The 57,432-nt window shown below is 69.1% G+C and carries 54 protein-coding genes and 1 tRNA gene (1 of these 55 only partly in view); 32 read left to right on the top strand and 23 right to left on the bottom strand.

Annotated features, from left to right (window positions below):
• Positions 1-1,120: the 5' portion of an AMP-binding protein gene (locus PKD89_RS11065; RefSeq protein ID WP_289011905.1), read on the bottom strand. Its footprint begins 428 nt before the window's first position; only the first 1,120 of its 1,548 coding nucleotides appear in the window; the start codon lies at positions 1,118-1,120; its stop codon lies beyond the left edge, outside the window.
• A gap of 124 nt (positions 1,121-1,244) precedes the next feature.
• Between PKD89_RS11065 and PKD89_RS11060 the strand changes: the two genes are divergently transcribed.
• The 4 genes from PKD89_RS11060 to PKD89_RS11045 all read left to right on the top strand — a co-directional run bounded on the left by PKD89_RS11060 (position 1,245) and on the right by PKD89_RS11045 (position 5,239).
• Positions 1,245-2,042: an enoyl-CoA hydratase/isomerase family protein gene (locus tag PKD89_RS11060; protein ID WP_289011906.1), complete on the top strand. Its 798-nt coding sequence runs from the start codon at positions 1,245-1,247 to the stop codon at positions 2,040-2,042.
• A gap of 20 nt (positions 2,043-2,062) precedes the next feature.
• Positions 2,063-3,637, top strand: coding sequence for a class I adenylate-forming enzyme family protein (locus PKD89_RS11055; RefSeq protein WP_289011907.1), 1,575 nt, complete (start codon positions 2,063-2,065; stop codon positions 3,635-3,637).
• A complete protein-coding gene (locus PKD89_RS11050) occupies positions 3,634-4,383 on the top strand; it encodes a PIG-L deacetylase family protein (protein ID WP_289011908.1) in 750 nt (249 codons plus the stop codon). Before PKD89_RS11055 ends, PKD89_RS11050 begins: the two co-directional genes overlap by 4 nt.
• Before the next feature lie 70 nt (positions 4,384-4,453).
• Positions 4,454-5,239, top strand: coding sequence for a prepilin peptidase (locus PKD89_RS11045; protein ID WP_289011909.1), 786 nt, complete (start codon positions 4,454-4,456; stop codon positions 5,237-5,239).
• 77 nt (positions 5,240-5,316) lie between these two features.
• Here the strand turns inward: PKD89_RS11045 and PKD89_RS11040 are convergent, their stop codons facing one another.
• The gene (locus PKD89_RS11040; RefSeq protein ID WP_289011910.1) at positions 5,317-6,432 is read right to left on the bottom strand and encodes a DUF459 domain-containing protein; all 1,116 of its coding nucleotides are present in this window, start codon (positions 6,430-6,432) and stop codon (positions 5,317-5,319) included.
• A gap of 465 nt (positions 6,433-6,897) precedes the next feature.
• A complete protein-coding gene (locus PKD89_RS11035) occupies positions 6,898-7,323 on the bottom strand; it encodes a CBS domain-containing protein (protein WP_287389763.1) in 426 nt (141 codons plus the stop codon).
• A 27-nt stretch (positions 7,324-7,350) separates the two neighbouring features.
• Between PKD89_RS11035 and PKD89_RS11030 the strand changes: the two genes are divergently transcribed.
• Both PKD89_RS11030 and PKD89_RS11025 read left to right on the top strand, forming a co-directional pair.
• The gene (locus PKD89_RS11030) at positions 7,351-7,929 is read left to right on the top strand and encodes a thioredoxin family protein (protein ID WP_287377188.1); all 579 of its coding nucleotides are present in this window, start codon (positions 7,351-7,353) and stop codon (positions 7,927-7,929) included.
• Positions 7,930-7,996: 67 nt separating this feature from the next.
• Complete coding sequence (locus PKD89_RS11025) at positions 7,997-8,302, top strand: GNAT family N-acetyltransferase (protein WP_287389766.1); 306 nt, start codon at positions 7,997-7,999, stop codon at positions 8,300-8,302.
• On the opposite strand, the gene PKD89_RS11020 is transcribed toward PKD89_RS11025, so the two are convergent.
• The 5 genes from PKD89_RS11020 to PKD89_RS11000 all read right to left on the bottom strand — a co-directional run bounded on the left by PKD89_RS11020 (position 8,292) and on the right by PKD89_RS11000 (position 13,613).
• Positions 8,292-9,188 carry a hypothetical protein gene (locus PKD89_RS11020; RefSeq protein ID WP_289011912.1) on the bottom strand — a complete coding sequence of 299 codons (897 nt, stop codon included), beginning with the start codon at positions 9,186-9,188 and terminating at the stop codon, positions 8,292-8,294. The two genes, PKD89_RS11025 and PKD89_RS11020, sit on opposite strands and share 11 nt — an antisense overlap.
• 175 nt (positions 9,189-9,363) lie before the next feature.
• Positions 9,364-10,263, bottom strand: coding sequence for a radical SAM protein (locus PKD89_RS11015; RefSeq protein WP_289011913.1), 900 nt, complete (start codon positions 10,261-10,263; stop codon positions 9,364-9,366).
• A complete protein-coding gene (locus PKD89_RS11010; RefSeq protein WP_289011914.1) occupies positions 10,260-10,823 on the bottom strand; it encodes a carboxymuconolactone decarboxylase family protein in 564 nt (187 codons plus the stop codon). Before PKD89_RS11010 ends, PKD89_RS11015 begins: the two co-directional genes overlap by 4 nt.
• Before the next feature lie 66 nt (positions 10,824-10,889).
• Positions 10,890-11,669 (bottom strand): zinc-dependent peptidase, encoded by a 780-nt coding sequence (locus PKD89_RS11005; protein WP_287377196.1) that lies wholly within the window; start codon positions 11,667-11,669, stop codon positions 10,890-10,892.
• Positions 11,670-11,822: 153 nt separating this feature from the next.
• Positions 11,823-13,613, bottom strand: coding sequence for an MBOAT family O-acyltransferase (locus PKD89_RS11000; protein WP_289011915.1), 1,791 nt, complete (start codon positions 13,611-13,613; stop codon positions 11,823-11,825).
• A 204-nt stretch (positions 13,614-13,817) separates the two neighbouring features.
• On the opposite strand from PKD89_RS11000, the gene PKD89_RS10995 reads away from it, so the two are divergent.
• Positions 13,818-14,396: a hypothetical protein gene (locus PKD89_RS10995; protein ID WP_289011916.1), complete on the top strand. Its 579-nt coding sequence runs from the start codon at positions 13,818-13,820 to the stop codon at positions 14,394-14,396.
• Between the two features lie 104 nt (positions 14,397-14,500).
• On the opposite strand, the gene PKD89_RS10990 is transcribed toward PKD89_RS10995, so the two are convergent.
• The 6 genes from PKD89_RS10990 to galU all read right to left on the bottom strand — a co-directional run bounded on the left by PKD89_RS10990 (position 14,501) and on the right by galU (position 19,649).
• Positions 14,501-14,577 (bottom strand) — tRNA-Ala (locus PKD89_RS10990).
• Positions 14,578-14,714: 137 nt separating this feature from the next.
• Positions 14,715-15,455 carry a hypothetical protein gene (locus PKD89_RS10985; protein ID WP_289011917.1) on the bottom strand — a complete coding sequence of 247 codons (741 nt, stop codon included), beginning with the start codon at positions 15,453-15,455 and terminating at the stop codon, positions 14,715-14,717.
• Between the two features lie 413 nt (positions 15,456-15,868).
• Entirely contained in the window at positions 15,869-16,408 is a 540-nt protein-coding gene (moaC, locus tag PKD89_RS10980) for a cyclic pyranopterin monophosphate synthase MoaC (protein WP_287377206.1), read from the bottom strand.
• Positions 16,409-16,451: 43 nt separating this feature from the next.
• Positions 16,452-17,447 (bottom strand): GTP 3',8-cyclase MoaA, encoded by a 996-nt coding sequence (gene moaA / locus PKD89_RS10975; protein WP_287377208.1) that lies wholly within the window; start codon positions 17,445-17,447, stop codon positions 16,452-16,454.
• Positions 17,448-17,484: 37 nt separating this feature from the next.
• Positions 17,485-18,720, bottom strand: a complete 1,236-nt coding sequence (locus tag PKD89_RS10970) for a molybdopterin molybdotransferase MoeA (protein ID WP_287377210.1) — start codon at positions 18,718-18,720, stop codon at positions 17,485-17,487.
• The gene (gene galU / locus PKD89_RS10965; RefSeq protein ID WP_287377212.1) at positions 18,717-19,649 is read right to left on the bottom strand and encodes a UTP--glucose-1-phosphate uridylyltransferase GalU; all 933 of its coding nucleotides are present in this window, start codon (positions 19,647-19,649) and stop codon (positions 18,717-18,719) included. The genes PKD89_RS10970 and galU overlap by 4 nt, the downstream gene beginning before the upstream one ends.
• A 96-nt stretch (positions 19,650-19,745) precedes the next feature.
• On the opposite strand from galU, the gene PKD89_RS10960 reads away from it, so the two are divergent.
• Both PKD89_RS10960 and map read left to right on the top strand, forming a co-directional pair.
• Complete coding sequence (locus tag PKD89_RS10960) at positions 19,746-20,123, top strand: FmdB family zinc ribbon protein (protein ID WP_289011918.1); 378 nt, start codon at positions 19,746-19,748, stop codon at positions 20,121-20,123.
• 98 nt (positions 20,124-20,221) lie between these two features.
• Entirely contained in the window at positions 20,222-21,187 is a 966-nt protein-coding gene (gene map, locus PKD89_RS10955) for a type I methionyl aminopeptidase (protein WP_289011919.1), read from the top strand.
• A gap of 191 nt (positions 21,188-21,378) precedes the next feature.
• Here the strand turns inward: map and PKD89_RS10950 are convergent, their stop codons facing one another.
• Positions 21,379-22,794: a D-alanyl-D-alanine carboxypeptidase family protein gene (locus tag PKD89_RS10950; RefSeq protein ID WP_289011920.1), complete on the bottom strand. Its 1,416-nt coding sequence runs from the start codon at positions 22,792-22,794 to the stop codon at positions 21,379-21,381.
• 279 nt (positions 22,795-23,073) lie between these two features.
• Here PKD89_RS10950 and PKD89_RS10945 point away from each other — a divergent pair, with 279 nt between their 5' ends.
• Positions 23,074-23,874 carry an SAF domain-containing protein gene (locus PKD89_RS10945; RefSeq protein ID WP_289011922.1) on the top strand — a complete coding sequence of 267 codons (801 nt, stop codon included), beginning with the start codon at positions 23,074-23,076 and terminating at the stop codon, positions 23,872-23,874.
• On the opposite strand, the gene PKD89_RS10940 is transcribed toward PKD89_RS10945, so the two are convergent.
• Genes PKD89_RS10940 through PKD89_RS10930 form a run of 3 tightly spaced genes read right to left on the bottom strand, consistent with a single transcriptional unit; the run spans position 23,871 to position 28,071 of the window.
• The gene (locus tag PKD89_RS10940; RefSeq protein WP_289011924.1) at positions 23,871-25,286 is read right to left on the bottom strand and encodes a TldD/PmbA family protein; all 1,416 of its coding nucleotides are present in this window, start codon (positions 25,284-25,286) and stop codon (positions 23,871-23,873) included. The two genes, PKD89_RS10945 and PKD89_RS10940, sit on opposite strands and share 4 nt — an antisense overlap.
• Positions 25,283-26,683 (bottom strand): TldD/PmbA family protein, encoded by a 1,401-nt coding sequence (locus PKD89_RS10935; RefSeq protein ID WP_289011926.1) that lies wholly within the window; start codon positions 26,681-26,683, stop codon positions 25,283-25,285. The genes PKD89_RS10940 and PKD89_RS10935 overlap by 4 nt, the downstream gene beginning before the upstream one ends.
• Positions 26,680-28,071: a TldD/PmbA family protein gene (locus tag PKD89_RS10930; RefSeq protein WP_289011928.1), complete on the bottom strand. Its 1,392-nt coding sequence runs from the start codon at positions 28,069-28,071 to the stop codon at positions 26,680-26,682. Before PKD89_RS10930 ends, PKD89_RS10935 begins: the two co-directional genes overlap by 4 nt.
• Before the next feature lie 152 nt (positions 28,072-28,223).
• Here PKD89_RS10930 and PKD89_RS10925 point away from each other — a divergent pair, with 152 nt between their 5' ends.
• From PKD89_RS10925 to dxs, 4 genes are all read left to right on the top strand, one after another.
• The gene (locus tag PKD89_RS10925; protein WP_287377242.1) at positions 28,224-28,601 is read left to right on the top strand and encodes a thioesterase family protein; all 378 of its coding nucleotides are present in this window, start codon (positions 28,224-28,226) and stop codon (positions 28,599-28,601) included.
• Between the two features lie 5 nt (positions 28,602-28,606).
• Positions 28,607-29,626 (top strand): alanine racemase, encoded by a 1,020-nt coding sequence (locus PKD89_RS10920; RefSeq protein WP_289011930.1) that lies wholly within the window; start codon positions 28,607-28,609, stop codon positions 29,624-29,626.
• A complete protein-coding gene (locus PKD89_RS10915; RefSeq protein WP_289011932.1) occupies positions 29,595-30,773 on the top strand; it encodes a lysylphosphatidylglycerol synthase transmembrane domain-containing protein in 1,179 nt (392 codons plus the stop codon). The genes PKD89_RS10920 and PKD89_RS10915 overlap by 32 nt, the downstream gene beginning before the upstream one ends.
• Positions 30,774-30,839: 66 nt before the next feature.
• Positions 30,840-32,699, top strand: coding sequence for a 1-deoxy-D-xylulose-5-phosphate synthase (gene dxs / locus PKD89_RS10910; RefSeq protein ID WP_425591246.1), 1,860 nt, complete (start codon positions 30,840-30,842; stop codon positions 32,697-32,699).
• Positions 32,700-32,707: 8 nt separating this feature from the next.
• On the opposite strand, the gene PKD89_RS10905 is transcribed toward dxs, so the two are convergent.
• Positions 32,708-33,232, bottom strand: coding sequence for a hypothetical protein (locus tag PKD89_RS10905; RefSeq protein ID WP_289011936.1), 525 nt, complete (start codon positions 33,230-33,232; stop codon positions 32,708-32,710).
• Between the two features lie 237 nt (positions 33,233-33,469).
• Between PKD89_RS10905 and PKD89_RS10900 the strand changes: the two genes are divergently transcribed.
• Positions 33,470-35,551, top strand: coding sequence for a diguanylate cyclase (locus PKD89_RS10900; RefSeq protein ID WP_289011938.1), 2,082 nt, complete (start codon positions 33,470-33,472; stop codon positions 35,549-35,551).
• Positions 35,552-35,563: 12 nt separating this feature from the next.
• Here the strand turns inward: PKD89_RS10900 and mutM are convergent, their stop codons facing one another.
• Complete coding sequence (mutM, locus tag PKD89_RS10895) at positions 35,564-36,448, bottom strand: bifunctional DNA-formamidopyrimidine glycosylase/DNA-(apurinic or apyrimidinic site) lyase (RefSeq protein WP_289011939.1); 885 nt, start codon at positions 36,446-36,448, stop codon at positions 35,564-35,566.
• Between the two features lie 143 nt (positions 36,449-36,591).
• Here mutM and PKD89_RS10890 point away from each other — a divergent pair, with 143 nt between their 5' ends.
• Positions 36,592-37,395 (top strand): ParA family protein, encoded by an 804-nt coding sequence (locus PKD89_RS10890; RefSeq protein WP_289011940.1) that lies wholly within the window; start codon positions 36,592-36,594, stop codon positions 37,393-37,395.
• Entirely contained in the window at positions 37,395-37,907 is a 513-nt protein-coding gene (locus PKD89_RS10885) for a hypothetical protein (RefSeq protein WP_289011941.1), read from the top strand. The genes PKD89_RS10890 and PKD89_RS10885 overlap by 1 nt, the downstream gene beginning before the upstream one ends.
• A gap of 66 nt (positions 37,908-37,973) precedes the next feature.
• Here the strand turns inward: PKD89_RS10885 and PKD89_RS10880 are convergent, their stop codons facing one another.
• A complete protein-coding gene (locus PKD89_RS10880) occupies positions 37,974-38,687 on the bottom strand; it encodes a crotonase/enoyl-CoA hydratase family protein (RefSeq protein ID WP_287378958.1) in 714 nt (237 codons plus the stop codon).
• A gap of 197 nt (positions 38,688-38,884) precedes the next feature.
• Between PKD89_RS10880 and PKD89_RS10875 the strand changes: the two genes are divergently transcribed.
• The 4 genes from PKD89_RS10875 to PKD89_RS10860 all read left to right on the top strand — a co-directional run bounded on the left by PKD89_RS10875 (position 38,885) and on the right by PKD89_RS10860 (position 42,690).
• Positions 38,885-39,388, top strand: a complete 504-nt coding sequence (locus PKD89_RS10875) for a hypothetical protein (protein ID WP_289011942.1) — start codon at positions 38,885-38,887, stop codon at positions 39,386-39,388.
• 43 nt (positions 39,389-39,431) lie between these two features.
• Positions 39,432-41,324 carry an ABC-F family ATP-binding cassette domain-containing protein gene (locus tag PKD89_RS10870; protein ID WP_289011943.1) on the top strand — a complete coding sequence of 631 codons (1,893 nt, stop codon included), beginning with the start codon at positions 39,432-39,434 and terminating at the stop codon, positions 41,322-41,324.
• Positions 41,325-41,424: 100 nt separating this feature from the next.
• On the top strand, positions 41,425-42,117 hold the full coding sequence (locus PKD89_RS10865) for a NifU family protein (protein ID WP_287389815.1): 693 nt from the start codon (positions 41,425-41,427) through the stop codon (positions 42,115-42,117).
• A gap of 42 nt (positions 42,118-42,159) precedes the next feature.
• Positions 42,160-42,690, top strand: coding sequence for a hypothetical protein (locus PKD89_RS10860; protein WP_289011944.1), 531 nt, complete (start codon positions 42,160-42,162; stop codon positions 42,688-42,690).
• 8 nt (positions 42,691-42,698) lie between these two features.
• Here the strand turns inward: PKD89_RS10860 and PKD89_RS10855 are convergent, their stop codons facing one another.
• Complete coding sequence (locus PKD89_RS10855; protein WP_289011945.1) at positions 42,699-43,544, bottom strand: alpha/beta hydrolase family esterase; 846 nt, start codon at positions 43,542-43,544, stop codon at positions 42,699-42,701.
• A gap of 121 nt (positions 43,545-43,665) precedes the next feature.
• On the opposite strand from PKD89_RS10855, the gene PKD89_RS10850 reads away from it, so the two are divergent.
• The 11 genes from PKD89_RS10850 to PKD89_RS10800 all read left to right on the top strand — a co-directional run bounded on the left by PKD89_RS10850 (position 43,666) and on the right by PKD89_RS10800 (position 56,831).
• The gene (locus PKD89_RS10850; RefSeq protein WP_287378952.1) at positions 43,666-44,877 is read left to right on the top strand and encodes an acyl-CoA dehydrogenase family protein; all 1,212 of its coding nucleotides are present in this window, start codon (positions 43,666-43,668) and stop codon (positions 44,875-44,877) included.
• A gap of 71 nt (positions 44,878-44,948) precedes the next feature.
• Complete coding sequence (locus PKD89_RS10845) at positions 44,949-45,743, top strand: SDR family oxidoreductase (RefSeq protein WP_287378951.1); 795 nt, start codon at positions 44,949-44,951, stop codon at positions 45,741-45,743.
• A gap of 60 nt (positions 45,744-45,803) precedes the next feature.
• A complete protein-coding gene (locus tag PKD89_RS10840; protein WP_289011946.1) occupies positions 45,804-46,307 on the top strand; it encodes a MaoC family dehydratase in 504 nt (167 codons plus the stop codon).
• Positions 46,308-46,323: 16 nt separating this feature from the next.
• Positions 46,324-46,899: a DUF1990 family protein gene (locus tag PKD89_RS10835; RefSeq protein ID WP_289011947.1), complete on the top strand. Its 576-nt coding sequence runs from the start codon at positions 46,324-46,326 to the stop codon at positions 46,897-46,899.
• 141 nt (positions 46,900-47,040) lie between these two features.
• Positions 47,041-48,243 (top strand): acetyl-CoA C-acetyltransferase, encoded by a 1,203-nt coding sequence (locus PKD89_RS10830; RefSeq protein ID WP_289011948.1) that lies wholly within the window; start codon positions 47,041-47,043, stop codon positions 48,241-48,243.
• Positions 48,244-48,492: 249 nt separating this feature from the next.
• Positions 48,493-49,536, top strand: coding sequence for an SDR family NAD(P)-dependent oxidoreductase (locus PKD89_RS10825; RefSeq protein ID WP_287389827.1), 1,044 nt, complete (start codon positions 48,493-48,495; stop codon positions 49,534-49,536).
• A 35-nt stretch (positions 49,537-49,571) separates the two neighbouring features.
• Positions 49,572-50,732 (top strand): aminotransferase class I/II-fold pyridoxal phosphate-dependent enzyme, encoded by a 1,161-nt coding sequence (locus PKD89_RS10820; RefSeq protein ID WP_425591245.1) that lies wholly within the window; start codon positions 49,572-49,574, stop codon positions 50,730-50,732.
• Between the two features lie 276 nt (positions 50,733-51,008).
• Positions 51,009-52,775 (top strand): HNH endonuclease signature motif containing protein, encoded by a 1,767-nt coding sequence (locus PKD89_RS10815; protein WP_324332435.1) that lies wholly within the window; start codon positions 51,009-51,011, stop codon positions 52,773-52,775.
• Positions 52,776-52,992: 217 nt separating this feature from the next.
• A complete protein-coding gene (locus PKD89_RS10810; protein ID WP_287389833.1) occupies positions 52,993-53,754 on the top strand; it encodes a nitrilase-related carbon-nitrogen hydrolase in 762 nt (253 codons plus the stop codon).
• A gap of 234 nt (positions 53,755-53,988) precedes the next feature.
• Positions 53,989-54,654 carry a response regulator transcription factor gene (locus tag PKD89_RS10805; protein WP_287378942.1) on the top strand — a complete coding sequence of 222 codons (666 nt, stop codon included), beginning with the start codon at positions 53,989-53,991 and terminating at the stop codon, positions 54,652-54,654.
• A 23-nt stretch (positions 54,655-54,677) separates the two neighbouring features.
• Positions 54,678-56,831, top strand: a complete 2,154-nt coding sequence (locus PKD89_RS10800) for a hypothetical protein (protein WP_289011401.1) — start codon at positions 54,678-54,680, stop codon at positions 56,829-56,831.
• 16 nt (positions 56,832-56,847) lie between these two features.
• On the opposite strand, the gene PKD89_RS10795 is transcribed toward PKD89_RS10800, so the two are convergent.
• Positions 56,848-57,432, bottom strand: a 585-nt coding sequence (locus PKD89_RS10795; RefSeq protein ID WP_324332434.1) for a xanthine dehydrogenase family protein molybdopterin-binding subunit, incomplete at its 5' end; no start/stop codon positions are given.

The raw sequence follows: 57,432 nt of genomic DNA, 5'->3' as shown, positions 1-57,432 counted from the left end.
GACCCCAGTAGCCCTCGAGCACGTGGTTCCCACGGGCCAGCACCTCGCCCATGTCGTCCACCGCCACCCGCATACCGATCGTTGGCGAGCCGGCCGCCGCCAGCCTGGCCGCCCGCTCCGACGGCTCGAGGTCGTCCCACTCGGCACGCCCGCGGTTCATCGTCATGAGCGGCGCGGTCTCGGTCAGGCCGTAGATCTGGATGAACTCCCAGCCGAGTTCGGCCTCGACCCGCTCGATCGTCTGGGTAGGGGGCGGTGCTCCGGCGACGATCACCCTCATCCGGCCCCCGCCCCTCATCGCGTCGCTTCCCGGCACCGGATCGAAGTCGGATGAGGCGTCCAGCGCGGCTGAGACCACCGCTGGGGCGGCGCAGGCATAGGTCACGCCGTGGGACTCCACGCGACGGAGGATCTCGGCGCCGTCCACCTTGCGCAGCACCACCTGGGTGACGCCCATGCCCAGCGCTGCGTACACCATGCCCCAGCCGTTGCAGTGGAACATCGGCAGCGTATGCAGGTACACGTCGCGATCGTTCACCCCGGCATGCCAACCGAACGTGGAGGCGTTCAACCACAGCGACCTGTGCGTCTGTTCCACCCCCTTGGGCCGGGCGGTCGTGCCCGAGGTGTAGTTGATCGTGGCGGTGGCGTCCTCGTCGGGCTGCCACGGTTGCGGTTCGCCGTCGGTCAAGAACCATTCGGCATCGCTCTCGGCGCCCAGCATCACCTTGTGGGCGACCTTCACCCCGGCGACCGTGTCGGCCACCTCCGGGTCGTACAAGAGGACCGAGGCGCCGCAATGCTCGACGATGTAGGCCACCTCGACGGCACTCAAGCGGAAGTTGATCGGCACGTAGATGCGCCCCCACCCGGACACCCCGAAGAAGCCGCAGGCCAGGCGGGCGGAGTTGTGCGAGATGATCGCCACCCGTTCGCCGACCCCGATGCCGAGGGCGTCGAGGTGGGCGGCCTGGTTGCGGGCCCGGCGGGCGAACTCCCGTGCGGTGAGCGCGCCCCACGACTCGGCCGGTTGGTCCGGTTCGTCGACGATGGCGATGCGGTCGGGAAAAACCAGCTCGGCCCGGTCGAGAAAATCGATGACGCTCAGGTCAACCTTCATGTGCATGCCCCCCTGCGGCCCCGGGGTCCACCCCCTGGTGGGTGTCACGGTAACGCCACAGGTGCGCCAACCGCGGCTCGCCGACACCTGACGCCCCGTCAGATACGGCGGGTAGGGTGAGGCGGTGAGCGACTACGAGACCCTGTTGTTGGAGACCTCGGACGGGGTGGCCACCCTCACCCTCAACCGACCCGACCGCTACAACGCCTTCGACGCCACCATGGTGGCGGAATTGCCCCGAGCCTGGGCGCAGCTGCGAGACGACGCCGACGTGCGTGCAGTGGTCCTGACCGGCGCCGGCGATGCCGCCTTCTGCACCGGAATCGACCGCGACGCGGTGCCCGCCGGTGATGGCGAGTACACCTTCGACCCCTACACCTACACCGACCCGGGCGAGGCGCTGGGGCCCAAGACCCACGGCATGTGGAAGCCGGTGATCGCCGCTGTCAACGGCATGGCCTGCGGGGGTGCCTTCTACCTGCTCGGTGAGGTCGAGTTTCTGATCGCCGCGGAATCGGCCACGTTTTTCGATCCGCACGTCACCTACGGCATGGCCGCCGTGCTCGAGCCGACGCTGCTCGCCCCCCGCATGCCCTTCGGCGACCTGATGCGCATGATGCTGCTCGGCGCCCACGAACGCCTGTCGGCCCGGCGGGCCCTCGAGGTGGGTCTTGTCAGCGAGGTGACGACGGCCGATGAGCTACCCGAGCGGGCCCGATGGGCGGCGGAGGCAATCGCCTCCCAACCCGTCGACGCCGTCATCGCCACCGTGCGCAACCTGTGGATGGCTCAGGAGCTGTCGCGCCGTCAGGCCCTCGACCTGGGCAACTTCCTGTTGGCGGCCGGCAACTCGTCGGAGGCGCTGGCCGAGGGTCAGCGGTTCTTCGCCTCCGGCCAGCGCGTGCGCCCCAACATCCGCTGATCGATGCGCGCCCCGTGCCGATGAGCGACGCTCCTGCCGCAAGCCTGGCCGACACGCTCGCCGGAGCGGCGCTGCGCTTCGGCGACACGCCCGCAGTCGTCCGCTGGGACGGCGAGACGCTGAGCTACGCGACGTGGTGGAGCCAGGCCTGCGCACTGGCCGGGTGGATGGCGCGCCGAAGCGTCGGGGAGGGCGACCGGGTGGCCCTGGTGTTGCCATCGGGCCTGGAGTACCTGGTCGCCGCCGCCGCTGCGTCGGCCCTCGGGGCGATCGTCGCCGGGGTCAACCCGTCGCTGGCCCCGACCGAGCGGGCCGGCCTGGTCGAGCTGGTCGACCCAAAGCTCGTGCTCGCCGACCCGGCGCTCACCGAGGGCCTCGACCCGGCCCGTCGGGTCGAGGCCACCACCGCCTGCGAACCCGGTCGCGCGCCGTGGGCGGGGCTCCTGTCCACCGACCCGACCGACGCTCCGATCGGCGTTGCCGCGCCGCAAGCCGACCGCACCGCCTCGTTGGTGTTCACCTCGGGCACGACCGGCCTTCCCAAGGCGGCCAGGTTCACCGAAGGTGCCCTCGCCGCCATCGCCCGGCTCGACCTGGGCGCCGCTGCCACACGCTGGGGTGGGGGCGCACCGATGTTCGTGTCCACCCAGTTCGCCCACGTCGGGCTGATGACCAAACTGTGCTGGTACGTGCGGCGGGGCTCCCGGCTGCACCTGGTCGACCGCTGGCGAGCCGACGACGTCCTGGCGCTGGTGGCCGCCGAGGCAATGACCGTGATCGGCGCGGTCGCGCCCCAGGTGGCGCTGATGCTGCGGTCGCCCGGCTTCGACGACCTCGACCTGTCGGCGGTCGAGTTGTTGATCGTCGGCGGCGCCGCCAGCGCACCATCGCTGGTCGCCGAAGCACGGGAACGCTTCGGCGCCGGCTACAGCATCCGCTATTCCTCGACCGAGTCGGGCGGCTGCGGCCTGGCCACCCCACCCTGGCCGGTCGACCAGGGAGACGACGAAACGATCGGTCGACCCCGCAAGGGTATCGAGGCGTCGGTACGCGACGACGACGGCGGCGAGCTCCCCGTCGACACCCTTGGCGAGCTGTGGATCCGAACACCGAGCGCCATGGCCGGGTACTGGGAGGCCCCCCACGCCACGGCGGCCGCCATGACCGACGGGTGGATCCGCACCGGCGACCTGGCCACCTGCGACCGCCTGGGGCGCTACGCGCTGGCCGGGCGGCGGGGCGACATGTACATCCGCGGCGGCTACAACGTGTTCCCGTCCGAGGTGGAGGCCGCCCTGGCCGACCACCCCGACGTCGCCCAGGTGACGGTGGTGCCCCGGTCCGACGCCGTGATGGGCGAGATCGGTGTGGCGGTGGTCGTTCCGCGCCAACCGTCATCACCACCCGACCTGGAATCGCTTCGCCGTCACGGCGCCCGCACGATCGCCCGCCACAAGCTGCCCGAAGCGCTGCTCGTCCGATCCAACCTGCCCGAGGGGGCCACCGGCAAGATCGACCGCCGCCGCCTGGCCGACGAAGCCGCGGCGGTCGACTCTGGCGGCCGCTCTTCGGACGGGGCAGGATCGACCCGATGAGCCCGGCCCCAGAGTCCCAGTCGCACTCCGACCCGCAGCTGGTGGGCATCGAGCGCGTGCTCGTCACCTGCGCCCACCCCGACGACGTCGATTTCGGAGCGGCGGGCACGGTGGCCCGTTGGACCGCAGCCGGGGTCGAGGTCACCTACTGCTTCGTCACCGACGGGGAGGCCGGCGGCCTTGAAGATGAGCCGGACCGGGCCAGGGTGGCCCGCATGCGGCGCTCCGAACAGACCAGGGCCGCTGGCGAAGTGGGCGTCGAGACGCTGGAGTTTCTCGCCTATCGGGACGGGCGGGTCGAGCCCAGCCTGGCCCTGCGCAGAGACCTGACCCGCGTGATCCGCACCTACCGTCCGGACCGCATCCTCACCCAGAGCCCCGAACGCCGCTGGGACCGCATCGACCCGAGCCACCCCGACCACCTCGCCACCGGGGAGGCCACCGTGTGCGCCGTCTTTCCCGACGCCCGCAACCCGCTCGCCCACCCCGAGTTGGCCGAACGTGGGCTTCTCCCTTGGGTGGTCCCCGAAGTGTGGCTGATGTCAGGCCGCAACCCGGACACCTACGTCGACATCACCAACACCCTCGATGCCAAGCTGGCCGCCTTGTCTCACCACGTCAGCCAGCACCCCGATCAGGGCGAACTGCACGAGATGGTGCGAGGCTTTCTCACGCAGAACGCCCGGGACGGTGGCCTCGAAACCGGCCGCTACGCGGAGGCCTTTCAGCGGGTGTTCACGGCCTGAGGGATCGCCCGGCGCAGCCATGGGTCGCGCTCCCCTGGATTTGAGCGCTTCGCACCCTCAGGCTGGGGGGATGGCGCTGATTGCTGTGATGGTGCTCGTCGCTTCGACGTTGGTCGGGTGGGCGGTCACGGTTCCGCTGCACCGCTTTTGCGAGGACGACGCCGGAGAGGGGTTTGCCGTCACCTGCGTCGCTGCCTGCGAGCGCTGTGGCGCCGAGGTGCGGCCAGTCGACGTCGCGCCGCTGCGGTCGTGGTTCGGGCCCGGTCGGCGCTGCTCCCACTGCGGCGCCTCGCGAGGCTGGAGCTGGGTCGCTCCTCAGGCGGCCATCCCGATGCTGGCAGTGATCACGACGCTCGCGATCGGCCCGACAGCGTCGGTGCCGGTCTACGGGTTGTTCGTCGTCGTCTTGGTCGTTGCGTCGGTCATCGACCTGCGCACGATGCTGATCCCCCGGCAGGTGGTCTGGGTGGGCATGGCCGGCGGCCTGGCCCTGATGGGCGGAGTTTCGTTGTGGACCGGCGACACCGGCCGACTGAGCGGCGCCGTCGTCGGGGCGGTCGGCTACTTCGCCTTCCTCTGGGTGACCAGCCTGATCTCGCCCGGCGGCATGGGCATGGGCGACGTCCGTCTCGGCGCGCTGATCGGCCTGTACCTGGGCTGGCTCGCCTGGCCGCTGATTGCGGCGGCCCTCGTGCTCGGCTCGGTGGTCGGCATCGCGCAGGGCCTCTTCGCCACTGGGCTCAGCGGGCGGCGTCAACCGTTCCCGTTCGGCCCGGCGCTCGCAGCCGGCGCCCTGATGACCGTCTGGGCCCATCAGCCGATCCTCGACCTGCTCGTCGGCAGCGCAGGGCTGTAGCCGACGAACAGGTTGTCGGCTCCGTCACGCTACGAGCACATCGGGCCGCCCACCCCACCGCTCGACCCCGTCGGCCCTCAGTCCTCACCCGTGCCGCGCTTGGGGTTCGTCTCGGCGGCCGGGCTGCCCGATGTCGTCGGGGTACCCGGGCCGGAGGCGTCCCGGCCATCGCTGAGGTCCAGCGGCGTCCCGGCGGGCGCCGCCGGTTCGCCGATCTCCCAGGTGGCGGCGATATCGGCGAGGGCGGCGGCGCTCACCAGCTGCGCGCAGTCGGCGGTCAGGTGCACGCCGTCGCTCTGGCGACAGCTCACCCGCCGGCCGTCGTCGAGCGTCAGATACTCGGCATAGCCACCATCAGCACCGGCGGTCAGCGCGCCGGCATCGACCAGGGTCACCCAGGGTCGGCTCTTGGCCGAGGCCCTCACCTGGGCGTTCATCGCGTCCACCGAGCGCTGGTGCTTCGATGACGCGACGTCGGGCTGAAGTACCCAGAACAACCGGCGGTTATCCGCCCGGAGGCCATCGAAGAGTTCGTCGACTCGGCGCCGGTACTCCCGGTCCCACTCGGCGGTCGCCGGGCGGGCGACCACGTTGCCGGCGGCATCGGTCAGCTCCTGCGCGTCGTTGCCGCCGATCATCATCACCAGGGCCTCCGGCTTGACGTCCTTGGCGATCTCGGCAAAGCGGGCGGGCCAGTTGTAGTAGTCGGGCCGGGCCAGTCCCGAGGAGATCTTGTACTCGTAGGTGACGTCCAGCGTCGGGTCGTCGACCCCGGCGGCCTCCGTCAGCTGGCCGAGCGACTGGCCCATCGAGTCACCGGCAACGTGCACCTCCAGGGGTACCTGGGCCGTCACCTCCCGCAACGGTGGCGTTGCGTCCTTCCGATCGGCGGAGGAGGCGTCGAAGTCCACCGGCTGGTCAGCCGGGTCGTCCACCTCACGGCCAAGCGCCGAACCCAACGCGTCAGCGGGCCGGTTGAGCGACAGTAGGTTGGAGACGCGGTCAATCCCTTGGACGACCGGCAAGGTGATCGTGCGCACCGGCCCGATGTCCATAGCCCGCACCGAGCGCACCATGTTGCCGGACGTCAGAAAGACGAACAGCACCAACGCCACCACGTAGCTCAGCCACGCCGACTGATACGGAACCCCCAGCCGCACACGTCCCCCAGGGCGTCCGTCGACCAAGCGCACCCGCCGCAGGCCGCGACCGGTTCGGTCGCCGGGGCGGGAGCCTCCATGGGCACGGCGAGAGCCGCCGGAGTCGGAGCCGACCCGGCGGCGCAAGGTGGGTGTCGAGTGTGTCTCGCCGCGTCGCGCGTCTGGACGCACACGCGTCGCAACCCGGTCACCGTCATCGTCCCACTCTTCGGGACCGTGCGCCGACCCCGGCCGGCCGTAGCCGTCGGACGAGTCCGACGTGCCCCGCCGAGCTGGTCGTCGTGGTCGGGTGGGGATGGCCATGGAGTCCTCACAGTTGGCGTCGCTGTCGGCGTGACCGCCGTCAGGCGGTTGCCGTTCGCGTGATCGTTGGACCGCCCGCAGCTGCGGGGGTCATCCGAACTCCAACGGTGAGGTTAGGAGGGTGGCGCCGCCAGACCGGGGATACCCCCTCGCCTCGGGCGAGCGGCGCGCCGATCCGGGCCGGATCAGGCCGGATCAGGTGATGTCGCGCAGGTACCGGATCAGGTCGGTCGACGTGACGATCCCCGCCAGGTGTCCGACGGCGTCGACGACGACCACCGAGTGGTAGTCACCTCCGGACAGACGATCGGCGGCATCGTGGACGGTGGCGTCGACGCCCAACGTGTCCAGTTCCACGGTCATCGCATCATCGATGTTGAACTGATGATCCAACATCGATCGCATCATCCGGTCGGAGGGATCCTCGATGTCGTACACCAGGCGCAGCACGTCGGTGGCCGACACCATGCCGACCGGCCGCTGACCGTCCAAGACGGGCAGGTGATGGATGCTCCGAGACTCGAACAGGTCATAGACCTCCGACAACGCCTGAGAACGGTCGACGGTGATCACCTCGGTGGTCATCACCTCGGCAATAGACGGAGAAGCAGAATCGGCCATAACCCTCAGCGTAGGCTGAATTCGGCCATGAGCAGAACCCTGTCGACCATGATCCCGTTGGGCACCGCGCTTCCCGAGTTCGAGGCGGCCGCACCGGACGGTTCCCGGTGGGACACAGCGTCGGCCGCAGGGGCACCCGGCCTGCTCGTCGTGTTCCTGTGCAACCACTGCCCGTTCGTCGTGCACCTCGGCCGGGAACTCGGGCTGCTCACCCAGCGGTGGGCGTCCCGGGATCTGGCCGTCGTCGGCCTCAACCCGAACGATGCCGAGGCGTACCCGGCTGACGCCCGGGAAAAGATGGCGCCCTTCGCCCGGTCGTTCGGATGGGACTTCCCGTACCTCGTCGACGAGGGCGCCGAGGTGGCCACCGCTTTTCGCGCCGCCTGCACGCCGGACTTCTTCCTCTTCGATGGCGAACGAACGCTCGTGTACCGGGGCCGCTTCGACGCCAGCCGCCCCGGCAACGACAGCCCGGTGACCGGCGGCGAGCTCCGGGCGGCGGTCAACGCCCTGTTCGACGGCGTCCCGACGCCGACCGAACAATCGCCGTCGATGGGCTGCAACATCAAGTGGCCACCGGGACGTGAGCCGGAGTGGTTTGGCTAGGGTCGAACCGACACATCGACGATCATTTCGGGGGGACACTGTGAGCGACAGCGATCAGCAAGGCACCGTGAGCGACAGCGAGGCGGACATCGGCGTCCTCGAGGTACGAAACCGAGCGGATCTCGGCCGCTACGAGCTGCTCCAGGACGGGGTGGTCGTGGGACACGCCGACTACTCGCTCCGGGACGATGAGATCACGATCCCCCATGTCGAAACCGAACGGTCGCTTCGCAACCGGGGTCTGGGTTCGAAGCTGATGGAGGGTGTGATCGCCGACGTGGTCGACCGGCAACTCACCGTCGTTCCGGTCTGTCCCTTCGCCGCGAACTACCTGCACGACCACCCGGATCTGGCCTACCTGATCAAGCGGTAACGCCGTGGCGGCGGGACGAACCGCCGCCGACGAGGGTCAGGCCGGCCGCCGCCAACACGGCAGCGGTGCTGGCCTTCGATCCCATGGCGATGATCAGCCCATCGGCTCGGAAGGTCACCAACAGCAGCGCTGAGATCACGACGACCGTCCACCCGACCGGCACCAGCACCGCCTCGTCCAGCTTGGGGATGATCAGCGCCATCGCGACGCCCAACACCACCAGGATCAGGCCAAGCAGAATCGAACCGGCGAAGACGTTGCGGGCGAAGTCGCCAGGCACATCGTTGCTCTCCGCAAAGGGCCCCCACCAGGTGCCGTTACTGTCGCCGGCGAACGGGGCACCGATGTGACCGCTCGCCACCAGGGCTCCGTACCCGGCGAGCACCCAGCCGAACGTCGCGGCGCGCACAGGCCGGGTTTGAGGTGCCAGCGCCAGGATCGCCACGTGCAACGCCATCATCAACAGATAGCTCCAGTACCACTCACCGTCGGCGTTGGCGACGGCAAGTCCGATGGCGCCGGCCTGCACGAAACCCAGCACCGCGGCGACACGCAGGTAGCGGCCAGAAAGCAACAACGCCACCAAGGTGGCCTCGATGAAGAGCGTCAACCAGCCGAAGACGCTCAGGTTGGGTCCGATCAGGTGCTCGAAGATCCACGGGCTGCCGGGGACGACCCGGAACTCCGCTCCCTTGTCGACGTAGCCGCACAGGCCGCTGCACTTCCCCGCGGTCTTGCCAAACGCCGTAGGCACCTTCCAAGACAGGTTGGAAAGCCACAACAGCGCTGCGGTCCACCGCAGCACAGCGGGCGCCCAGCGAGCGGACAGCTCGTCGGTGCGCCCGACCACGGCGCTCGTGCGCTCTTGCGTTGACGGTGAGTTCATGACCGGCCGATACCCGACCGGGTTGGTGGCCAAACCCGCCGAGCGATGAAGCGGTTATCCGGGTCGGATCGACGGTGGCGTCGACGCCGCCGAGAGGACGGCGCCATCGACGGGAGAGAAGAGAGAGTGCAAAGAGGTACGGGGCCGACCGACCGGTCGGCGTGTTGGGTCACGCTCAACGGATGCCGATGCTGGCATCGGCTCCGGGTGGGCGGCCTTCCACCAGCCCTAACAGCGCCTGCGCCGGCACCTCCAGCGGGAGCGTGGTTCGGGTGATGAGCAGGTGGGTGTCGGTGCGACCGTTGTGAATGGTCGGACCAAACGGCGACCAGAACGCTCCGTGATCGGCGATCGTCAGCTCGGCCGGCAGCTGATCACGCTCGAATCGCACCCCCATCCCGGTGTCCTCGGCCCGGCCGCTGGTGATGATCGGCCGGACGAGGTGATCGTCGTCGGTGATGCCCCAGCCGCGGTGCATGGCACACAGTCGGCTGCGATCGTCGGGCGTCATCTGACCCTCTTCGATGGTGGTGGCGATGCGCACTGTGTGCCCCCGCTGCACCATGCGCGGCACCGCCTCGACCACCTTGGCGTAGTTGAGCGGTCCGCGCATTTCGTCGTTGGATACGGCGTCGGGCGAGTCGAGGGAGATCTGAAACCTGACCCGCTTGCCCAGCAGCGGGTCGAGCATGTCGAGTCGGTCGCCACCGAACAGCGTGCCGTTGGTCAGCACGGTCACGGGAAGGTGCTCCGCCATGGCCGTGACGACCGCGACCATGTCGCGACGCAGGAACGGCTCTCCCCCGGTGACGCCCACCGCCCGAAAGCCCAGCGCAGCGGCCTGCTCGGCGATCGCCACCATGTGTTCGGGACCGATCATGCGCCGCTTCGAGCGCGGCGCCGACTCGGTGAGGCAGTACGCGCACTCCAGGTTGCAGTGGTAGTTGGAGTACACCCAAACGCGGTCGGGCAGCACACCCGACTCGATGGCGGCGCCGACCGACCCCGGCAGGTGTTCGGCGGCCGGTTCGGTGCCGTCGTGGGTGCGACTGTCGATGCTGACCGCCGTGCTCACAGGTCCACCTTGAAGCTTTCGGCGCTCAGGCGCGCCAGCGTCTCGTCGCTCACCGGTAGGTCGAGCGCTGTGCAGAATCGGTTGAGCATCATCGTCACCCCAATCGTGTTGGCCAGCTCGACCAGCTCGTAGTCCTCGAAGTGTTCCTTCACGTCCGCCGTGATGTCGGCCGCCACCGCACCCCGCCCGCCGGCCACCTCGTCGATCCAGGCCAGGAGTGCCAGCTCAGCCGGGTCGTCGTAGGCGTCCACCCACGGGGTCTCGCCACGCAGCGCCCGCACCTCGGCGTCGCTCAGACCGATGTCGAGCGCCACGGTGGTATGAGCGGCCACGCAGTAACGGCACGACAGCAAAGCGGAGGTCCTGAGAACGGCCAGCTCCTTCAGGCGGGCGCCGGTGCTGCCCGCCCCCAAAGAGGCCCCGATATTGGGAAGCGCCACTCGGGCGACCTCCGGAACTTGGGCCAGCGCAGCGGCGATGGGCCCTGGGTCGCCACCGGCGAACACCCCTTCCATCAGCAGCGGTGCTGCTACCTGATCGAGCAGTTCTATCTGGGCCACCTGAGCGTCCTCCCGCACCACGACGCCGGGGAAGGGGACCCCCTAGATACGACGTGTCACCAGACACTAAACGTTCACGGTTCGCCCGCGCACCCGACCGGCCGGATCTTGACGATAAAAGTCGCGCAGCAGGCCGTACAGGTCGGGGCGATCGGCCGCCAGCTCGGCGCCGCGGGTGAAGAAGACCTCGGTGACCACTGCGAAGAACTCGCCCGGGTTGACCGAGGCGTAGGACCTCAGCAGGTGCGACCCCTCCCCTCGTCCGACCGCCTCGTACTCGGCGGTGAACACCTTGACCCAGCGCTCAACCATCGAAGGGTCCGACAGCGGCGGTGTGCCGTCGACCACACCGTCGAGCAGGTCGAGCTTGTGGGCGAACTCGTGGTACACCACATTGTGGCCGTGCTCGGGGTGTCGGGCCTCCCGGCTCGCCGAATTCCAAGTGATCATCACCGGGCCCCGCTCGCTCGTCTCCCCCGACAGGGTGACCGGACCGTCGCTCAACATGCCTGGCACGAAGCTGAACTCTCGGCCGGTCACCCGCACCTCGTGTGGTGCCACCAAAATCGATCCAACCTTGCCGTAGGCCTCCAGACCCAGCTCCAGCACCAGCAGCGCGGCGTGCCCGGCGATCACCACCTGCATCTCGTCGGTGATCGTCAGCCCGGCGGTGGCCTCCCAGCGCTTGTTGACGATCAGCTGCAATGCCAGCTGCTCCAGCCGTTCCCGTTCGTCGGCGCTCAGCGCGCCCCACGGAGCCAGGCAGGTCTCCAGCTCCCGGCGCCACTCGTCAGGAAACTCGGGCGGTTCGTTACGGGCCCGCCACCAATCCCCGAGCCTGGTCATCGGCCTATGCCGTCGTCGGGGGATTCGGTCGTTCGAAGTGGCTGAGCGATGCGTGCCATCACCCCATCTTTGCCGATCCTCGGCCGGCGCCGACCGTCACGTAACCGAAAGCGCTGTCCTGTTGCCACGCCCGCCTTCGAGCGACGACCGCTTTCAGAACTGAAAGTAGATGAACGGCGCAACACCTTGAGGGCCGAGTACGTCGATCAACGCCAGCAGCATCCCGAAGCCGACCGCCTGGGCCAGCGGTGTCCAACGCGAGAAGCCCACCTCGAGCGTGTCGCCCACCTTGGAGGGTAGGTACTGGGCGGCGAGCACCCCGGCGATGACGAGCAGCGCCAAGGGTGTCACCAGCGACTGACCGCCGGTCCAGCCGGTGATCAGACGAGCGAGCACCGCAAAACCGTCCCCCAGGGACGGGGAACGGAAGAACACCCAGCCGACACAGACGAACGCAAACACCAAGACGCGCTTGACCGCCAGCGGCCAGCCGGAGTGGGTCGGCCGAGAGTCCTCAAGATCGGCCCGCAGCCGTTTCCATTCGTCGTCGAAGGGAATCTCCCCGGTCGGGCGGCGGCGGAACCAGCGGTTGCCGGGTGCCGACGCCGGTGACGGATCATCATCGCCTGGTTCGCCGACGAAGCGGTCCCGCTCGGAGTGGTCGACGTCTGCTCGGGCGGCCTCCCGAAGGTGGTCCAGCGACATGCCGGCTGTCTCGTAGCTGGCTTGAAAGCGTCCGGAGCCGGCGACGGCCTGCCCTTCGTCGACCTCGGTGCTCAGGCCCCCGCCGTCCGTGGCAGTGAGGTTGGAGTTGTGGGAGGCCAGCGACTTGACCGCAAGACGTCGCTCCAACCAGGCCGAGCGGATGCCGGCCGAAACCGGAGCGCCGGCCTTGCGCCGGTCGCTCATCCAGCGTTCCACCGCCAAACCAACGCCCTGGTAGAGCCCCCACGCCAGGAAGGTGCCGCTGGCCCCGTGCCAGAGCCCGCCCAGGGCCATCGTCAGGATCAGGTTGCGGTAGTGGCGGGCAGCTCCACCCTGGTTTCCGCCGAGTGGGATGTAGAGGTAATCGAGCAGCCAGCGCGACAACGTCATGTGCCAGCGACGCCAGAAGTCCTGAATGCTGCTCGCCGCATACGGACGATCGAAGTTGTCGGGAAAGTGAAACCCCAACAGCAAAGCGATGCCGATGGCGATGTCGGTGTAACCCGAGAAGTCGGCGTAGATCTGGATGGCGTAGGCAAGGATGGCCACAAAAACGGTAAAGGCCGTGTATCCGCCAGGCGCAGCAAACACCGGATCGACCAGTTCGGCCATGAAGGAGGCGATGACCACCTTCTTGATCAGTCCACGGCCGATCAGCCGAACCGCCCGGGCCACATCGATACCATCGGGGTTTCGTCGATGGTGCAACTCCGGCATGAACTCGCTGGTACGAACGATCGGGCCCGCCACCAGCTGCGGAAAGAACGCCAGATACAAGCTGACGTCGAGTACCGAAAAGGTGCGCTCGTCGCCCCTGAACACATCGACGATGTAGCTGATCCCCTGGAACGTAAAGAAGCTGATCGCCACCGGCAGCGCCACCGACTTGACGAGCCCGTGCGGCTCCAAACCGAAGGGCGACAACATCCGCACCAGGGACTCGCTGAAGAACTCGTAGTACTTGAAGTAGCCCAACGTGCCCAGGTTGGCGGCCAACCCAACCACCAGCCAGGCCCGTCGCGCCGCGCCGTCTCGGGGCTCCATCGCTTTGGCCACCAACGCGTTGATCAGGCTGGAGCCAATGATCAGGCCGAGAAAGCGCCAGTCCCATGCCCCATAGAAGACGTAGCTGGCCCCCAGCATGAAGAGCTTCCAGGCCTGGGGGCGGTCGTTGAGCCGCCAGGCGACTCCCAGCACCACGACAAAAAACAGTGCGAAGCTCATGGTGGGAAACAGCACGGGCGCGCGCCTCTCTGTGGTGCGGTTCCGCCCGCGTACCCAGCGCTCGTTAGTCAACCACAGCCCCACTGACGAGTGGCGGATGTCGTCCAAGCCCACGACCCGGCTCGATGTATGAATAGCCCAGGTCGGAGCCTGCGTGCGTGATCAACAGCCAACGACCGCGAAGATGCATTTTCTGGTGCTTGCACGTAGAGTGATTGCATGGCTCCAAAGAAATTGAATTCAGAATCATCCAACCCTGAGGATGTGGTACGTCGGTACCTCAACTACCTCAGCGACCCGTCTTCGGTGATCGATCACGATCGCGTCAACGAAGTACAAGAGCAATTGAGCAGCACCGACGACCAGATCGAGCGACTTCGCTTGGAATCAGAACTCGATCGAGCGCAGAGCACCGACGGCGAAGCGATCGCTCAATCGTTCATTTCGGTCGCCAAGGCATTCGCCGACTCGGAGCACATCACCGCCGGCGCGTTTCGACGCCAAGGCGTTCCTTCCGAGGTGCTGTCCCTCGCCGGATTTGATGTACGAGCCGCCAAGAGCGCCAAGGCTCCGACGGTTCGTTCCCAGCGGGTCAATGCGGCCACGGTGTCGACCCACGTACTCGGTCGATCCGGAGAGTGGACCTACAACGACATTGAGTCGACGACCGGCGCCAGCATCGGCACCGTGCGAAAGGTCGTCGACGAACTGGTGGCGTCCAACAAGGTGAAGTCGCTGGGTGCCGACCCCAACCACGCCAGCCGGGGCCGCGCCCCCAACCTGTTCACCACCGCCTGATCGCTGCGCCGCTTGCAGGCGCATCGCGAACGCGTCACGGCCCCCGAACACTGAGGTGTTTGGGGGCCGTTGCGCGTCGACCCGCTCACAGTGGGTCAACGCCATGGTGGAGGTGATGGGAATCGAACCCACGACCTCATCGTTGCGAACGATGCGCTCTAGCCAACTGAGCTACACCCCCATGGATGGGACAGCAATACTATCGGCCCCCACAGCATCGACGCCCATCGGCGAAGGGGCTCAAGGCTGCTTCTTGACCAGTGCCCGGGCCACCTTCAGCCCACCCTCGTGCACCGAGCGGGATGCGTCGTGGAGTGGTTACCAGCCAACCGAGCGGGGCAGTTGCTGGTGCGGCTCTGCCCACTCCTCGTTATAGCCGTCAGCGACAGGGGCCTCGTCGTAGTAGGCCGCCTCGACGACGTAGTCCTCGTAGTTGGCCACCGGGGCGTACTCGTCCTCGTAGTAGGCGGCCGGCTCGGCGGGGTAGGCCTCGTCGACATAGCCGGCCACCGCGTTACCAGGCCGGGCGTCGTCGAGATAGAACACCTCTCCGACGGCACCCATGATCGGGGCGGGGGCGGCCGGTCGCTGCAGGTAGGAAGGGCGCTGCTGGTCGGCTTGGCGGCGAACGGTGCGTGAGGCGCGCTGAGCATTGGAGGCCCGCTCGCTCTGAGCGCGGGTGGCGAGCAGGTAGACGTAGCCAACCAGGGCGGCGTCGAGAGCCAAGTGGACGCCCCACACCGAGCCGCCCATCAGCACGCCACCCATCAGGGTGAGCACGCACAACACGAGCAATGCGAACAACACCATCGACCGCCGCTGCTGGGCCTGGGTTCGGCTCATCGATGTCAGGGCCGAACCGCTGGATCGCGTCGACGGCGAAGCAAAACCGCCCATGGTGCCCGAGGACGACCGGCGCGAGACCGGCTGGGTCACGCTCCGCAGACCGGTGGGACGGCGCGACGTGGTCTGGCGATACATCCGCACCAGATCCGGGGTGAGCACGAGCGCCCACACCACAGCCAATCCCAACAACACCAGCACCGTAGGGTTCCTCACGTGATCCATGTACTCCTGGACTCTGTCCACGGTAGAAACCGTGGCGCGCTGGTTGGTGGATACCGGCACCATTCGGGGGGTGTCGGAGCGTGACCCGGCCTCGCAGGGCATCTGGATCATTGCTTTACGACCACGAACTGTAACACGTACGCCATACGGGTGGCTACGGGTAGTCGGGCACACATGCCATGAGCCGACCTCTGGCATAGACACCGGTCACATCGACCCAGATTCCTTGCCCACACTGGGCACTTACACCGGATACCTCATTCAGAATTCGGGGCGTTCAGCGCGCGTATGCCCCGCAACCAGGGCCTCGGCCGGTGACGAAACGGATGCGCTCGCCGCTTGTACCCGGCGGGTTCCGCCACGCAACGTGACGAGAAGATGACGCAACTACACGCGTGAAATTCTCATCGGTCAAAGATCGCGGAGCCGCTGGAGCCCGGTCCATCGCGCCCCTCGCCAACCTCGTCGCCCTGGCGACGGTACGCACCGGAGCGACCCCCGGTCTTCTCCCACAAGGTGATCTCGCCCAGCGTCATCGCCCTGTCGACCGATTTACACATGTCATAGATCGTCAAACAGGCGACCGAGACGGCGGTTAACGCTTCCATTTCGACGCCGGTGCGGTCGACGGTCTCCACCCGAGCTTCGACCTCGACCCAGGCGTCGTCGATGCGGAAGTTGATCAGGATGCCGCCGATCCCCACCGGGTGGCACAGCGGGATGAGGTCGCTCGTCCGCTTCGCCGCCTGGATCCCCGCCACGCGCGCCACCGCCAGCACGTCGCCCTTCGACACCTCACCCCGGGCGATCAGCGCGGTCGTCTCGGGGGTCATCAGCACCCGCCCACGGGCGGTGGCCCGGCGGGCGGAGACCTCCTTCTGGGTGACGTCAACCATGCGGGCTCGCCCCAACGGGTCGAGATGGGTCAGCGGCTGTTCGACCATGGCGGCGAGGATACTCAGCCCGTCAGGGTCGTGTACCAGGCCGTTACCCGCCGATCTGACTCATCGATCGACTCGGCCGGATGAAGTTGACCTGGCCAATCGCATGGCCGGCGCGTTTGTCCTCGACGCACCCCTCGATCGCCGCCGCCACTTCATCGTCGCCGGCGCCGGCGCGCAGCAGCGCTCGAAGGTCGGTTTCGTCGGCCGAGAACAAGCAGTTGCGCAGCTTGCCATCAGCGGTGAGGCGCACTCGGTCGCACGTGGCGCAGAACGGCTGGGTGACCGAGGCGATCACCCCGATGTGGGTACCCCCCGGTGCTCCCCCACCGTCGGCGAACGCAAAGCGCTCGGCCGGAGCGTTGCCCTTCGGGATCGCCACCAACGGGTACACCTCGTCGATACGCGCAACGATGTCGGCCTGGCTGAGCACCGCCGAGCGCTGCCATGCCCCATCAGCGTCGAGGGGCATGAACTCGATGAACCGCACCTCCACCCCCTCGGTACGACCGAACCGGGCGAAATCGACCAGCTCGTCGTCGTTGACGCCCGCCATCGCCACCACGTTGATCTTCACCGGGTCGAGCCCCGCCAACTTGGCCGATCGGATGCCATCGATCACGGCGTCGAAGGAATCGCGGCGGGTCATCTCCACAAAGCGGTCGCTGCGCAGCGTGTCGAGCGAGACGTTGATCCGGGCCAGTCCGGCGTCGGCCAGCGCCGATGCGAGCAGCGACAGGGTGGCGCCGTTGGTCGTCAGCGACAGGTCGACGCCGAGGCGGGACAGCCGTTCGACCAACCGGGGCAGGTGGGCCCGCACGGTCGGCTCGCCGCCGGTCAACCGGATCGAGTCAAACCCGTAGCGCTGGACGAGCAGCGACGCCAGGCGCTCGATCTCCTCGAAGCTCAGCACCTCACCGCGAGGCAACCACTCCATCCCTTCGGCGGGCATGCAGTAGGTACAGCGAAAGTTGCAGCGATCGGTCACCGAGATACGCAGGTCGCGGTGGACCCGCCCGAAGGTGTCGCTCAGCTGTTGCACGGCGCCCACCCTATGCCGGAGTTCCCGGCTCGCTTCCTCACGGCAACATCAGGATGGTCGCCTCGGCGCCGGGCTCGATCGCCACCCCGCCCGGTTGGGTCGCCAGTCCATTGGCCAGCGCCATCGTCGACAGTTGATGGCTGCCCTGCCCTCCCGCCGACCGGGCGGTCCAGACGCCCTCATCGTCCGACTCGACCAGCACCCTGGTGAAGTGGGTGCGCTCGTCCACCCGGCCATTCACCTCGGCGGCCGGTCGACCGGCCAGCCCGTCGACCAGCGTCGCCCGCAGCCGCAGGATCGGATCGTTTCGACCGGCCAAGCGGGCGATCAACGGGGCGGCGAACAACATGAAGGACACGTGCGACGACACCGGGTTGCCCGGCAGGCCCACCACCGGGGTCGATCCAACCGTGCCGGCGGCCAGTGGCTTGGCCGGCTTGATCGCCACCTGCATCCAGCGCATGTCGCCGAGTCGAGCGAGGATCACCTTGACCAGGTCGGCATCCCCCATCGACACCCCGCCGGAGCTGAGGACGAGGTCGCAGTCCTCGGCCCCTCGCAGCAGTGCTGCCTCGATCAACGCCTCGTCGTCGGGCACCCGTCCCAGATCGACCGCCTCCGCGCCCATCCGGGCCACCGCTGCCAACAACCCCGGGCGGTTCGAGTCGCGCAGCTCGCCCGTCCGCAGCGGCCGGTCCTCGGTCACCAGCTCGTCGCCGGTCGACACGACACCGACCCGGGGGCGTCGGACGACCGTCACCCGCCGACGGCCGACCGAGACCGCCACCCCGATGGCGGCGGGGGTGAGCCGGGTCCCGGCGGGCAGCACACGCTGGCCGGGCGACACATCCTCGCCGGCCCGCCGGATGAACTGCCCGACCGGCACGGAGAGCTCAAAGGTGACCGCTTCGTTCCGGTCGTTTCCGTCGCTCACCGAGGTCCGCTCCACCATCTCCACCGCATCGACCCCGGCCGGAATGGGCGCCCCGGTCATGATGCGCACCGCCTCGCCTGGGCCGACCGTCAGGCCTGGGTCGGCCACGCCGGCCATCTGGCGTCCGACGACCCGCAGAGTCGCGCCCGGTTCGGTGGCATCGGCCGATCGCAGGCCCCAGCCGTCCATCGCCGCGTTGTCGTCGCCGGGGACGAGTTCTGAAGCGACCACGTCCTCGACGAGCACCAGGCCGTCGGCCTCAGCGACGGGCACCTCGACGCTCCCGAGCTTCGACCCCAGGCCGACCACGAACGAGCGCGCCTCGTCGAGTGGGGTCACGTCAGGCCACGCTCGGCAACCAACCGGGCGAGAAACGAGGCGAACTCCGGGCCGAGATCGTCCCGCTCGAGGGTCATCTCGACCGTGGCCCGCAGAAAGTCGATCTTCTGGCCGATGTCGTAGCGCCCCGATTCGAAGATCAGGCCGTGCATCGGCTCGACCGCCAACAGCTTGTCCATCGCATCGGTCAGCTGGATCTCGCCCCCGACACCCGGTTGCGCGTCTTCGAGAAACTCGAAGATCCGGGGGGTGAACAGGTAACGGCCGACGACCGCCAGGTTTGACGGGGCATCCTCGGGCGCCGGTTTCTCGACCACGCCCCGAAACTCGACGACGTCGCCGTCGCGCTCGCCGGGCTCGGCGCATCCGTACAGCGAGATCTCCTCATGAGGGACCTCTTTCAACGCGATGACCGAGCCACCGGTTCGCCCGTGCAGATCCATCATTTCGGAGATCAGCGGGGGTCGATGCGTCATGATGTCGTCGCCGAGCATGACAACGAACGGGTTGTCGCCGATGTGCTTGCGGGCGACCGACACGGCGTGGCCCAGGCCGAGGGGTTCACCCTGGCGCACAAAGTGGATGTCGGCCAGGTCGGCAAGCTCGACCACCTCGCTCAGCTCCTCCATCTTCCCCTTCGACTCGAGGAGATACTCCAGTTCGAAGTTGCGGTCGAAGTGGTCCTCCAGGCTGCGCTTGTTGCGACCGGTGATGATCAAAATGTCGTCGATTCCGGCGGCCACCGCCTCCTCGACCACATATTGGATGGCCGGCCGATCGACAACCGGCAACATCTCCTTTGGCTGTGCCTTGGTGGCGGGAAGAAAGCGCGTGCCCAAACCGGCCGCCGGGATCACGGCCTTGGTGACGCGTTTGGCGGCCCTGGGCGGTGGAGTTCCATCGGAGCTGTTCACGACATCGGGATTCATGGTCCGTAGCCTACGGGGCCGCTTTGGGAAACGATCCTGCGCCCGGTATCGTTGGCACTCGACGTTGACGAGTGCCAACCACTTCTTGGAGTCCTGATGCCAATCTATGAATACCGATGCCGGGACTGCGGCGAGGCGTTGGAAGTGCGCCAGGCCTTCACCGACGATGCGCTGACCGAGTGCCCCCACTGCAAGGGCAGCCTGCGCAAGATCTTCTCCACCCCCGGCATCTCGTTCAAGGGCTCCGGGTTCTACAAGACCGACAGCAGAAGCGGTGGCTCCGGCTCGTCGTCGACATCGACGACCTCGTCGAGCACCGACTCGGCCAAGCAGAAGAAGTCCGAGTCCTCCGGTTCCGACTCCTCGGGCTCCTCGGATTCGGGCTCCTCCGGTTCGAGCTCGGGCTCGGGCTCGGGTGACTCCGCCTCGAAGTCACCGGCCAAGTCGACCGCCGGCGCCTCCAGCGGCGACTGACCGTCCCCAGCGGCTGGGCCTTGGCGCCATGCGATCGACGCCGGGCGAGGCCCCTCGCCCGAGACGACGCTCGAGGCGTCGCGTGACACACTGAGCAGATGGTGAAACGCAAGCGGCGTCGCGTGCGACGCATCTCCACTCCTCCGCCCTCCGGCCCGATCGAAGCCGGGCTGATCAGCCCCCGCCGCTCCGTTCCAACCGGCATCGGCCGCCCCGAGTACGCCCTCGACGGCGAACCGTCGTCGCGCACCAGCCGTGCGGTGAGAACCGAGGACGAGCTGGCTCGCATGAGGGTGTCGGGCCGCTTGGCCGCCGAGGTGCTCAACGAGGTCTGCGCAGCCGTCGAGGTGGGCATCACCACCGACGAGCTCGATCGGATCGGTCACGAGGCAGCCGTTGCACGGGACAGCTACCCCAGCCCGCTCAATTATCGGGGCTTTCCCAAGTCACTGTGCACCTCGGTCAACGAGGTCATCTGCCACGGCATCCCCGACAGCCGGCGCCTCACCGACGGCGACATCATCAACATCGACATCACCGTGTTTCACGATGGGGTCCACGGCGACACCAGCTGCACCGTGTTGGTCGGCGACGTCGACGACGAGAGCCGACGACTGGTGCGGGTCACCCGCGCCGCAATGCACGCCGGCATCGGAGCGGTCGCCCCCGGCGCCAGGGTTCAGGACATCGGCAGGGCAATCGAGGCCGAGGTCGATCGCCACGGCGGCCGGTTCGGCATCGTGCGGGAGTTCATCGGCCACGGCATCGGCGACCAATTCCACACGAGCCTGCAGATCCCCCACTACTTCGACCCGCGGGCGACCACCGTGCTCGAGCCTGGCATGACGTTCACGATCGAGCCGATGATCACGGTGGGCCCGGCCGAGGTGTGGATGTGGGACGACGACTGGACGGCCCTCACCGTCAGCGGCCAGCGCACGGCCCAGTTCGAGCACACGATGGTGGTCACCGAGACCGGTGTGGAGCTGCTCACCATGCCCGCCGACGGTCCACCGGCCGAGGAGCGCTTCGCCGAGGCCGTGGCCTCGACCACCGCCAACTGACCGATCCCCATGACGTCCCGGTGGCACTCCGTCCGATCAGCGCGCCACACGCGCCGGCCCCAATGCTGAGCCTGCCGGCGAGACGTCCACGATGTGGTCGCCGACCGGACACCCCACGGGTGGTATCCGAAACCCGCTGACGCTCTCGACCTGACAAGTCGCCACTGCGCACCCTCCCCAGCTACAGCGGCCTACCGCCCACTGGTACTCCAGTGCCAGGGTTCACCGGGGAGATTGTGGAAGCCGTATTGGGCGGCGTTGGCCTTCAGCCAGTTGTATGCGGAGCTTCCAGAGCTCAGCGCCGAGCCGCCCATCGTGAAGTCGATCGCCAGGCCCTGCTCGTGCTGGGATGAACCCGGACGAGCGGTCGGTGGGCTGCACGACGACGCCGGGGCCTGGTAGATCGAGTAGCTGGACGAACCGCAGTTGCTGCGGCGAACACGGATCTGATCGGACGGGTCGCGAAACCCGCCGCCGCCGAGGTTGATGCCGGCAGCCTGCGCCGCGCCGAGCATGTTGGAAAGGTTGCCGGCGATCGAGCTGTGAACTCGAATGCCACCGACGCTGACGATGCTGCCGCTGCCGCTGATACCCACCGGCGCGCCGCCGCCTCCCGAAGGCGCCGAGCTACCGCCGCCTCCACCGCCACCGCCGCCTGAGGAGGCCTGGGCTGCTGCGGCGCGCTGGGCCTCGGCTGCGGCCTGCAGATCGGCCGCTTGTTTCAGCTTGGCCTGCTGCAGCGCAGCGATCTTGGCCTTGCGATCTTCCTCGGCCTTCTTCAGCTGCGCTGTCAACGCCAGCTGCTGCCTGACCAACTCGGTCGAGAGCTTCTCATCCTGTGCGGCCAGCCCTGCCGCCTCGGCGGAGGCCGAAGCGATGCGGTTGGCCACCTCCTCCTGAAAGTCGAGCTGCTCCGCTTGAGCGGCCTGAAGCCTGCCCAAGCGCGACGACACCTCGGCCCGCCGCTGCTGGGCCCGCTCCGATGCCGACGCGGCGCTGGCGCGGGCGGCACTCAGGTCCTGCTCGGTGGCGCGCAGGTCTTCTACCTGGGTTCGATCGTTGCCGGCTACCAGGTTGAGGTAGGTGCGGCGGGTCATCAGCTGGGTGGGCCCGGTATCCTCCGAGGCCGCACCGAAGCTCTGGCCCGGCATGGTGACGAATGCTTTGGCGGCACGGTCGGCCAAACCGTCGCGTAGCTTGCCCAGCTTGATTTCGGCGTCGGTGGCCCGCTTCTCGGCCTCCTTGGCCTGACGCTGGGAATCCTGCACACCCTTCTGGGCCTCCAACAACAGGTCCTGCTGGGAGCTGACGTTCTGGTTGAGGTCGTTCAGGGCCGCAGAGACCTTGTCGTCATCAGCCGCCAGCGCGTCGATCTGGGACGCCTTCGACGCCCGCTGAGCCCGAACCTGCTCGCGCTCCCCGGCCAGCCGCTTGGCCTCCGAGGCGTAATCGGTTCGAGACGGGGCGGCCCCGGCCGGACCGGCGGGGATCGACGCCGAGGTCACGCCGGAGATGAGCGTCACGGCCACGGCCGCCCACGCGGCCATCAGGCCGGGGGTTCGCCTCCGGGCGGCGGCCAAGTCAGGTCGGGGGGGAAACGAGCGCATCACACCTCTGGGGGGGGAGAGTGAACGGGATGGGCGGGCATGAGGGACCGGAGGTCGCTGGTCGACTCAAGCCGGCCGTGAGGGCCGAAACGTCACGCAAGCGTGACAAAACCCTCCGTTTGGTTACGGTTTGGTAACGATAGCGGGTCTTCGAGGACATGTGGGGTCTTTCGCCGAGGTTTCTGGCCAGTGTGACGCCTTGCACGCGTCGTGTTGGTGGATCATCGAGGGTCTCGCGACCCGCTGACAACGGCCCGGCCCCTTCGTACCGTGCCCCCCGTGAGTTGGTTCCGTTTCATCCCGACCTCCCTGCCCGATCACCCGCTGGGTGACCTGGCCCACCTACTCCGGCGACAACGGGCTCCCCAGGTGCTCGGCGCGCTGGCGTTGGCCCTGCTCAGCGCCGGCCTCTTGCTCCGCTCCGAGGCCAGGGCCGCAAGCGCCGAGCACCGCTGGGGAACCCTGAGCTCGGTCGTCGTCGCCCGCCACGACCTGCGCGCCGGCACCGAACTGGGGGCGACACAGGTTCGATTGCGCCGCCTTCCCACCGCCACGCTGGCATCCGATGCGCTGACCGAGGCTGCATGGAACGAGCTGGCGTCGGCCGGCGGGCCCCCGGTCATCGACCGCAACGTCGCCGAGAACGAGCCCATCCGGTCCGGCATCCTCGTCGGCGATGGGGCCCCTGGGGCGGCACGGGGCTCGGTGGTGGCGTTCCCGGACGGCACGCTGGCCCCTCGGCTCGACCCGGGCGATCACGTCCGAGTGGTCGCAGGTCAGTCGCTTGAGGCTGGGGCTTTCGACGGCGGAGGGGGATCGTTTCCATCGACGTCAGCCCTCAGTGGTGTGGTCGTCGGTCCGCCCACCGCTCCAACCGATGACGCCGGTCCGGCCGACCGATCACCTGGATGGATCGCCTGGGTGGCGGTGTCACCCAGGGACGCCGACGAGGTGGCGCAGATTGCGCTCTCTGGCTCAGTGGCGCTGGTGCTCGACAGCCCGAGCCCCAACGGTTCGGTTGACGACCGCCCAACCTCCGACGGGCCGGCCTTTGACGACCCTGCCAGGGTGCCCCGCTAGCGCCCGCCGAGCGACACGTCGTCGATCACGATCCAGGGCATCGAGGAACCCGACGGCAGCCGTTCGAGCTGACCACCGACGGCGATCACCCCGCTGAGCAGTCGCTGGACCGTCGACGCCAGCGTGATCTCCCTCGCCGGCTCCGCCACCTGACCGTTGCGGATCATCAACCCATCGGCACCAACCGAGAAGTCACCCGAGATGGGGTTGACCCCCGAGTGCAACCCGGTGAAGGAGTTGACCAACAGCCCATCGCCCAGCGTGGCCCGCAACTGCTCGGCAGTCCCGACGCCGGGCGCCATGGCCAGAGCGATCGCGCCGGCGCCGGGCAGCGAGCGGCTGCCCCTCACCGCGCAGGCGTTGGAGGACACCCCAAGGCGGTTGGCGGTCGTGCAGTTGAGCAGGAAGCTCGACAGCATGCCGTCGGAGATCAGCACGTTGCGGCGGCAGGCCAGGCCCTCCCCGTCGTACTCTTCGGCGCCCAGGCTGTCCGGGTCGGTCGGGTCATCGACGAGGGTGAGGGACGAGGCCGCCACCTCCTCGCCGAGGCGGTCGGCGAACGGCGACCGGCCCTTGACGACCGCTTCACCCGACAACATCCCCGCCACGATGCCCCACAGCGTCGCTGTCAGCCGTGGTTCCAACACGATCGGCATGCGGGCGCTCGGCGGCTGCGATGCACCGAGCAGGCGCGTCGCCCGCTCGACCCCATCGGCGGCGATCTCGGCCAGGTCGAGCAGCGCCGGATCGCGTGTGGCGTCCCAGCCGACGCCGATCTGGGTCTCGCCGTCGGCCACCGCCAGCGGCTGGGTGGCCGCCGAGCAGTGCGATCCGGACGAGGCGACGTCAATACCCTCGGTGGACACCAGCGCGCTCGAGCCCCACCCGTCGGAGTAGCTCGCCACCCGGACGCCGCTCACCCTGGGGTCGAGCTCGATCGTGCGGCGCTCGAGCTCCAACGCCCGGGCCACCTTGTCCTCGACGGGAATTGCCGCGACCAGGTTGTTACGCAGCGCCAGCTGGGCCGCCACCTCCACGCCGTCGGGCCGGGCGAGCGCCAGGTGCGGGTCGACCTCGGCGAAGGCGACGTTCTCACGTGCCTGGCCCAAGGTGTCGGCGATGACGTCGTCGGCGAGCGACCCCGCATGGGCGAAACCGACCCGGCCGTCGACCACCACCCGGATGCCCAGGGAGGCGGTCACCGACGCGGTCAGCGACTCCACCTGGCCGCCGTGCACCTTGACCGCCGTTCCCTCGTTGCGGGCCGCAGCCACCTCGACGTACTCGCCGGCCTTGGCCTGATCGCGCACCCGTCCGCACAGGGCCCGCAGCTCGGCCTCGGTCGCCAGCGCTGCCTCTCCCCGGTCGCCCCGAGCGTCACCCGATCGGTCCGTTGTCGTTGCGTCGCTCATGAACCCGCCAGGCTGAGGCCCTGGATCGACAGGCTGACGCCGGCAGCGTCGATTGGGAACCACGATTCATCGTCACCGACTGCGATCACGTCGGCCAGCATGCGCTGGAGGGTCGAGGCGACGATCGCCTCCCGGATCGGTTCGGCCACCTCGCCGTCGCGCACGCGCAGCCCCTCGACCCCGCAGCTGAAGTCGCCCGACGTCGGGTTGACGCCCGAGTGCAGCCCGGACACCTCGGTGACGAGGATCCCGTCGCCCACCGAGGCCAGGACGCCCTGACGGGTTGTGGAGCCGGGCACGAGGCGGACCGCCCGAGGACCGACGTTCAGCGAGGATCCAACCCGGATCGCCGAGCCGGTCGAGGCTGTGCCGAGCGCTGCGCCGGTCACCGAGTTGTGCAGATAGCTGGTCAACCGGCCACCGTCGATCAGCCCGACCTGGCGACAGGCCAGGCCCTCGTCGTCGGTGCGCGATGCCCCGGGACCGAGCGGGTCGGTGGGATCGTCGAGCAGCGACAGCAGCGGCGAGGCCACCGACTCGCCCAACCGGTCGGCGAAGGGCGAGCGTCCTTTGCGCACCTCCTCGCCGGAGAGCATCTCAGCGATCACCCCGAGAAACTGGGCGGTCACCCAGGGGTCGAGCACGGCATCGACGCGACCGCTGGGCGGCCGGGTGGCGCCGAGTAGGCGCACGGCCCGCTCGACCGCGTCGGCGGCGGTACGCTCGACGGAGAGTTCCTCGGCGCTGCGGCCCACGGCGAAACCGAAACCGGTTTGGGTCTCGGACCCATCGGACGCCATGGCGTAGACGGACAGGCCGGCGCCGCTTTCGCGCTGGGCGGCTCGCACGCCGGCAGAGTTGGCGACCGCCGACACGATCACCGAGTCGCCGTAGTCGGCGCCCTCGACCCCGCACATGCGGGCGTCGCCCCCGAGCACCGCGGCCTCGAGCGACAAGGCCAGATCGGCCTTGTCGTCGACCGACAACGCCTCGATACGCGCGTCGTACAGCTCGATGTCGGGCGGCCGCACGCCGTCGGGCGATGCCACCGCTGCGGTCGGATCGACACCGGCGTCGGCGGCGTTGGTGCGGGCCTCGACGAGCAGTTCGGCCAGCGCCGCCGGGTCGGTGAGGGTGGCGGTGGCCACCCCAGAGCGCCCGTCGACGATCACCCGGACGAGTGCACCCTCGGAACGGGCCGAGGACAGCGACTCGATCGCGCCGCCGTAGGCACGGATCTCGGTATCGACCGAGGCGCCCAAGCTGACGTCGATCTGCTCCCCCGGACGGGCGGTGGACACCAGGTCCTCTGCCCGACCCAACAACTCCTCGGGATCGACGAGGCCGGCGGCACCCGGCGACCGACCGGCTGCGGCGGAACCGGTGCGGGCGCTCACGCTGCGGTGCCGCCGACCGTCAGCCCACCCACCCGCAGGGTAGGAACCCCATCGCCCACCGGCACGCCCTGGCCGTCCTTGCCGCAGGTACCCGGGGAACCCATGGCGAAGTCGTTGCCCACCGCGTCGATCGAAGCCAGGGCCGCCGGGCCGTTGCCGATCAGGTTGCCGTCCCGCAGGGGCTCGGTGATCTTGCCGTCCTCGATCAGGTAGGCCTCGGTCATACCGAAGACGAAGTCGCCGGTGGCCGTGTTCACCTGTCCCCCACCCAGGTGGGCGATGTACACGCCGGTCGGGGTGCCGGCCACGATGTCGTCCGGATCGGACTCGCCACCGACCAGATAGGTGTTGGTCATGCGCACCATCGGCAGGTGCTGGTAGCTCTGGCGGCGCCCGTTGCCCGAGCTCGTGCGACCCTCCTTGCGGGCCCGCAGCAGATCCCACATGAAGTCGGTGAGCACGCCGTCGGAGATCAGCACGTTGCGCTGGGCAGGCCGGCCCTCATCGTCGATCGCATAGGCGCCCCACTCCCCACCCATCGTGCCGTCGTCCACCAACGTGACCAGCGGCGAGGCCACCTGCTCGCCGACACGTCCGGCAAACACCGAGGCCGCCTTGTTGACCAGGTCGGCTTCGAGGCCGTGCCCGCACGCCTCATGAAACATCACCCCGCCCCCGCCCGGGCCGATCACGACCGTGCGGTTGCCCGACGGCGCCGGGCGGGCGGCCAGCTTGGTGATGGCGCGCTGGGCGGCCCGGCCGGCCAGCTCTTCGACGCTGTGGTCATCGAAGAGCTCGAAGCCCACCGTGTGGCCGATGCTCTCGCGGCCGGTCTGCAGGCCGGTGTCCCCGCTGGCCACCGCCGATACCGAGAACAGCGTGCGCACCTGATCGTCCGATGCGAGAACGCCGTCGGAGTTGGCCACCTGGATGCGCCTGCGGGAGTCGCCGTAACGGGCCGACACCTGGCTGATCGACGACCCGGCCGAGCGGGCCGCATCGTCGGCGCGTCCGAGCAGTTCGACCTTGGCGCTGGTGGCCACGTCGCCGGGAAAGAGCCGAACCACCGAAGGGCTCGGGGCGTTGACCGTCGTGAGCTCCACCATCGTCGTAACGCCCTTGCCATCGCGAGCGGCTGCTGCGGCGGTTCGGGCGGCTGCGGACAGCCCCTCGGGGCTGAGGTCGGTCGTATGGGCGAAGCCGGTCGACTCCCCGACGACCACGCGGATACCGGCACCGCGATCGCGCCCGGTGGCCACGTCCTCCACCCGACCATCGTCGAGCACCGCCGAGGTGGACCGGCGATCCTCGACGAACACCTCGGCGAATTCGGCGCCGCCGCTCAGGCCGGCTGCCAGGACGTCGGACATGACGGATTGGTCGATCACGTGCGCTGCTCTCGATCGGGGACATATGGTCGGCCGGCCAACCTACCGCCCGGACCCGGCTCCACCCCGACGCCCTCGCAGGCCCCTCGCGGCCAGGGCACTAGCCTGCCGAGACCGTCGTTCGACGGGTGTCACCCCGTCAGGGAGCAGCCATGTCCATCACACCGGGACTCCGCGCCGAGATCGAAACCACGGTCGCCGAGACCGACACCGCCCAGGCCCTGGGGTCGGGCGACGTGCCCGCGCTCGCAACCCCCCGGCTGCTCGCCTGGTGCGAGTCGGCGTCGATCGCGGCGCTGGGGGACGCCCTCGAAGCCGACCGGACGACCGTCGGCATGCGGGTGCAGTTCGAACACATCGCACCCTCCGCCGTCGGCGCCACGATCACGACCGAGTCGATCCTCGAAAAAGTCGAGGGCCGGCGGCTGACGTTCACCGTGTCGGTGCGGGAGGAGGGCCGTTTGGTGGCGGCCGGCAAGGTCACCCGGGTGGCCATCGGTCGCGACGAGTTCCTGGCCAAGCTGGACTAGGCACCATGGTCCGCACCGTCGCCCAGCTCCGCACCCCCGCCCTGCTGATCGACACGCCCACCTTCGAGGCCAACCTGGCCGCAATGGACGCTGTACTGCCCGGGCCCCGGTTGCGGCCGCACGTCAAGGCGACCAAGAGCACCACCCTGGCCCGTCATCTCGCCGAGGGCGGCCATCGGTCTTTTTGCGCGGCGACACCGCGCGAGATCGAGGGCCTGGTCGCCGCCGGGCTGGTCGACGATCTGTTGCTGGCCAACGAGACCCTCGACACCGCCCGCCTGGGCGCGCTGTCCGAACGGGCCAACATCACCGTGGCGGTCGATTCGAGGGCGACGATCGAGGCGGCCGCGTCCGGCGGGGTCCGCTCGGTGCTGATCGACGTCAACGTTGGGCTACCCCGCTGCGGCTGCGAACCGGCCGAGGCCCCGGCCCTCGCCGAACTGGCCCGGTCGTCCGGGCTCGAGGTGCGAGGGGTGATGGGATACGAGGGCCACCTGCTGATGGTGACGGATCGCGCCGAGCGGGCACAGCGAACCGCTGAGGCGATGGCACTGCTCACCCACGCGGCCGACGAGGTGGGTGGCGACGTCGTGTCGGGCGGAGGTACCGGCACCTTCGACGTCAACACGTCCTGCACCGAAATTCAGGCCGGCTCCTACGCGCTGCTCGACACCGACTACGACACCCTCGACCTGCCCTTCGCCAAGGCACTGTCGGTGCTCGCCACCGTCATCTCGGTGAGCGCAAAGGGATGGATCATCGCCGACGCCGGGCTCAAGGCCTTTGGCATGGACCACGGCAACCCCTCCTGGGACGACGGCGAGGTGTTCTTCTGTTCCGACGAACACATCACGCTGTTGCCCACCGACGCCGTGTCCTCCAATGGCGCAGCATGGAAGGTGGGCGACCGGGTGCGGCTCTGGCCCGCTCACGTCGACCCGACCGTCGCCCGCCACCAGCGATACCACCTGGTCGATGGCGACGACGTGGTCGATGAGTGGGAGATCGACCTGCGTCACTGGTAGCTCACAGCCACTGGTCGATCGCTCCGCTGCCCCGCCGACGACCGGCAGTACCCTCGGCCGGATCACCACCGAGGACCCATACGCCCCTGGCGGACGCCCCGGCCACGCCGGCCCCGGTGTCGAACCGCTCAGCCCCATGCGGCGCGCCCTGGCGAGCACCTGGCTGAGGGTGCTGCTCAGCGCCGCCATGTTGGGCCTCCTCCTCTGGCAGCTACCCGACGTGTCGCTCAACGACCTCGTCCCCACCTGGACCGCTGCCACCCCGGCATGGATTGCGCTGGCACTGGGGTTGCAAGGCGCCGCACTGTCGATTCAGGCGGTTCGCTGGCAACGGGTCCTGGCCCTGTTCGACCAGCGACTGCCGATGCGACACCTGCTGTCGATGACCTGGGCCGGGCAGTTCGTCTCCAACGTTCTGCCGACCGCCTTCGGCGGCGACGTCGTGCGCATCGCGCGCTCCGCACCCGAATTGGACAGCGTCGGCACCGCGTTCGCCTCGATCACCCTGGAACGGCTGACCGGCTGGGTGGTGTTGCCCGTGATCAGCCTGGTCGCCCTGGCCGTCCACCCGTCGTTGCTGTCGGCGGGCACCCCGACCGCCCTGGCGCTCGCCATCGACGTCGGAACCCTGATCGCCCTGGCGTCCTTGCTGATCGCAGCCGGCCATTCCTCGGTGGGGCGCGTCGCCACGGCGCGGGTGGTCGCCGACGAGAACCCCAGCGGTTGGCGGGGGCTCCTCTTCGGGGTGTACCGGGGTGTTCGCGCCGCCCGCACCTACCCGTCACGCGCCGCCACCGTGATAGCCGCAGGGGCGGCGTTCCAGTTGGTGCTTTGCGCTGCGGTCTGGGCCGAGGGGCAGATCGTCGGCATCGAGGGCCTGACACTCCTGGCCGTGCTTGCGCTGTTTCCGCCGGTGGCGATCGCCCAGAACCTTCCGATCGGGCTTGGCGGCCTCGGCGTTCGAGAGGGGGCATTGGTGATCCTGCTGGGAGCGCTTGGAACCCCGGACGCTCAGGCGATCGCCCTTGGCCTGGTGCACTACCTGGCGACGGTGGCCGTGTCGGCGCTCGGCGCTCCCGCCTTCGCCGCCGGATACCGTCCAACCAAGCCCGGCCGTGCCGACCCCGAGACACCGCTGCCTGAGTAGGCTCGTTTTTTGTACAGGGAGCGGCCCGGCATCGAAGTGCTCTCATTTGTGGAGGTGACCAGCGTGCTGCTGGAGCAAATTTCCAGTCCCCAGGACATCCGACGGATGGACCCGGCCCAACTCGCCCAGCTGGCGGAGGAGATCCGCGCGTTCGTGGTCGACGCGGTCAATGCCAGCCCCAGCGGCGGCCACCTCGGCTCCAACCTCGGCGTGGTCGAACTCACGTTGGCGTTACACCGCAGCTTCCATTCTCCCCACGACGTGATCCTGTGGGACACCGGCCACCAGGCCTACGTCCACAAGCTGCTCACCGGCCGACGCGAAGGGTTCAGCACCCTCCGCCAGGCCGGCGGCATGTCGGGATACCCCAGCCGGGCCGAGTCCGAACACGACTGGATCGAGAACTCCCATGCCTCAACCGTGCTGTCCTATGCCCAGGGCATGGCGACCGCGCTCGAGCTGAGCGGCGGCCCCAAGCGGCACGTCGTCGCCGTCGTCGGCGACGGGGCGATGACTGGGGGGATGGCCTTCGAGGGGCTGAACAACCTGGGCCACAGCGGCCGCCGGGTGATCACCATCCTCAACGACAACGGCCGCTCCTACGCCCCGACCGCCTCCCGCTTGGGCGACAGCCTGGTCAAGCTGCGCGCCCACCCGATGTACCGGCGCAACACCGCCCGGATCGAGCGTGTGGTGCGCGACCTGCCGGGCGGCGAGGTGCTCGGGCGGGGATGGGACTCGGCCACCCACGCACTCCGCGACATGTTCGAGCCGCCGGCGTTCTTCGAGGACCTCGGCGTGGCCTACCTCGGCCCGCTCGATGGCCACGACATCGATGCCCTCGAGCGGGCGCTCGCTGCGGCCAAGGAGATGGACGGCCCGGTCGTCGTCCACGTGCTCACCCAGAAGGGACGGGGATACGCCCCTGCCGAGAACGACTCGGTCAAGCACCTCCACGACATGGGCTCGGTCAAGCCGGGCAGCTACACCGGCGCCTTTTCCGAGGCGATCGTCGCCGAGGCCGAAGCCCGGCCCGAACTGGTGGCGCTCACCGCCGCGATGCCCGACTCGACCGGGCTGTTACCGATGATGGAGCGCTTTCCCGACCGCGTCTTCGACGTCGGCATCGCCGAACAGCATGCGGTCACCTCCGCTGCCGGCATGGCGATGATGGGTCTCCGGCCGGTGTTCGCCGTGTATTCGACGTTCCTCACCCGGGCGATCGACCAGGTGAACCTCGACGTCGGGCTGCACCATCAGCCGGTGCTCTTCTGCCTCGACCGAGCTGGGGTGACCGGCAACGACGGGGCCTCCCATCACGGCGTGCTGGACATGGTGCTGTTGACCAAGGTTCCCGACATGGTGGTCTTTGCCCCGTCGTCCTACCAGGAACTGCCGCAGATGATGACCGACGCGCTCGACCTGTGCGACGGCCCGGCGGCCATCAGGTGGACCAAGTCGGCGGCGCCTCAGGTTCCACCCGACCAAGTCGGTTCCGGCCTGTCCGCCCGGTGTGCACGCGCCGACGAGGACGCCGAGGTGTGCCTGATCGGCGTCGGCAGGATGCTCGCCGCTGCGCAAGGGGCCGCCGACCGCCTCGAGGCCGAAGGGGTCCCCTGCACGGTCTGGGACCCGCGCGTGGTCAAACCGCTCGACGCCGAGATGTTGGCCGACGCCGCTCGGCACCGCCTGGTCGTCACGATCGAGGACGGCGTACGCGAGGGTGGCGTCGGATCGGCGATTGCCGACTCCCTGCGAGACCTGGCTCCGGTCGGGGGTCCCGATGTGCGGGTGCTCGGCGTCCCGGTCGCCTACCTGCCCCACGGGGAGGTCGACGCCATCCTGGCCGACCTGGGCCTCGACTCCGCCGGGGTTGTCGCCGAGGTGAACGCTTGGCGCAGCGCAAAGGCCAGCCAGACCAGCTGAATTGGGGCTCAGCGGTCGTCGACGTACGGCCCTGGGTCGCCCGGCCTCAGGTTGCCGTCGCTGGACCCATCTGGCGAACCGTCGACGTGTTCTGCATCGGCGGCGGCCGTCGCCTCGCTCAGGGCGTCGAGCACCACCTGAGATGTCGTCGCCTGACGAAGAGCGCCGATCCGACCGACGGCGACCGGGACGGGACGCTCACGATCGACGACGAGCGCCACGCTCCAGCCGTGACCGCTCAGCCGTAGCGACGGTCGGGGATCGGAGCGGACCGCCGCACCGACCCTGCCGACCGGTGTCGACACGATGGTCCTGCCCGCCACAGCCATCTCCAAGCGACCCGCTGCGATCGCCAGTTCGCCGCTGTCGCCGCAGCGACCCTCAGCGTCGACCCGGCGGGCGCCGACCCGCACCTCGACCCGGCCGTCGAGACGAACCACGCCGAGCGGCTGGCGTGCCCACCACAGGGCTGCAACGCGGGCGGAGATCATGCCGGTCACCCCCACCACCACCAGCACCACAGCGATCGCCACGGCGTGAAGCTACCGGAGCCGGGACGGCGCACCGAGGTTGCATGCCGACACGCCCGCAGCCACAGACCTGTTGGCTGGCGGCCCCTGATGGTGATGACGTGTCCGGCGCCCCATGGACATCACCAGAGGTCGTCGGTACCCTTCGTGTTCGGATACAACCGTACGCGGTTGTGTGACCACCGTCAGGGCGCGAGCGGCAGTAGGCCTTGGAGGTGGACCGGGAAATCACCTTGGCGGATGATGAACCTTGTACCCAACAACGACTGGCAACCGGCCGGGCGATATCGACAGGTATCCGGACCAGCGCGGGTCGGGGCCGCTCGGGACGCGACCCGAACCGAGGAAGCCCTCAACGACCACGTCCGCTCCGGCCGTCACGACAACACGACACCGCCGACTCCCTTGGGTGTGCCCTTTGCTGGTGGCAGAGATCCGGACACGCCGACGACCGACCACCCCGATCCAGGCCCGGACCGCCCCGTCACCGAGTCGGACCAACGGTCGGAGGCGGGCGGGCGTCGAGTCCGACCGACCCTGGCCGTCCTCATCGGGGCTCCGACCCTGGTCGTCGTGGTCCTGGCTGCGCTGATCAGCCTCTACGCCCAGGGAGAGAACACCGCAACCGAGCGGGTCGCAGGCCGGATCAGCTCGGCACAGGATCAATACCGGGTCGCGGCCGACGCCGACCGGGCGGTCTCCCAAGCGCAGGTCGCGGTCAACCAGGGTGTCATCACCGCCACCAAACTTGCGTTGGACCGGGCCGAACGCGTGCTCCGCCGGCAGTCGGACGAGTTGACGGCCATCATCGAACGTGCCGAGAGGATTGCCGGGAACGCCGATTTCGACAGACCGCTCGCGGTGCTCTTGGCGTCGAACCGATCGTATCTGGACGGGACCCTCCGTCTGATCGAGTTTGCCCGGCGCACTCCCGATGCTGCCCAGGCGGCCCTTGGGTTCGACCGCGAGTCCTACGAGCAGCGCCTCGCCGAGCACGAGGCCCTCAGCCGGGACCTGTCTCGCGAGCTCAACCGACTGACCGCCGAGCTCGACGACCAGCGGGGCGAGGACGTCCTTCTGTTTCCGCTCCTCCCCCTTGCGCTCACAATCGTCGCGTTCGTGCTGGCTGTGTGGGCCTGGCGAGCGACCGTCAAACCGCTGCGCCGAGTCTCCCGAACGCTCGATCAGGTCGCCCATGGACATTTCCAGGTGCGCTCCGATCTGGGCGGCAACGACGACCTTGGGCGCGTGGGGCAGGCGACCGATCGCTTGGCGCAGCGCCTCGGGAACCGGTTCTCCACCCTGTCCGACGATGCCCGTCGCAACGCCCAGAACCGGGTGATCTCCGAGACGCTCGAAACCGCCGATTCGGAAGCCGCCACGTTTGCGGTCGTCGAACAGGCGATGGGACTGTTCGCTCCCGGCCTTCAGGGCGAGTTGCTGTTGCTCGACGCAACGTCGGGCGACCTCGGTGAGGTGGCAGCCAGCCCGAGTTCCGGTTCGCCCGGATGTCCGGTGACCGATCCGACCGACTGCGTGGCGCTGCGGCGCGGGCAGAGCACCGTGTTCGACAGCTCCGAATCGATCAACGGATGCCCGATGCTGCAAAACCGGTCCGGTGGGCCCATCTCGGCGTTGTGCATCCCGATGACGTTCAACTCGTCCCCGCTGGGGGTGATCCATCTGACCGGGCCCGGTCAACAGCCCCCCGACGGACCCACCAGCAACCAGTTCGTAGCCTTGGCGACCCAGACCGCCAGCCATGTCGGGGCCCTGCGCACCCTCGAGTTCACCCGTCGTCAAGCGAGCACCGACGGGCTGACCGGCCTTGCCAATCGGCAGGTGATCGAAGCGAACGTCGCCCGGTTGCTCAGACAACGCACCCCGTTCGTCGTCGTGCTCGCCGACCTCGACCGGTTCAAGTCGATCAACGACCGGTTCGGACACGAGGCGGGCGATCGGGCCCTGCAGACGTTTGCCACCGTCGTGTCCCAGAACGTGCGCGGCGCCGATGTGGTCGGGCGCCTTGGCGGTGACGAGTTCGTCATCATCTATCCGGAACTCTCGGTCGCGGCGGCGGGCGAAGCGATCGAGCGCCTCCGAACCGCGTTGGGCGAGGCCGTCGCCGGCGGGCTGATCGTCCCGTTCACCGCCAGCTTCGGGCTGGTGCACTCGACGATGGGCAGCGACTTCACCGATCTGGTTCGACTGGCCGACGCCGGGCTGCTGGTGGCCAAGGAGCAGGGCCGCGACCGCACCATCGCCGCCTCCCCCGAGCTGGTCCGGCAGGTGTTCTCCGCCGAGCGTCCCACTGGGCACTGAGGGCCGGTCTCACTAACGCTGGCAGCTCCCGCACCACACCGTGGTGCGGGCATCCACCACTGCGCTGCGCAACGTCGAGCCGCAACGCAGGCACGGCAACCCGGCACGCCCATAGACCTCCAGCCGGTGTTGATGCTCGCCGCTCGACCCATCGAGCATCCGGTAGTCGCGCAGCGTCGTTCCCCCTTCGTCGACCGCCTCGGCGAGCACGTCGACGATGGCGCCGTGGAGCGCCTCGGCGCGATGCCGACCCAGCCCGGTCCGTCGGCGAGGATCGATCCTCGCTCGCCAGAGCGACTCGTCGACATAGATGTTGCCCAGGCCGGCGACGATGCGCTGCGAGAGCAGGGCGGTTTTGATCGTCCGCGATGTGGCGTTGACGCCTGCCCGCAACAGCGATGGGCTGAACATTGGGTCAAACGGTTCGGGCCCCAATGCGGCCAGGGTTGGCAGCCCCGAGTAGTCGCCGTGGGCGACGACCGCCAGGCGGCCGAAGCGTCGAACATCGCTGAACACGAGCGTGCGCCGATCGTCGAGGGCCCACCAGGCGCGCACGTGGTCACCTTCAGGCGGCATATGAGAGGTCCCCGGGGTACGGGAAGGACGCAGCGACAACACCCCGGTCATTCCCAGGTGCACGACCAGCTGAGAGTCGGCCGGCGGACCAAGCTCGGTGTGGGGCGTCCGTCGTTGGGCACCGTGGGGGTCGGGCGGGGAACTCAGATCGGCCAACAGGTACTTGCCCCGCCGACCCACCGAGACGAACCGCCTCCCGATCGCTGCGGGGGCCTGGGCGAACTTCGCCGACGGATGCCCCCACGCCTCGATCACCGTCGCCCCGGCGAGCTCTGGATCGAGGGCGGCACGGATCGTTTCGACCTCGGGAAGCTCGGGCATGGTGATACTGGTTACTGCGGGGCTCGACCGATGCCGGGGCGCCCGCAACAAACCGGTGTTCTCCCACCGTCTCAGGTAACGCTCCAAGCGGTCCTCGCGCCCCATCACCGGACACGGGACCACGGGTGGCTAGCGTTGAGTTCGTGACTCGTGTGGCAATCGTCAATCAGAAGGGGGGCGTGGGTAAAACCACGATTACCCTCGGTTTGGCCGCAACCGCCGCAATGCGCGGTGCGCGGGTGATGGTGGTCGACCTGGATCCGCAGGCCAACGCAACCTCCGGTCTGGGCGTATCCGGCGTCGTCCGAAGCGTCGACGACGCTCTGGCGAGCCCCCAGCCGGGCTCGATCGCGCAGTCGATCGTCTATTCGGCCTGGGAGCGACCGCCGCTCCGATCGATCCCTCGGGTGGCACCGAGCTCACCGCTGATGGCCCAGCGGGAGATGCAGTTGGCCACCGATCCCGTCGGCGCCCAGGACCGGCTGGCCTCTGCGCTCGAGGGCACCAAAGCCGACCTCACCCTGATCGACTGCCCGCCGTCGCTTGGACTGCTCACGATCAACGCCCTGTTCGCCGCCACCCACACCATGATCGTCACCGAGCCGGGCGCCTGGGCCTCCGACGGCGTCGACCAGATCCTCGCCAACCTGGAGCGGGTGGCCGCCCGACGCAACGGTCTGCCCGAACTGCTGGGCATTGCGGTCAACCGGCTCGGCCGCACCCGGGATGCCCAGTATTGGCACAACGAGTTGCTTGCCACCCACGGGGACGACATCTTGCCCGCCGTGCATCAGCGGGCGGCGCTGACCGAAGCCGCCGCCCAGTCCCTCCCCATCCACGCCTTGACCCGTCCGGGCGCCGAGGAAGCGTCGGCCGAGTTGGCCACGCTGTACGACGCCATGTGGGACCGCATCAGCACGGCGACCGTGATCTCCGGCGTGGCCTGATGGCGGGCTACGACCCCAAGGGCAAGCGGGCCCGCTCGGCCAAGCCTGCCGGCGACTCAACCGTGCCGATCGACGCCATGTTGAACGCCACCGGCGAGCATGCCGTCACGAACGTCGACCCAACGCCCACCCCGCCCGATGGCGTGAGCCTCGCCGACTTCGAGGCGGCCACGTTGCCGCCGGAGGCGTCTCGCGAGGGCAAGCGCAACACGGAAGACACCGAAGCGGTCGTTGTCGATCCAGTTGACGTCGAGCCGATCGACCAAGCGGCCGCCAACGACCCGGAGGATCCCACCCCGCCGGAGGCCCCCCTCCCCCTCGAGGACGTTCTTCCCGCCATCGATGACCTCCCCATCGAGGACGGTCTGCCCAGCGCTCCGGAGCGGCGCGAACCGCTCGTGCCCGCCGCCGCACCGCCGGACGAGGACGATCGTCGGCTGCTGATCGCCGCCGGAGCGGTGCTGGTCGTCACGGCGATCGCCGGCGTCCTCGCCTGGCGCCGCAAGCGCTGAGCAAGGCGCACCGAGCACCGGGCTGGGCCGAGCTCAGCGGAGCGAGGCCCAGCTGCCGGGCAGCGGCTATCCGCCGACGCTGAACTCGCTGAGGTCTTGGTGCAGTTCTGCGGTCACCCGCTGGGCCAACGCCCCGCGGATGTTGGTGCGCGTCAAGCGAAAGGGCCCCGGGTGGACCCGCTCGGCCAGTCCGCTGGCCACCTCGATGGCACGGCCGGGCACCTCGGCCAGCGGGACGACCTCGTCGAGGTACCCGGCGGCGAGCGCCTGGGTGGGGTCGAGCACCTCGCCGTGCTGAGCCGATCGAGTGAACCAGGTCGGGGTCAGCCGGTCACGGACGAGCTCGACGGCGAATCGGGGCACGGGCATGCCGATCCCGACCTCGTTGAGGCCCAGCTTGTACGGGCCCTCGGCGCCGACCCGGTAGTCGACCGCCGAGCACAGGATCGCACCCATCGCCAGCGCATGGCCGGTCACGCCGAACACGACCGGCACCGGGCTGAGGTAGGCCTGCATCGCCAGGTTGGCACCCGCCTCGAGCAGATCGCGTGCCTGCTGGGGTCCGCTGGTCATCACCGACAGGTCGAACCCGGCCGAGAACTTGCCCTCGCGGCCGATGATCGCCACGGCCTTGGCCGACGCGCCCTCGTCGAGGGCGGCCGACAGAGCATCGATGATCTCGTGGCTCAGCGCGTTCGCCTTGCCGTCGTCGAGCCGGACGACGACCACGTCGCCCTCGGTGCTGACGCTGACCGTCGATTCGCTGACCTGATCACTCACGTGCTCTCCCATCGATCGTTCTGTGCCGCACCCCCGGCTGGGTGAGGCGACCATCACGATGGGCACGGTAGCCCGCTCGCTGCGGCTGGCGCCCGCCGAGCCGATGGTTCCCGACGGGTGACGTTTCGCCCGGCCGGTCCTATGCTGAGCGATGGGTCCGGTCGCACGATCGACCAGCACAAGTGGGGAGTACTGCCATGGGGTTCTTGGACAAGGCAAAGGCGATGGCCGACCAGGCGATGAGCAGCCTGGACCAGACGGTCTCACCGGAGGGCGAGAACGACCGGCGAGGCGAGCAGCTGTTTCGTGATCTCGGAGCGCTCACCTGGGCCCAGCATCGTGGATCCGCCACACAGGCGACCGCTGACGAGATCCAGGCCGTGCTCGAGGAGCTCGCCGAGGTCGATCCCAACCGATCGCTGAACGTCGGGCGCAAGCACGTCCACTCCGGCGGCACCGGGGCCGCTCCCCCGCCGCCTCCCGGGCAGGCCACCCACACGGCATCGGGTGTGTCGACCGCACCCCCACCCCCCGGCGGCCCCTCGACACCCCCACCGTCCGGCCCGGGCACGCCACCGCCCCCCGGTTACGAGGCACCCCAGCCCGCGCCGGAGCAGGGCCCCGGGAACGATTCCGACCAGCAACCGCAGCCTTCGTCATCCCCCACGCCGCCGCCCCCTCCACCCCCGCCCGGCTTCTGATCATCGAGCGCAGCGGCACCGCTCGACGCGGCGCTGATCAGCGATGAGCCGTCAGGTACTGGTCGACCTCGTCGGCGTCGGCGCATCGCGCCCGGGTCGGGACCTCCTCAGCGACGTCGACCTCACCGTTCACCGGGGCGACCGCGTGGGCATCGTCGGTATCAACGGCACGGGCAAGTCGACGCTGATGGGCATCATCTCGGGCCGGAACCGACCCGAGACCGGCACCGTGCGACGCAGCAAGGACCTGGTGGTCGCCGAGCTCACCCAGCGCCCCGACCTGGGCTCGGGAACGGTGGCCGAGGCGATCGGTGGCGCCTGGGAGGCTCACGCTGTGGCCGACCGTCTGGGCATGGGGGCCCTGCTGGACGCGCCGGTCGCCAGCCTCTCCGGTGGCCAGCTGAAACGGGCGGCGCTCGCCCGGGCGCTGGCGGTGCGCTCCGATCTGTTGCTGCTCGACGAGCCGACCAACCATCTCGACCTCGACGCGATCGCCTGGCTGGAGGAACGGCTTGCCGCCTACCAGGGCGGGCTGATGTTGATCACCCACGACCGCCACGTGCTCGACGCCGTCAGCACCTCGGTCGTCGAGCTGGAACGCGGCAACGCCCATCGTCACGAGGGTGGTTACTCCGGTTACCTCGCGGGCAAGGCGCTGCGGGAGAGCCGGGCGGCCGAGGCCGAAACCGTCCGGCGCAACCTGGCCAAGCGCGAGCTGGAGTGGCTGCGACGCGGCGCCCCGGCGCGCACCTCCAAGCCCAAGGCGCGCATCGCCACCGCCGAGGCGATCACCCAGGCCTCGGCACCGAAGGGCGAGCGCGGCGGCGGCCTCGCCCTGCACGGTGACACCCCCCGCCTCGGCGACGTCGTGATCGAACTGGAAGGCGTCGGCCACCGCTACGGCAAGAGGAGCGGGGACGACGCCTCGGACGACGACCCGACCGGCGCCGAGGCGAACGACGCCGGGGCAGGGGGATGGCTGTTCGAGAACGTCGAGTTGCGCCTGGACCCTCGGGAACGGCTCGGCATCGTCGGGCCGAACGGCGCAGGCAAAACGACGCTGATGAGCATCCTGGCCGGGCGGCTCGAGCCCACCGCCGGTACCCGCCGCCAGGGCCACACAGCGGTCACGGCCTTGTTGGACCAGACCGGTGCCCAGCTCAACCCCGCCCACCGGGTCTGGGAGGCGATCTGTGGCACCGACGGGCAACCCGACTGGCGCGACAAGGCGCTGATGGAGTCGTTCTGGTTTGACACCGACGCCCAGTGGGCCCCGGTTGGCACGCTGTCCGGCGGCGAGCAACGACGCCTCCAGCTGGTGTTGACGCTGGCCAAGCGTCCCAACGTGTTGTTTCTCGATGAGCCGACCAACGACCTCGATCTGGACACACTTCGGGCCCTGGAGGACTTCCTCGACGACTGGCCCGGGGCGTTGGTGGTCGTCAGCCACGACCGGGCGTTCCTCGAGCGCACGGTGGCCGACGTGATCGTGATGGACGGCCAGGGCTTCGCTGGACGGCGCCCCGGCGGCTTCGGTGCCTGGGAACAGGAACGCCGGCTGCGCCGTCGTCGGGGGCACGCCACCTCCGCCGTCACCGACGAGCGCAGCACCGACAAGCCCACCGCCGACGAGACGGGTGGCAGCCAGGGCGGCACGACGAAAGGGCCCGGTCGGGCGCCGCAGCCGGCGCCCGAGGATCGGCGACCCAGCCCCAACACGCTTCGGTTCCGCATGCGGGAGCTCGAACGCTCGATGAACGGCACCCGCTCCAAGCGGCAGCGGCTGACCGACGAACTGCACGGGATCGGCGATGATCACCAGCGGCTCGCCGAGGCCGGCGCCCGCTTGGCCGAAGTGGAAGCCGACCTGGAAACGGCCGAGGAGCGCTGGCTGGAGCTGGCCGACGACCTCGAAAGCCGCGGGCTCACGCCGTGAGCGACCGCACCCGACGCCCGTGGAACACCGGACGTGGCTGGGGTGTTGAGTCCTTCGCCGGTACTGTCTGATCGGCAACCACGCTTTCTTGGAGGTACCTGTGTCCGTCGACACCGACGTAACATCGACCAGCGACACGAGCACCGACGCTTCGTCGGTGGCCACCGCCGACCCGGGTGACGGGGTGGACAACGGGGTTGTGGTGCTGTCGATCACTCCAGCCGCCATGGAGGTGGTCAACGGCGTGCTGTCCACCGAACCCGACCCCGACGAGCTGGGCCTGCGGGTGGAGATCGTCGGCACCAACGGTGCGGAGTACAGCTACGACCTCAGCTTCGAAAGCCTGGCCGACGCCGCCGATGACGACGTTCGGGTCGTGCAGGACGGACTGACCGTCATGGTGCCCGCCGCAACCGTGCCCGACCTGATCGGCGCCGTGCTCGACACCCCTGCGGCGGGTTCGGCCGGCCTGGTCATCCGCAACCCCAACCGCCCGGACCCCCTGGCAGGCGTCGAGCTCGATCGTTCGGGTGACATGGCGTCCCAGGTGCAACAGCTGTTGGAGCAGGTGATCAACCCGGGCCTCGCCTCCCACGGCGGCTTCGCCACCCTGGTGGGCGTCGACGACGACAACAAGGTGTACATCACCCTCGGCGGCGGATGTCAGGGCTGCTCCATGACGCAGATGACGCTCACCCAGGGAATCCAAAAGCAGCTCAACGCCGCCATCCCCGAGATCGGCGACGTCATCGACGTCACCGACCATGCCCAGGGAGAAAACCCCTTCTACTGAGCGACCCGCGAGATTGTCACAGCCGATCGGGATGATGGGCCCATGACCTCATCACTGCTCCCTCCCGATCTCCGCAATCTGCGCGTGGCGGTGGCCCGGTGGGCGTTGGCCAACGGCCGTCCGCTCAACCGCACCGCCATCACGATCATCCTGGGCACGTCCCGCGACGACGCCAAGGCCGCCCGACGGCCGGAGCGGCGGTTCCGCTGCGCCGACCTGCCGGTGTTCCTCCACCAGATGGTGCCCGTCTACTGCGATCGAACTGGGCTGGAGGCGCCCCCCCATCTCGCCGAGTCGCTCTGGACCTACCTGGCTTTTCTCGCCGATCCCGCCACGCCGGTCGGCCTGGCGGCCCGCTCGTCGCACCCGAGGCGCCTGTTCGAGGCCTTGAGCGAGGTCGGCTTCCTCGACGCAGACGGGCGCGAGGTTCGCACACGGCGCACTCGCCGCCCGACGTCGCGCCGGGTGGGTGGCCGTTCACCGGAGGAACGCCGCGCTGCCCAGCAGCACCCGGTTGCCCGACCGGCATCGGTCACATCGTTGACGGGCCACGCACGGGTCACCGCACCGTGAGGTTGTGCTCAGCCGTCCAGGTCGAGCCACCACACCATCAGCTCGGTGACCGAACCGTCATAGTCGTGGCCGAGCTCCGGCCAGAAGGCCGTATCCAGCCGGGCGTCGTCGGCGCACGTCCTGCTGGTGAGTACGCCGGGGAACGGGGCCTTCACCGGCGCCGGCAGGTCGCAGGCGTGCACCTCGGATATCAACCGGACCGAGTCATCCAGCGACGGGAAGGACCCAGAGATCGTCCCGGCAACCAAATCGCCGTCGCCTCCCGCCGGCGGCACCGTGGTGTCGGAGGAGGATGTGATCAACAACACATTGGGCGGGACCTCCGGGGTGCAGCCGGCGGTGGGCAGCGCACCGGTGGTCACCACGGCGTTCACCCCTTCCGGCGCGTTGCAGGCGAGCGCCAACGCCAACATCCCCCCATTGGAAAACCCGACGATCGAGATGCGGTCCGGGTCGACGTTGGGCTGGTTGCGTACCCAGGTGATCAAGTCGTTGATGAAGGCGACGTCGCTCACCTCGTTGCGCATGCTCGCCCCACAGCACGTGCCGGCATTCCAGGAGTCATCGAGCCCGTCGGGAAACGCCACCAGAAATTCACCGGCCTGCGCTGGTTCGCCCCAGGCACCGACGTAGGCCATGCCCTCGCCCTCCATACCCAGGCTGTGCAGCGCGATCACCACCGGGTGCCGACCCGCGTCGTCGGCGACGGACTCGGGGGTGAACCAGGCATACTCGCGTCGCTCGCCACCGGTCGAGATGCTCTTGCGCTCCATCGAGGACGACCCCCGAGCGTTCCACCACAGCGCTCCGGCGAGCACCACGGCCACGATCAGCCAGGGCCACGCGCGCCTCATGTCGACATCTCCACCGCCCAAGTGTGACGGCTGAGTGGAACCAACCCTGAACTGCCCCCGGAAATCGGCCGCCGGGTAGCATCCGCGAGCGGTCTTCCCCGACGCCGCAGAGGAGCGAGACGTGGACTTCGGACTCTCCGCGGAGGAACAGAGCTTTCGCGAGGAGGTGAGCTCGTGGATGCACGAGCATCTCACCGGCGAGTTCGCTCAGCTCGCCGGCCGGGGTGGGCCCGGCGACGAGCACTCCTTCATCGCCGAGCGCATGGCCTGGGAGCGCGAGTTGGCCTCCGGCGGTTGGACCTGCGTGGGCTGGCCCACCGAGCACGGCGGCCGAGGCCTACCGCTGCACCTCGAGGTGATCTTTCACGAGGAGTACTCCCGTGCCGGCGGGCCCGGCCGGGCCGGACTGATCGGTGAGGGCCTGCTCGGCCCCACGCTGATCCACTTCGGCAGCGCCGACCAACAGCAACGGTTCCTGCCCGGCATCGTCGACGGCACGCAGTACTGGTGCCAGGGCTACTCCGAGCCCAACGCCGGCAGCGACCTGGCCAACGTCACCACCAAGGCCCGCCTCGATGGGGACCAGTGGGTGCTCGACGGCCAGAAGGTGTGGACGTCGCTGGCCCAGTGGTCGGACTGGTGCTTCGTCGTGGCCCGCACCGAGCCGGACAGCGTCCGCCACCACGGGCTGAGCTACCTGCTCGTGCCGATGAACGCCGACGGCATCGAGACCCGGCCGATCCGCCAAATCACGGGAACCGCCGAGTTCAACGAGGTGTTTTTCGACGGCGCTCGGACCGACGCCGACCTGGTGGTCGGCGAGCCGGGCGAGGGCTGGAAGGTGGCGATGGGCACCCTGGCCTTCGAGCGGGGCGCGCTCACGCTGGGCCAGCAGGCTGCTTTTGAGCACGAGCTTCACGAGATCTGCGCCGATGCCCGCCGCACCGGCCGGTGGGATGATCCGTCCTTGCGCCAGCAACTGGCGTCGCTGTGGGTGCGCCTGCGCATCATGCGCTGGAACTCGGTGCGCAGCCTGGGCGTGGCCGAGTCGGGCGAGCTCATGCCCGAGGCGATGATCCACAAGCTGTACTGGGCCGGCCTGCACCGCGACATGGGCGAGGCCGCCATGGACGCCCTTGGGCCCGAAGCGACGCTCACCCCCTACGGCCGGGCGGACAATACCCACGACGCCGACGAGATGGAGGCGGCCCATCGGCTGTTCTTCTTCACTCGATCCGACACGATCTACGGCGGGTCCAACCAGATCCAGCGCAATGTGATCGGCGAGCGGGCGCTCGGCCTCCCCCGGGAACCCCGCCCCCCGGCCAGGTAGTGGGCCCGCCCCCATCTTCGCCCCACCAAACGACCCCCAGCACCTCCCTCCGACGAACGACAGGTAATGACATGACCGACCAGAACGCCGTGCCGACCGCTCCGCAACCGCCCCCAGGCCGACACCTGCTCGAAGGGAAGGGCGTCGTCATCACCGCCGCCGCCGGGACCGGCATCGGATCGGCGCTCGCCGAGCGATGCCAGCTGGAGGGTGCCCGCTTGGTGATCTCCGACCTGCACGAGCGCCGCCTGGGCGAGACCGCCGACCGGCTTGCCGAGCTCGGCCCCCGGCCGACCACGATCCTGTGCAACGTCACCGACGAGGAACAGGTGCAGCACCTGGTCCAGGGCTCGATCGAGGCCCTCGGCGGCATCGACGTGTGGATGAACAACGCCGGCCTGGGCGGCAACGCCCCGATCGTCGAGATGACCGACGAGCAGTGGTCGATGGTGCTCGACGTCACCCTCACCGGCACGTTCCGATGCCTGCGCGCAGTGCTGCCCCACATGTACGAGCGTGGCGGCGGGGCCGTTGTCAACAATGCCTCGGTGCTGGGCTGGCGGGCCCAGGAGCTGCAGGCCCACTACGCCGCCGCCAAGGCCGGCGTGATGGCGCTGACCCGTTCGGCCGCGATGGAGGCCGCCAAGCACGACGTGCGCATCAACGCCGTGGCCCCGAGCCTGGCGATGCACGCCTTCCTGGAGAAGGTCACCCCGGATGGGCTGCTCGACCAGTTGCGCGGCCAAGAGGCCTTTGGTCGTGGCGCCGAGCCGTGGGAGGTGGCCAACGTGATGGTGTTCCTCGCCTCCGACCTGGCCAGCTATCTCACCGGCGAGGTCATCTCGGTCTCCAGCCAGCACGCCTGAGCCGCACCCCAACGCTTCAGACCATCGAGCAGCCATGCCCCGAGTACGAAGGACCCAGCGATGAGTGACACATCCAGCCCCACCACACCACAGCCGGTCAGCCCACAGCCGGTCAGCAAGGTGGCGTTGGGCGACCTGGCCTCCCTGGTCGGCACCACCCTGGGCCCCACCGATGGCGTGGAGATCACCCAGGAGCGGGTCAACACGTTTGCCGACGCCACCGGCGATCACCAGTGGATTCACGTCGACGTCGAGCGGGCCAACGCCGAGAGCCCGTTCGGAGGCCCGATCGCCCACGGCTACCTCACCCTGTCGCTCGTCAACGACCTGATGCCCAAAATGTTGGAGGTCACCGGCACGTCGATGGGCGTCAACGTGGGAGTCGACAAGGTGCGGTTCCCGTCGCCGGTGCCGGTCGGTTCGGTTGTGCGGGGCACCGCCGAGGTGATGTCGGTCGACGAGGTCGGCGGCGGCACCCAGGCGGTGGTCCGGGTGAGCGTCACGGTCGACGGTGCGGCCAAGCCGAGCTGCGTGGTCGACACGGTCAGCCGCTTCTTCCCCTAACCACGGAGCGACCGCCATGTCGATCTTCCATCTCGGACGGCCGTCGACCGACGCGCTGGCCACGCTGGCGGAGTCGGCGGCCGCAGACGTACCCACTGCGCCGGCGGGCATGGTGCACGCCCCTGCCCCACCCGGGTTTCGTCGTGACCGCTGGACCCGCCGGGTCGAACACGACGATTTCGACGTCGCCCGTCGGGCGATCACGACCTGGGCGGCGCAGCGCACCGCAGGGCTCACCCTCTCGCCCCCGACGCCGGACATTGCCGTCGACACCACGCTGGCCTTCGCCTACCCCATCGGCCCCGGTTCGGTCACCGGCACGTGCCGCATCGTCGAGGTCATCGACGAGCCCGACCGGTTCGGCTTCGTCTACGCCACGCTCCCCCACCACCCCGAGCGGGGTGAGGAGTTGTTTCTCGTCGAACGCGACGGTCGGGGTGCGATCGGAGCCGTCATCGAGGCGGTGTGGCGCCCCGGCAACCTGATCACCCGCATCGGCCTCCCGGCCACGCGCTTCTTTCAGCGCCGAGCCACCGATCGCTACCTCGTGGGCCTCACCACCGTTCCAGCCGAGCCCACCACCCGCCGCTGAAGCCGTCGGCTCGCGCTCGAGCGCCAGCGGTTGTTACCATGCGGTCACCAAGATCGGCAGGGGGAATCGATCCGGCCGTCGACCGCATCTAGGGTCGACACGCGCCGCCGACACCCCGCCGGCCAACCACCCGGAGGAAACATGCCCGAAGCAGTCATCGTCGCCACCGCCCGCAGTCCGATCGGTCGGGCCATGAAGGGCTCCCTGAAGGACATCCGTCCCGACGACCTGTCCGCTCAGGTGCTCACCGACCTGATGAGCAAGGTGCCCGCGGTCTCCCCGGACCACATCGACGACCTGCTGATGGGTTGCGGCCAGCCGGCCGGCGAATCGGGCCACAACATCGGTCGCGCCACCGCCGTGCTGCTCGGCTGGAACCAGGTTCCCGGCGTCACGGTCAACCGCTACTGCTCGTCGTCGCTGATGACGATCCGGATGGCCGCCCACGCCATCAAGGCCGGCGAGGGCGATTGCTTCGTCGCCGCCGGCGTCGAGACGGTCAGCCGCTACGTCCACGGCATGGCCGACGGCCCCCACAACCCGACCTTCGAGGAGGCCGAGGCCCGCACCGCCAAGATGGCCGAGGGCAACGAGGCCGACTGGGCGCCCCACGACGGCCTGCCCGACCTGTACATCGCCATGGGCCAGACCGCCGAGAACGTGGCCGAGTACAAGCAGGTCAGCCGCGAGGCCCAGGACGAGTTTGCCGCCCGCTCCCAGAACCTGGCCGAGGCCAGCCTGGACAGCGGCTACTGGGAGGCGGAGATCACCCCGATCACGCTGCCCGACGGCACCGTGGTGAAGGACGACGACGGCATTCGGCGCGGCACGACCGCCGAGAAGCTGTCGGGCCTCAACCCGGTGTTCCGCCCTGGCGGCACGGTGACCGCTGGTAACGCCTGCCCCCTCAACGACGGCGCCGCCGGCGTGGTCGTCATGTCCGACACCCTGGCCAAGGAGCTGGGCCTGACCCCGCTGGCACGCATCGTGTCGTCCGGCGTGTCCGGCCTCAACCCCGAGATCATGGGCCTCGGCCCGGTCGAGGCGATCAAGCAGGCCCTCGGCCGCGCCAAGATGGGCATCGACGACATCGACCTGGTCGAGATCAACGAGGCCTTCGCCGCCCAGGTGCTGCCCTCGGCCGACGAGCTGGGCATCCCGATGGAGAAGCTCAACGTCCACGGCGGTTCAATCGCCCTCGGTCACCCGTTCGGCATGACCGGCGCCCGCATCATGACCACCCTGATCCACAACCTGCAGACCGAGGACAAGACCTTTGGCGTGGAGAGCATGTGCGTCGGCGGTGGCCAGGGCATGGCCATGGTGATCGAGCGCCTCAGCTGAGTGCCCGCCCCGCTCAGGGGCGACCCTCACTATCTCTAATTCACGTCAACCGCGCGTCCTCCGGGGCGCGCGGTTGCGCGTCCGCCCGGATCGATCGGGCCGAGCTGATCGCAGATTCGCCCCACGGTGATCAGGCCAGCCACGCCAACACGGCGAGGCAACGTTCGCTCACACGTTGCTCCCCCGACGATGGACACGTTGGGCCGCCGGACGTGCGGATGGCACCATGGTCGCCAACGGGAGGCACACGTGAAAGTACTGATCACCGGCGGCACCGGGTTCGTCGGCTCACACACCGCGGCAGCGCTCTTGCGCGACGGGCACCAGGTTCGGCTGTTGGCTCGGCGACCCGAGCGGATCGACAGGGTGTTCGAGCCGCTCGGCGTGCGGCCGAGCGACGTGATTGTGGGCGACGCCACCGATCGTGCCGCCGTGCACCGTGCGGTCGACGGCTGCGACGCCGTCGTCCACGCCGCCGCCACCGTCGCCCTGAAAAAGGCCGATGCTCAGCGGGTCAACCGCATCAACACCACCGCGGCCGAGACGGTGCTCGAGCTGGCGGCGGCCGCCAGGTTGGATCCGATCATCTCGGTGTCGTCGGTGGCGGTGTTCGCACTCGAAGGCGCCTCGCTGACCGTCGCCTCGCCGCTGAGCGCCGCTTCCGAGGGCTATGCCCGGTCCAAGGGCGACGCCGAACGCTTCGCCCGCGGCATGCAGGCGGCCGGCGCGCCGGTGACGATCACCTACCCCAGCGGGGTGTTCGGCCCCCGGGTGCCCGAGCACCCGCTACCGGCGATGCACCAGGCCGCGATCGCCTTGATTCGCGACCGCTGGGTCCTCCCCAGTGGCATGAACCTTGTCGACGTGCGCGACCTTGCCGCCGCCCACACCGCAATGATGCGGCCGGGGCGCGGTCCACGGCGGTTCATGTTGGGCGGGCACTTCATCCGCTGGGGCGAGATGGCCGACATCCTCGACGAGATGACCGGCCGATCGCCCCGGCGTCGAAAGGTGCCGGGCGCGGTCATGCGGGGGCTCGGACGGTTGGCCGAAAGCGCTCCGGTGGCCCCACCGGTGGACTTCGAGCTCACCCGCGAGGCGATGGAGGATGCCACCCGCATGGTGCCCGCCGACAGTTCGGCCACGCTCGATGCCCTGGGCATGAGCTTCCGGGACCGTTGGAGCATGATCGCCGACACGTACCGCTGGCTGGTGGAAGAGGGGCACGTCGAACCCGAGTGGGCAGGTCGGCTGATGAGCAGCGCCGCGCTCGACGGCGATGCGACGCCGTGACCGTCGCTTCCGGCGCGTCGCCTGACGACCGTCCGATGCTGCCGCCCGATCACCCTCTGGCCGGGGTGGGCACCACGATCTTCGCCGAGATGGGCGCGTTGGCCGCAGCCCACGGCGCCATCAACCTGGGCCAAGGTGCGCCTGACGTCGACGGGCCGGTCGAAATGATCGAGGCGGCGGCCAACGCCCTGCGGGCCGGACCCAACCAGTACGCGCCCGGCGACGGCATCCCGGAACTGCGCCGCGCCATCGCCGATCACCAGGCCCGCTATTACGCCCTGAGCGTCGACCCCGATGCCGGTGTGCTGATCACCGTCGGCTGCACCGAGGGCATCGCCGCCGCGCTGCTGGGGGTGTGCGTCCCCGGCGACGAGGTGATCGCGCTCGAGCCCAGCTATGACAGCTACGGCGCCATCGCCTCCCTGGCCGGAGCGCAACTGGTACCGGTAACGCTGAGGCCGCCCGGGTGGCGCTTGGACGCCGATGCGCTCAGCGCGGCGGTGACCGAGCGAACCAGGGCGATGTTGATCAACTCGCCCCACAACCCGACGGGGCGGGTGCTCGACGAGACCGAGCGGGCGGCGATCGCCCACGTGGCGATCGAGGCCGATCTGGTGGTGATCACCGACGAGGTGTACGAGCACCTCACCTTCGACGGCAACCGCCACGTGCCGCTGGCCACGATGCCAGGCATGTTCGAGCGCACGATCACCCTGTCGTCGGCTGCCAAGACGTTTGCGCTGACCGGCTGGAAAGTGGGCTGGGCCACCGGACCGGCCGAGCTGATCGATGCGGTGCGGCGCACCAAGCAGTTCCTCACCTACACCTCGTCGGGCGCGCTCCAGCACGGGGTTGCCGCCGGGCTTGCCCTGGGGGACGCTCCGATCGCCGAGATCCGTTCGGGGCTGGTCGCCCAGCGGGACCTCCTCATCGACGTCCTCACCGATGCCGGCTTCGAGGCTCCGGTTCCCGAGGCCGGCTACTTCGTCGTTGCCGATGCCGCGTGGACCGGCGCCACAAACGGCCTGGAGTTCTGCCAACGCCTGCCCGAGGCGGTTGGCGTCGGCGCGATCCCGCTGAGCTCGTTCTACCTCCAGCCCGAGCGGGCCGGAGCGTTGGTGCGCTTTGCGTTCTGCAAGCGACCGGACCTGATCGCCGAGGCCGGGCGCCGCTTGGCGGGGCTGACCCGTCCCTAGAAATCCCTGTCTGGAAATCTCCCGACAAACCCTTGACAATCGAACGTTTGTTCGTCACCATGGAGGGTACATCGCAATACCGTTCCGGGTCCGCTGGATCAAAAACGGTGACCCGAGTCGGGTCGAATCGGTCAATCCTTTGTCGGATACGCCGGTCGTCCGCCAGGTTCAGCGGTGGCGGTGCTGCCCCGGCCAATGTCGGGTAGCGACGATGTGGTCTTCAATGTGTCGCGGCTTCGGGCGTTGAGTTCGCTGGAGTGTTGCGGGAGGTGAAACATGAACTGTTTGTGCGGAGGGTTGTCGATCGGCACGAAGGTGTCGGCGATGGACGCAGCAGGGTTGGATGCCGAGGTCGAAGCATTGGCCAGGGTGAATTCGATGGTGATCGCCCGCCGATCGCTGGTGATCGCCGAGTTGGCCCGCCGTCACGGCGATGTGGCCGAGCGATTGCGGAACTCGGGCAATATGTCATCACGTCAGGCCCGCAAGGCATCCAAGACCGCCAGCGGGCTGGACCGGCTGCCCAAAACTCGCAAAGCGCTTGAACGCGGTGAAATCGGCGCCGAGCAGGCTGAACAGATGGCGTCCAGGATGGACAAGCCTGAGCTGGCCCGCAACGTCCGAGACAACGAGGACGCGTTGTTGGAGAAGGCCAAGGCCCAGAACGCCGATGACTTCGCTCGCACGATGCGTCAGGAAGACATCGACGGATCACCCGACGGCGGCAAGACCCACGAGCAGCGCCAGCGCCAGGGCCGCAAAGCGTCGATGTGGGTCGACGACGACACGGGCATGCACCACCTGTTCGCCCAGTTCGACCCGGTCACCGGCGCCCGTATCTCCACCCAGTTGGCGGCGATGACCGACCAACTCTGGCGGGCCGAGCACCTGTCCGGCGCCCTCCGGCACAATAAGCGGATGGTCGCCCAACGCCGCGCCGATGCCCTTGAATCGCTCATCTGTCGTCCCTCCACCAGCGGTAGCGGCAGGCAAACAGGCATGGCCGGCGGTTCCACCGACCCGGACGACACCGAAGACACCGACGCCACCGACGACACCGACGACACCGCCGGCACCCACGCCACCGACGACACCGACGACACGGACGACACGGACGACACCTCGGTTTGCCAACCGGAACGTCCCGCCGCCTCGGCTTCTGGCACCGCGGCGGTGGGCCACGCGGGCGGTCCGCCGTCAGAGGCCGATGGTGATACGACAGCCGGTCAATCAAGCTTCAACTTCGACTCAAACTGGCCCAGCGACGATCCGATCGCAGCCACCCGCTCCGGGTCCACCCCGCCGCCGCATCCCCGTCGACACCGTCGGAGCGACCCAACCACCGACCCGACGTCCGGGAATGGCAACCAAACACGACCCTGCCCGACACCAGGAACCGGATCCGCTCCAGTTCCAGCGCCGGCCCCCACTCCGCCGGACCCCATTCCGCCGGCGCCGAACCCGACCCAGCTGATGGTGATCGCCAACCTCGACGCGCTTCGCCAGCACTTGGTCGGTGGATCGCTACCCGACGGAACCCCGCTGTCGGCCGAAGCGGTCGCCACGCTGGCCTGCGACGCCGAAGTGCTCCCCGCCATCTTCGACACGACCGGCCAACCGCTGTGGCTCGGGCGAAGTCAACGCCTCGCCACCTCCGCGCAACGAGCCGCTGTCACCGCGCGCGACCGCGGCTGCATCGTCTGCGGCACGGCAGCCGAATGGTGCCAAGTGCACCACATCAACTGGTGGTCCCAGGGCGGAAAAACCGACCTCGACAACCTCTGCCTCCTGTGCTCCAAGCACCACCACCGGGTCCACGAACACGGCCTCACGATCTCGACAACCCCCGAAGGATTCAAGGTCCAACCAAGGTCGATCCGGCCAGTACCAATCCAACCCAGCCGTTCGGGCGAACCGGACGGTGTGGGTCAGCCCAGCCCGTCGGGTGGCGACCCGCCAGCAACCCAGTCGCCAGCGACCCCGGCCAGACCCTCACGTCCAAGCGCTGCCCAACGGCGTGGCAGGCCGCCCGCTGCCGCCTGATCGTGTGCACGACGGTCGCATCGCCCGTCATCGCGTCCCACCCAAGAAGGACCCTCCGGTCACTGGGCGACGATGAGGTCATCCCCACCCCTGGTTGCATCTCACCCGAATGGCACGCCGCACCCGCAGGCAGAGATGGCGCGCCGGTGGGAACGCCGAACCGGCGAGCACGGTGCACCGGTAGGCGTGTCGGCCGGGTGGACGCCACACTGGGGTGATGCTGATCGCCGCCGTGCAACACGACATCGTTTGGGAAGATGCTGCCGCCACCCGAAAGACGTTGGAGCCACGGCTGAGCTTTGCAGCCGCCGGAGGCGCCCGGCTGGTCGTGTTGACCGAGATGTTCGCCACCGGGTTCAGCCTGGATGCCGAGGCGGTGGTCGAGGCTCCCGACGGGCCGAGCGTCGCCTGGATGCACGACCAGGCGACGACCCTGGGATGTTGGATCGCCGGATCCCTGCCGATCGATACCAGCACCGGCCGGCCCCGCAACCGGCTGGTGGTGGCCGGCCCCGACGGGACGGAGACTACCTACGACAAGCGCCACCCCTTCAGCTTCGGCAGGGAACCCGATGTGTACGACCCCGGCGACGACCTGGCCACGGTCGAGATCGACGGCATGGTCTGGGGCCTCACCGTCTGTTACGACCTTCGCTTCAGCTACGACTACTGGAGCCGGGCTACCGAGGTGGACGGATACCTGGTGGTGGCCAACTGGCCTCGTCCTCGCCGCGAGCACTGGCGGGCGCTGCTGCGGGCTCGAGCGGTGGAGAACCTGGCCTATGTGGTGGGGGTGAACCGGGTGGGCACCGACGGCAACCAGCTGGACTATGCCGGCGACTCGGCGGTGATCAGCCCGAACGGCGAGGTGCTGGCCGAGGCTTCCGAACGCCAAGCCGTGCTGCTGGTCGACATCGATCCGGGGGCCACAGCGGCCACGCGAGAGCGGTTCGGTTTCCTGGCCGACCGACGCGACTAGCTCCGGATCGCCCACCAGAAGAGCTGCTCAAACGCAGGCTCCAGATCGGCGCTACGAAGGCGGTCGCGCTGCCACCCGAGGCGACCGACCAAGCGCTGCAGGCGGAACGACTGCGCATCATCCGGTGAGCTCTGGCCGGATGGCGATTCCGTCACATGGCATGAGATTGGAACTGCATGAGTTTCAAGGGGGTGACCGGCTGCGATCGCGCTACCATCCGGTCGGGAGGGCAGGATGACCGCAAGGATTGACAACACCCACGTGTCCGGCGGGTCGGGGGCCACGGCGCCGGTGCGGGTGATCGCCGTCGACGACCATCCGCTGACGCGGCGGGGCGTCGCTGAGGAACTCGGCGAGGACGCGCGCCTGGAGGTGCTCGGCACTTTTCCATCGTTTGGAGCGGTGCCGCTGCCTCTGCGGACGCCCTCACAGGTCAAGGTGGCGGTGATCGACCTGGCGGTTCGCCACGAGACCCGGGGGGTCGAGAGCGTTGCCCTGGTCTCCAGCTGGGGCATTCCGTCGGTCGTCTACACGATGCACGGTTCGGCGATCATCCGCGATGAGGCGTTGCGGGCAGGAGCGTTGGGCTTCGTGTCCAAGTCGGCCGCCGGCGGCGAGTTGGTCACCGCCGTGCTCGAAGCGGCCGCCGGCCGCACCTACGAGGCCGGCGTGGAGTACCTGCCCGGCGGCGAGGAGCTGACCGACCTCGAGCGGCGGGTCTTGCACGAGATTCCCAGCGGTGCAACCAGCAAGGAGATCGCACTGCGGGTCGGGCTCGCCGGCGGCACGGTGGACAACGTCATCAGCTCGATCATCGCCAAGCTCGACCTCAAGGGCAAGAAGCGCTCGGCGCTGGCCTCGTGGGCGGTCGAGCACGGCCTCGGTCCCAGCGAGTCCTAGCGGCGTCGAGCGGCGTCTCCCTCGTGTCTACCGATCCATCGGCCGCCGACCCCGCGGCGGTGACCGCTGCCTCGTCGATGGAGCAGCGGTGGGGTGACGCTCTGTGGGAGGGCTACCTGCTCCTGCGCGTGAGCCAGGTGGCGAACGCCGCATTCGTCACCATGGACCCGCAGCGGGGGCCCCGGAGCCGTGCGCTCGGGTGGCTGGCGACGGCGATCGCCGGTGGTGCCACCGCCTGGGAATGGCGCCGACGTCACGGACGAGATTCGTCGGTCGACGATCCGGTGATGGCGGCCGAGGTGATCGGCACTTCGGCTGCTCTGATGGCGCTTTCCCCCCACATCGTCCGTGCTGCCGACCGCGACCGTGGCGACGACTGGTTCGGGCTCTGGACCTGGTGGGGGAACGCCGCGCTGGCGCTGGCGCTGCCGAACCGACCGGAGCCGGCGATGCTGGCTCACCTCCTCCCCCAGGTCGATGCCTGGCGCCATCAGCGGTCCTGGCTGCCAAGCGACATCGCCAGTCGCAACGTCTTGAACTCGATCGGGGTGGGGCTGGGCTCACGCTGGGCCGTCCACAAGGTCACTCAGGCCGGTGCCCAGGCCGATCGTGCCAGCACCCGGTTGATGAGCGAACAGGCGCGGCTGCTGGCCGATCGGGCACGGCGCGAGCTGCGCGAACGGCGCCTGCGGGACACGGTCGACTCGCTCAACAACATCGCGGGCCACCTGCGCGAGGACCGCATCGACGCGGCCCTGGCCTGTTCGTCCGCCACCTACGAGCCCCTCCGCGCCTGGTTGGCGGGTGCGGAGGACGACGAAACAGCGTCGCCCGCCGCTGCGGCGGCAGACCACGCTTCCGAGATGACCCGCCTGATCGAGCGCACCGAGCAGGGCCTGACCTTCGGCGACATCGCCGTCGTGGGGGCCACGCTGATCAGCACGCTTCTCGTGACCACATCGAGGTTCGACCGCCAGCAGCGGCGCGGCTGGGTGGTCGCCGGGCTCACGTCGTCGACGATCTACACCGCAGCGGTCACCTTGGGGCGGCTCGGCCTTCGGGGACGCCCGGGGTCCGACTCCCATCCCGCCTTCTTGGATCGCACGTGGAGCCGCCGGGCCGACACCCTCTTCGCTGTGCTGCTCATCGCCTTCGAGTGCGCCTCGAGCGACCGCAACGTCGCCGGCACCTGGGCGGCGGGCCAAACCCAGGTACACATCGCCGTGGCGGCCACCCGAATTGCCGAGTTTCCCAACCTGCTCAGGGCGTGGGGAATCATCGGTGCCGCCATGTTTCTCGGCGACCGGTATTTCTCGCCGGCGGCGCGAACGCATCGGTTTCGGTGGCAGGTCGACTGGATCAACGGAATGGCGGCGGGAATGGCGTTGCGACGCTCCCACACCGCCGTGTTCAACTCGCTCAATCAGCTGGAACGGCACGCCAACGAGACGATCGCCACGGTCGCCAAGCAGGTGGCCGAGGCCGAGACGGTCGCCGCTCAGGACGCCGTGCACGACACGGCCTGCCAGTCGCTGCGCTACCTGTTGACCCACCCTGACGAGGACCCGAGCCGCCTGGCCCAGATCATCGCAGCGACGACCGAGGCGCTGGAGACCGAACTGTCCGGTGGCGAACACGACGAGTCCGGGGCACTCGCCGACGCCCTCGCCGCGTGCGCCGCTGGCTACGAACTGCTCGGGCTGTCGCCGGTCGTCGAGTCGACAGGGGATCGACCCGTCGGCGGGGAGGTGATGGAGGTGCTGGTCCAGGTCGCCAACCAAGGCCTGGCCAACGCGCTCGCCCACAGCGACGACACCGCACCGCTCATCCGGCTGGACCTCGACGACCGGTACGTTCGACTGACCGTCTGCAATCGGGCCGATGTGCCCTTTCGAGGCATCCCCGACCGCGCCGAGGCGGACGCGGTCGACCCGCTCGACGATCGGTTTGATCCCGCCCTGCCCGAAACCTCGCCGACACCTGCCGAAGCCGGGCCTGCCGAGCTTCCTTCCGGGGGCTTCGGGCTGGCGTCGGCGCGACGGGCGGTCACCGAGCTGGGCGGCACGCTGGGCTGGGGCGAGCATCCGACGCGCACCGAGTTGATCGTCGAGCTGTCGCTGACACTCGACGGCGCGCCGGCCAGCGCATCGGGCAACGAACCATCACCCCGCCGGTGAGGGCGCCCAGCGTCGCTCAGCCAGCTGGTCCCAGCGCCGCAGCTTCGAGCGCGCGCCAGATCCTCTCGGGGGTGATCGGCAGGTCGAGGTGGCGCACGCCCAGGTAGGCGAGCGCATCGACCACGGCGCTCTGAAGCGCCGGGGTGGCACCGATCGTGCCGGACTCACCGATGCCCTTGGCACCGAGTGGGTTGATCGGCGTTTCGGTCTGGGACTCGACCCGTTCGAAGCTGGGCAGCTCGGCCGCCGACGGCATCAGATAATCGCCCAGGGTGACCGTCAGCGGATTGCCGGCCTCGTCGTACACCATCTGTTCGAACAGCACCTGTGCCGCTCCCTGGGCAATGCCGCCGTGAACCTGTCCGTCGACCAGGGTGGGGTTGAGGATGCGGCCGGCGTCGTCGCAGGCAACGTGGCGCAGGTAGTCGACCTTCCCGGTCTCCGGGTCGATCTCGACCACTGCGACGTGGGCGCCGAAGGGAAAGGTGGCGGCGGCGGAGGGCAGGTCGGCCTCGCCCTGCAGCACCGACAGCACGCCGGTTGCGGGCTCGTCGGCCACCGCCGCCTGGGTCGAGCGCTCGGCAACATGGGTCGCAAGCTC

Origin of the sequence: Candidatus Neomicrothrix sp. (assembly GCF_035329545.1) — a bacterium.
GTDB lineage: Bacteria > Actinomycetota > Acidimicrobiia > Acidimicrobiales > Microtrichaceae > Microthrix > Microthrix subdominans.
This window is presented reverse-complemented; position numbering and strand designations above follow the sequence as displayed.

What these genes read in the sequence shown, in the direction of transcription:
- PKD89_RS11055 (WP_289011907.1), top strand. Translation starts at nt 2,063, where the DNA reads ATGAGCGACGCTCCTGCCGCAAGCCTGGCCGACACGCTCGCCGGAGCG.
- PKD89_RS11050 (WP_289011908.1), top strand. Translation starts at nt 3,634, where the DNA reads ATGAGCCCGGCCCCAGAGTCCCAGTCGCACTCCGACCCGCAGCTGGTG.
- PKD89_RS11045 (WP_289011909.1), top strand. Translation starts at nt 4,454, where the DNA reads ATGGCGCTGATTGCTGTGATGGTGCTCGTCGCTTCGACGTTGGTCGGG.
- PKD89_RS11035 (WP_287389763.1), bottom strand. Translation starts at nt 7,323, where the DNA reads ATGGCCGATTCTGCTTCTCCGTCTATTGCCGAGGTGATGACCACCGAG.
- PKD89_RS11030 (WP_287377188.1), top strand. Translation starts at nt 7,351, where the DNA reads ATGAGCAGAACCCTGTCGACCATGATCCCGTTGGGCACCGCGCTTCCC.
- PKD89_RS11020 (WP_289011912.1), bottom strand. Translation starts at nt 9,188, where the DNA reads ATGAACTCACCGTCAACGCAAGAGCGCACGAGCGCCGTGGTCGGGCGC.
- PKD89_RS11005 (WP_287377196.1), bottom strand. Translation starts at nt 11,669, where the DNA reads ATGACCAGGCTCGGGGATTGGTGGCGGGCCCGTAACGAACCGCCCGAG.
- PKD89_RS10995 (WP_289011916.1), top strand. Translation starts at nt 13,818, where the DNA reads ATGGCTCCAAAGAAATTGAATTCAGAATCATCCAACCCTGAGGATGTG.
- moaC (WP_287377206.1), bottom strand. Translation starts at nt 16,408, where the DNA reads ATGGTCGAACAGCCGCTGACCCATCTCGACCCGTTGGGGCGAGCCCGC.
- galU (WP_287377212.1), bottom strand. Translation starts at nt 19,649, where the DNA reads ATGAATCCCGATGTCGTGAACAGCTCCGATGGAACTCCACCGCCCAGG.
- PKD89_RS10960 (WP_289011918.1), top strand. Translation starts at nt 19,746, where the DNA reads ATGCCAATCTATGAATACCGATGCCGGGACTGCGGCGAGGCGTTGGAA.
- map (WP_289011919.1), top strand. Translation starts at nt 20,222, where the DNA reads ATGGTGAAACGCAAGCGGCGTCGCGTGCGACGCATCTCCACTCCTCCG.
- PKD89_RS10950 (WP_289011920.1), bottom strand. Translation starts at nt 22,794, where the DNA reads ATGCGCTCGTTTCCCCCCCGACCTGACTTGGCCGCCGCCCGGAGGCGA.
- PKD89_RS10940 (WP_289011924.1), bottom strand. Translation starts at nt 25,286, where the DNA reads ATGAGCGACGCAACGACAACGGACCGATCGGGTGACGCTCGGGGCGAC.
- PKD89_RS10925 (WP_287377242.1), top strand. Translation starts at nt 28,224, where the DNA reads ATGTCCATCACACCGGGACTCCGCGCCGAGATCGAAACCACGGTCGCC.
- PKD89_RS10920 (WP_289011930.1), top strand. Translation starts at nt 28,607, where the DNA reads ATGGTCCGCACCGTCGCCCAGCTCCGCACCCCCGCCCTGCTGATCGAC.
- PKD89_RS10915 (WP_289011932.1), top strand. Translation starts at nt 29,595, where the DNA reads ATGAGTGGGAGATCGACCTGCGTCACTGGTAGCTCACAGCCACTGGTC.
- PKD89_RS10900 (WP_289011938.1), top strand. Translation starts at nt 33,470, where the DNA reads ATGATGAACCTTGTACCCAACAACGACTGGCAACCGGCCGGGCGATAT.
- mutM (WP_289011939.1), bottom strand. Translation starts at nt 36,448, where the DNA reads ATGCCCGAGCTTCCCGAGGTCGAAACGATCCGTGCCGCCCTCGATCCA.
- PKD89_RS10885 (WP_289011941.1), top strand. Translation starts at nt 37,395, where the DNA reads ATGGCGGGCTACGACCCCAAGGGCAAGCGGGCCCGCTCGGCCAAGCCT.
- PKD89_RS10875 (WP_289011942.1), top strand. Translation starts at nt 38,885, where the DNA reads ATGGGGTTCTTGGACAAGGCAAAGGCGATGGCCGACCAGGCGATGAGC.
- PKD89_RS10870 (WP_289011943.1), top strand. Translation starts at nt 39,432, where the DNA reads ATGAGCCGTCAGGTACTGGTCGACCTCGTCGGCGTCGGCGCATCGCGC.
- PKD89_RS10860 (WP_289011944.1), top strand. Translation starts at nt 42,160, where the DNA reads ATGACCTCATCACTGCTCCCTCCCGATCTCCGCAATCTGCGCGTGGCG.
- PKD89_RS10855 (WP_289011945.1), bottom strand. Translation starts at nt 43,544, where the DNA reads ATGAGGCGCGCGTGGCCCTGGCTGATCGTGGCCGTGGTGCTCGCCGGA.
- PKD89_RS10845 (WP_287378951.1), top strand. Translation starts at nt 44,949, where the DNA reads ATGACCGACCAGAACGCCGTGCCGACCGCTCCGCAACCGCCCCCAGGC.
- PKD89_RS10840 (WP_289011946.1), top strand. Translation starts at nt 45,804, where the DNA reads ATGAGTGACACATCCAGCCCCACCACACCACAGCCGGTCAGCCCACAG.
- PKD89_RS10835 (WP_289011947.1), top strand. Translation starts at nt 46,324, where the DNA reads ATGTCGATCTTCCATCTCGGACGGCCGTCGACCGACGCGCTGGCCACG.
- PKD89_RS10830 (WP_289011948.1), top strand. Translation starts at nt 47,041, where the DNA reads ATGCCCGAAGCAGTCATCGTCGCCACCGCCCGCAGTCCGATCGGTCGG.
- PKD89_RS10820 (WP_425591245.1), top strand. Translation starts at nt 49,572, where the DNA reads ATGCTGCCGCCCGATCACCCTCTGGCCGGGGTGGGCACCACGATCTTC.
- PKD89_RS10815 (WP_324332435.1), top strand. Translation starts at nt 51,009, where the DNA reads ATGAACTGTTTGTGCGGAGGGTTGTCGATCGGCACGAAGGTGTCGGCG.
- PKD89_RS10810 (WP_287389833.1), top strand. Translation starts at nt 52,993, where the DNA reads ATGCTGATCGCCGCCGTGCAACACGACATCGTTTGGGAAGATGCTGCC.
- PKD89_RS10805 (WP_287378942.1), top strand. Translation starts at nt 53,989, where the DNA reads ATGACCGCAAGGATTGACAACACCCACGTGTCCGGCGGGTCGGGGGCC.